This is a genomic window from Streptomyces sp. NPDC085900 (assembly GCF_044540925.1).
Classification (GTDB): Bacteria; Actinomycetota; Actinomycetes; order Streptomycetales; family Streptomycetaceae; genus Streptomyces; species Streptomyces gilvifuscus.
This window is the reverse complement of record NZ_JBITSP010000017.1, coordinates 106,040-163,012: the sequence shown is the minus strand read 5'-3', so window position 1 is coordinate 163,012 and position 56,973 is coordinate 106,040. Positions and strand designations below refer to the sequence as shown.

Below are 56,973 nucleotides of genomic sequence, written 5' to 3'. Positions count from 1 at the left end.
GATGTCGGCCGATGCACATGTGCTGGGGTCGTGCCCGGCTCCACGATGTAGATGCCGCTTCCGGCAGGGGTCTCACGCGAGTGGGCCTTGAGCTCCGTGATATCGAGCGTTGTCGGCCACCGGGTTTCGTTCTCGGACCAGCGCACGCCGCCGAGGTCCACACCAGCGAGATCGGCAGTGCGCAGGTCTGATGTGGTGAAGTCGTTCAGAAATGACTTCACGGACTCTTCGTCGAGCAGCGGTACCTCGCGTCCGAGGACGCTGCTGACGGTCCTCCGGACCTCATCAACGCACAATTTGACGAGCTCAAGGAGGTTCTCCTGCAGCGGGCTGGCGTAGCGCGCCTCGCGCTGTTGGGGTGGGCTGGCGTAGAGCAGTGCAAGGGAGACAGCCCGGGCCAGGTTCCGGCTGCGGTCGAGAGTCTCTTCCAGAGCCCAGCGGCCAGGGCCGTGATGGCTAATGGAGTCCTCGATGGCGCCGCTCAGATCTTCACTCAGGCGCTGGACGTAAGGGATGAGAACAGCAGCGCGGTCCCGTTCTGCAGCGCGCGGATTGTCGATGTTCCGGGTCAGGACGTTGGTGCGATTGCGGGCTATGGCGAGCGCAGCGGTGAGGGCCGGGTCATCGGAGGTCATCCTAGACGCGTGATCGAGCGGGTGCCTCAGCCTCTCCACGAGGACAGAGACGAGCCAAATGGCACTGCGGTAGTCCTGGCCATGCGTGGCGGAGAGTTTGGCCGCCGTGGCGAGGGCACGAGCGGCATCAATGACGTCGGGGTGGTGCCGGAGCGCCATGCGGTCTTCCGTGCTCACGGACTCTGTGAGTTGCTCGGTAGTTACTCGAGCCCTCTCTGCCTCAGTCGTCTTGCGTTGGGACCGCCACTCGGCTGCCAGCACTGAGTCCGCGGCTTCCTCGCCGGTGACAGTGGCGTGGTCTCCAGCTTTGGTGCCGGCAGCGGAGGGATCGGGGTAAGCCGCGCCGTCTTCTACGTCACCCTCATGCGTCGGCTGCGGCCAGTGCACGGCGAGGGTGGGAAGCGGCGCCCCTGGGGACATCCTGCCGACCACCCGGGCTGCCACCTGGTCGGCGAACCGTCTGATGTCCGCCTCGTCAGCCTCTTGCGGAGCGCGGGTATATACGTGCTCCCAGGCGATCTCGGCGGCGATCTCGGCGGCAGTCTTCTTGGTCATCTCGCCTCCGCGGGGTTGCCCGGTGCCAAGCGCCGCGCGGTGCACCAGGCGCAGTACGGGGGAACCGAGGTGGTGGCGGGGTATCGCAAGGCCTCGACAGCGGTCTCCTCTGCCCAGGATCGCACGTGCCGTCGGGGCACGTCTTCGGCGGCGGCCGCGGCATTGAGGAAGTCGTTGACGCACTGCCGCCAGCAACGGTCGGCCCGCACCACGTCGCCTTCATGTACGCGCACGAAGGGCTGCACGAAGGGCTCGTGGAGTGGCCCGAGGTCGAGATCCGCCAGGCTTCGTTCGTACCGGCGCACTCGATCGCGCCCATACATGCGTGGCATTCGCACACCGAGCGGACCACCCCGGGCCTCGATGGCCGCGCGCATGTCAGTGATGGTCAGGGTGCGCCGGCGGTCTGCCTGCGAGGTAATCAGGTAGGCAACGATCCCGGCGATCAGCGCGGGCAGTACCAGCCACCCAATGACCGACAGCGGCCAGGCGACGTAGGGGTAGGGAACGTTTCTCGGGGTCTTCCGGCCGACCAGCAGGTCCCAGGCATCGGACCAGCCCGCCAGGCGCCACTGGATCAGGAAGAGGACCACGAGGCTTCCGATGACCCACTTGGCGCGCCACAACCAGCGTTGCAGCTTGCTCATGGCGTCCACGTCGGGCACCTGGGCCTCCCCGGCGAAGCCTTTCGCTCTGTCGCAGGAGCCGGAGTACCGGCCACTGCGACCGTAAGTCGCTCGCCGACGGTGCGCGAGTCGAGGAAGCTCCTTGCGCCTAGGGCCGGCCGTAGATGGGGGTGCGCAGCGTGCACGTGATTTCGCGCTGTCTGGGGGTCAATCCGCCGGGGGTGGTGCGGTGATCTCCACTCGGTGATCGACTTTCAATGCGTCAAGGTGCGTGACGACGTCCGCGTGCTTGGAGTAGGGGTAGGTCAAAGTCACGAGGCGACGGGCGCGAGTGATGGCGACGTAGTAGACGCGCAGCAGCTCGCTGGTCTCCGTGTGGGTAGAGGGATCCGCCCAGGCCTCGAGGAGCTCCCTGATGTCTTGTGGCTTCGGAAGATGGATGAGGACCGCGTCCGCTTCACTGCCCTTGGCTTGGTGGATGGTGGAGCTGCGTACGAAGGCGGGCCGCTTCTTTTCCTCAGCTGCCTCGGGCAGGCCGATCAGTGAGCGGATGGCCGTTTCGAGGTCGGCTTTGGCCAAGGAGAGGATCTTGGGGGAGTCCAACTGTGCGTCGGAGTCTGGAAGCCGCCTCTTCAGCACAGCGCGCGCCTTGCTGCGCCAAATACGGGCGGGTGTCGCATCCACGGCGGGCAGCTGAGCGAGAAGGGCAGCGGCGTGGCGGCGCATGGCGGAGGGCGTGAGGTCGTGTGCGGCAAGCGTCTCGGCGAGGGGGCCCGTACTCTGCGGGTGCCAGTATTCGCTGAGCAGGGCGGTGGCAAGCTGTAGGGCGTGGCTGCGGGCGACCGGTGGTGCGTCGTCGGCGGCGAAGACCGCTGCGGCCCATGCCAGGGCTTGGGTGTCCCGTTCTTTGGGCAGGCGGGGTGCCGGCCTTGAGCGGGGCTTGGGGATTGCGTTGTTGCGGTGGGCCAGAGCCAGGCAGTCTGCGGGGGCGATGCCGTTCTGTGCGGCGAATGCTGTGAAGGCCTCGCTCGCGTCGGTTACGTCGAGATGGCCGGAGATCTTTCTGCCGTGGCGGCCGTAGGGCAGCAGAAGAACCGGGATGTTAAGAGCGTGGTGCTCCCCCACGGACAGATCTGGGGCGCCGCGCAGAGCGGGTCGTAGGGTTGCGGCCAGCTGGCAGACGGATGGGCTGCTGCGCCAGTTGCCGTTCAGCTCCAGTCGGCTGGGCAGCTGCTGGGTGAACGCGTGCAGGTCCTGCGGGCGGGCGTCATTCCATTCGTAGATGCCTTGGTCGGTGTCGGCGACGATAACCAGAGGCAGGCCTGCTTGGTGCAGGTGCTCAAGGATGGCGAGGTCGAGTTCGGAACAGTCCTGCGCCTCGTCGACGACGATTTCGAAGAAGCGGTGGCGCAGCAGGTCAGTGACGGCGACATCTCTGACGTGGTCGAGGGCGGCGATGCGGACCTCGTGGCCGGTCATGTAGCCGCGGGTCTGCCACAGTTGGTCGCGCTTCTTCTCGGCCCAGACGATGTAGTCCTCTTTGGTGTCCTTCGCGTTCATGAGGTGCGTGCCGGGCTTGGGCCAGGTGACGTCGGTGCGTCGTGTGGCGGGGTCGTAGTGGAAGTCGAAGGCGGACAGGGGTACTTTGCGCCAGCCGACGACGGCTGCGGGGACCTGGTCCCAGGACAGGACGTGCTGCCAAGGAGGCGTGGCTGGCAGGAAGGGTCGCACCAGGTAGCGCCACAGGAAACTGTCGAAGGTGCCGATGTAATGGGGGTAGGTGGTCAGGTCCGGGCGGTCGCCTGAACACCGGTCGCGCAGTTCGTCGGCGGCTACGTTGGTAAACGACAGCAGGGCGCGTCCGCTGCGTCGGGGACCGGGCGGGGTCAGGCAGTGGCGTTCGACCAAAACGCGGGTCTTGCCGGCGCCGGGGCAGGCCCGCACGAAGACAGGTGCGGCGGCGCGCACGGCCTGCTGCTGCCGGGATCGGGCCTGGTCTCGTCGTGTCTCGATCTCGCTCATGCGGTGTGGCCTTCCACTCCTGCTATCCAGCGGATGGCGGTGGCCAGGTGCTCGGGCACTACGAATCCGTCGGGCTTGTCGCTGAGGCGTTCGGCCAGGCGGTAGGCGTAGTCGCCCTTGGGCAACTTGACGACACTGGATGTGAACAGGTTTCCGAACGCGGCCGCCCGTGCCTCGTCGCTGGCTGCCTTTTCCACTGGCTCCCAGTGATGCGCGGAACGTGGGCGCAGATTGAAGAAGACCTCCGCGAGCACGGCGCAGTTTTCGGCGCGCATGAGCTCGGGTTCCAACGTGGGCTTGCTCTCGGCGATGTGGAAGGCGCCCTCGGGCACCTGCCACTGCACCAGGTGCCGACGCAGGTAGGAGGCACGGTTGAAGCCGACCTCCGGCTGCGGATCGTCGTCGCTGTCAGGGGCGCCATCGCCCGGTACCGGTGGGACATCGCCGGTGTTGCCGGTCGGGCATTCGTCTGCGGCTTGGGGCTGCTCGCCGGTATCCGGTCCGCCCTTGGCCTTCCGAGGGTCTTGGTCAGTGATCAGTACGACCTGGTCGGCGATGCGCACGCCGCCGACGTCCGCCAGCAGGGCCCGCATGTAGGGCTTGAAGTCCACGCCGTCGACCGCCACGATGCAGCTGCCGCGGAAGACCGCCTTGGCCCGTCTGCGCGCGGCCTCATCCGGAAGCGCCTCCAACACCAACTCGGCGAATGCGGGTATCAGCAGCGCCTCGGCCAGGCCCTCGACAAGGATCACCCGGGTGCCGAAGAGCATGGCGCTCTTGGTGATGTCGAGGTAGCGGTCCAGCTTGGCCGGTTCATGCTTGGCGAAGGGAAGCGCCGCCACCGGCACGGCAGCGGTCGTAAAGGCGAAGCCCGATGGGGGCGTCTGGCCCCCTTCCTGTTCTTCGCCGTCGGGCGCCATGGGGCCCGCTGGGGTCACTCTTGCGGCGGAGGCAGCGAATCCGGGCGCGAGGGTGCGGCGCCGCTTGAGCACCACCAGATCCTTGACCGTCGTGGCTGCGGCCAACACCGGCGAGTGTGTCGTGATCACCACCTGGATGCGCCCCAACGGCATGTCCTCGGTTTCCGGCCGGGACTGCTGAGACTGCAGTGCCTGGTTCTTGAGGTGATCCAGCAGCAGATTCTGCAGCTGCGGGTGGAGATGGGCTTCGGGCTCTTCCACCAAGAAGAGCGTCAGGTCCGCGCCGCGGGCTGCCTCCAGTTCGGCCAGGACGGTGGCGACGTACAGCAGGTTGGCGTAGCCGAGGCCGGAGCGGGCGATGTCTTCGACGTCCAGGCCCTCGTCACTCATCCGCGTACGCAGCGCCCGTGCGATCGACACCAGCGTCGGGTCCGCGAACGACAGCCGCATGTGCTGCGGATGCGCGCCGGCGGTGAGCAGCCCGAGTGGATCGTTAATGCGCTTGCGGGCCGCTGCGACCTTGTCGTGCCGCTCCAGGGAACGGAAGTGCTCAGCCTGTTCCTTCTCGAAGGCTCTGATCGCCTCTTCGCCACCCAGCTCGGCGGCGAGGATCAACCGCAGCCGGTTGCCGGAGCTGGAGGCCAGCTCCTGCTGAGCGTTGCGCATCGGCGGCAGGTAGACATGGCGGATCGTGCGGCGGGCCTCCGGCTCCGGGTCGTCCAGCAGCCGGCCAGCCGACCACACCGGGCGCTGCGGCCGCGCGTCAGCGTCCGGACGGGCGAAGCTCACGGTATAACGGGCGCGATGCCCGCCCGGCAAGTCAGGCTCGTCCGCCTCGGAGACCAGCGCATGTAGGTGCGAGCCAGCCTCTGCAGGTTCCAATCCACCGTAGACAGCCGTCAGTTCGGCCACGCCGTCGGCCCAGGGATGGACGTCGTCGGCTTCCCACCAACGGTTGCGTCGCCCGTCCAGCGGATCAGTCAGCAGGCGCAAGGCGTCAATGAAGTTCGACTTTCCCGCGTTGTTCTCCCCCACCACAACGGTCACGCCGTGCTGCAGCGGAATATCCATGTTCAGCAGCGACTTGAAACCCTTAGCTCTTACCCGCCCCAGATACAACTTCCGCCCCTTATCTCCCCAGGAGAGGGACAGTACCCGGTATCCCAACAGCCCGAAGCGGCATCGGCAACATCTGGCAACAGAACGAGGGGGCTGAAGAGACGGGATCCACCAAGGCGCTACTCACGCTCTGCCGCGTAGCGCCGGTGTCATCGGCAGGGCACCTCGATCGCCGCCACAACGACGTCCCGGAGCCACCGACACTGATCCCGGCCCGCACTGGAACACCGCTTCACGAACCTCATCCGGGAGATATGAGCAACTCACGGGACTTGCGCGCGTTGCACACGACACACCGCAGGGCCCGCCGAGCACCGGCAGCGGGCCCTGCGGTTGCCCTGTGCCCCGCGGGTTGCGCCGCGTCATGGCGTATCTGAACCGCGCGGGACTGCGGGTGGTCAGATGGCGGGATGGGGAAGTTCGCCAGCGTGTACCTTCACAACCTTCATGTGGGTGCATCCGGCGGCCTTCAGGGCACGCTGACGCCGGATGGCGGCCTGCTTGCCGAAGACGCCGGCGGATACCTGCGCAGAGCCGTCAGGATCAGTCCACGTCAAGCCATAGCGTCGCATCGCGGCCATGTACTCGGTCCCCTCCACTCGCTTCGGCGAACACTTTACGGACCGACGTGGGTCCCTACGTCTCAGCAGCCTTCCTTGTGACATCGCCTCGTCGAGAGGCCCCTAGCCCAGCGACGCCATGGCCTAAAAGACGCCGTTTCAGTTGGTGAGCTGATGAGGGCTGCGGCTATGCCCAGCCTTCGCATCCGGCCAGCCAGGAGACCGTTCTCTCGACGACCCAGCGGCGTCGGCCGAGCCCCTCGGAGGGCTCGATGCCCTTCCGGGCGATGCGGTGGCGGATGCGATGCTCGCGAAGCCATTGCCGCAGGTGGTCGTAGTCGTAGCCCTTGTCTGCATGGAGCTTGGCCGGACGCCGGCGGCGCGGGCCGCAGCGGGACCGGATGGGCGGGATCCCGCGCACGAGCGGTTTGAGTCCGAGGCTGTCGTGCATGTGGGCGCCGGAGATGCCCAGCGACAGCGGCACGCCGTTCCGGTCGGCGATCAGGTGGGCTGCCGATCCTGGCTTGCCGCGGTCGGCCGGATTCGGCCCCCGTCAACGGTCCCGTTTGCCGCCCGGACGCTGACGGAGTCGACTGCGCACCGCGACCAGTCCAGCTCGCCCCGAGCGCCGAGCTCGTCGAGCATGACGCGGTGCAGCCGGGCCCAGACCCGGTCCCGGCTCCACTGGGCGAATCGCCGGTAGATGGTGGGCCAGCCGGCCCGAACACCGGCGGCAGCTGCCGCCAGGTGCAGCCCCTCTCGCTGCTCAGTCCCTGCCGAGCTCGCTGGTGCCCAGCGCGAACGTGGCCCGTGGCTGCATCGGCCCGTCTTCCCGGCGGGACAGCAGGACCAGCTCCCGGACCAGCACCGAGTGGCTGCCCAGCCGGGCGGACAGTTCGGCGGCCAGCTCGCGTGGCTGCCGGGTACGGCCCAGCGAGAGGTGTGGCGTGAAGCCGCGCGCGCGGTTGTGACATCGCGGGAATCGCTCGACGAGCTCGCCGTAGAGGCGGGCCCAAGGCGCCGGGCTTGCTGCCGCGGGGTTGAGCCAGACGGTGGCGTACGACCGGTGCCGGAACCACCGCACCCCGCGCAGCTCCGCGGTGAAAGGCGCTACGGCGCTCAGCGCCTCCGTGACCATGGGGCCGCCTGCTCGAAGTCGGCCTCGGGTACGAAGCCGAATATCACGTTGACGTGCGGCGGCCACCGGCGGATCTGCGGGTCGTACACCCGACGGATGTCCTGGATCGGCGGCCAGAGCTCCTGGGGCGGCAGCCAGGCCAGTGCGGTCCGGGCGGTGGGCAGGGCATTCATGACCACACCGCAATTGAACCTCAGGCGGCTCCGCCCAGCCGTGTGGGTTGGCGATGCGCATCACGATCGCCTCGTACCCGGGGCGTAGCCCCTCCTGGTGCGGAACGTCCCGTCCCCGGCGCGTTTGACGCGGGCCGTCCATGCCCACGAGCGGCTACCTAGGGACGGCGCACGCACGCCCGGACGGCGACGGTCCGCGGCACGTGCGGGGCGCACCTGAACGGTGCGCGGGGAGGATGGCATTACTGGTGTGGGGCGCAGACCGTGGCGATGGGCGGCCTCGGACCGGGCTTCGCGCCCCTCACTCGCCCGGTGGATCCACACTCACGGTCATGCCCGGCGTGGCGCTCGCGCCGTTCGCCTCGGTTCACGACCGGCAAAGGGGGCGCGAGCGGAGGTCGCGTGATTCGGCTGAGCCGATCGGGTCTGCCTGACACCTTGTCGCTCTGGGTGGCTGCGGCCATGCTGACCGCAGGCCTCCCTGGTGCCGAGTCCGACGGCATCCCGAAGGAGGGGCTGCGGAAGGGGAGACGTGACCGCACCGTTTCGGATCAGGCACACGGCCGTTCGGAAAGTCTCACGTGGTGCGGATGAGGAGGCCAAGGAGTACCTCGACCGCATGATGCGCCTCATCCCTGGCGAAGCGGTCGGCCTCTATCTGGTGGGGAGCGGCGTAGTCCCGGAGGGCCGAACGGCCGGGCTCCTCGCCTGGTTCGGATTCTGTGTGGCCGTCGTCGTGCTTGTCCGCCTGTACGGCACTGCGGATCACTCCGCGGGAAAACCGCCCCAACCAGCGGCTGTCAGCGTTTCCGTGGTGGCTTTTGTCGTCTGGGTGTACGCGATGGGCGGTCCCTTCGAGGCGCTGGGCGTCGCGGTGCCGTGGGTGGGCTCCCTTCTGGTGTGTGCCACTTCGTTCATCGCCCCGTACGTCTACAGAGGCGAGGCCATGAGCGAAGAAGACGAAGCTCGTCTCTGGCCGTAGAGGTGCGAGGGATGAGCGCGGAGCAGCCTCCCACAGGGCTGGCCCAGGACCTTGCCCAATTCACCGTGCAGGTCCTGCATCACAGCGGGACGCGGGTGGTTGGGGCCGGCTGCCTCATCGGTCGTGACACGGTGGTCACCTGCGCTCATGTGGTGATTCAGGCTGGGGTCGAGCTGCGGAGCAGGACCGCGCGCCCCACTCTAACGGCTGCTCAGAGCGTGGACATTCGCCTGCTGAGCGGTCGGGGCTGGACAGGGCGCGCGTACCCGGTCTGCTGGCTCTATGGGCGATGGCCCATGCCGACGGAGGGCGACCGCACAGGTCGGCACATCGATGGTGAGGCATGGTACGACGATGTCGCCGTGCTCCGAATCCTCGGGGAGCCGCCACCAGCGAACACGTTCCCAGTGGCCCTTTTGGGAAGGCCGGTTCCGCAAGCGGGACACAGGTTTCGCGCCACGGGGTTCCCGAGGCGGAGCGGCGGTCGGCTGTTCTACATCGCTGGGGAGATCATGGGCCGCAATCCGGGTTCATCGGCGGCTCCGCTGCGGTCCGGTCTCCTTCAGTTGAAGTCGACGCAGGTCGTGAAGGGAGGGATGAGCGGCGGTCCCGTTCTCGACGAAACGCTGAACCGAGTGGTCGGCATCATCGAGGCGTCATGGTTTGACGAACGGCCTGGCTTTGTGTTTCGTCCTCTCCTCAATTCGGGCGCCGCCTGGGCCGTTGACTGCGATGTGCTTTCCTCTCCTCCCTTCTCTGCCTTCCTGCACTCCATCCCCGTAGGGCCCCTGGCCCGGCAGCAGGTACCACGGCCTTCGGTCCCCGAGGACGATGTGCGAGCGGCGATCACGGGACCTCGCAGCGACAGATACCCTGTCGGAGGCGCGACCCAGGAAGAAGGACTTGTCCCCAGGACGGAGCTTCTCCAGGATCTGCTCGGCGAGTTGGAGGATCCGGAACGACGGATGCTCGGACTGGTCGGGTTCGGCGGCGAAGGCAAGAGCAGTTTGGCGCTGCAGTTGATCAGAAGGCGGAGCCGGCTGCGCCGGTGTCCTGTCTTCTGGTGGGACTTCCGTACGGATGGCGGACCGGACCTGTTCTTGGCCAAGGCCGTGCAGTTCTTCACCGATGGACGTCTCCATCTGGGCCCCGATCCCTCTCCGACGACGCACGCCGACGCCCTTTCCGTGGTGGCGAAGGTGCAGCCATGCCTCTTCGTCCTCGACAGCGTGGAGGTCGTTCAGCAACGGGACGCAGGCGGCTTCGGCAGGATCACACACGACGGCCTGCGCCTCTTCCTTCTCCGATTGGCATCGACTCGCCATGAGTCCTTCTGTCTGCTCACCAGCCGTTTGCAGTTCCGGGATCTGCCGCGCGCCCACAGCCGTGCCTATGCGGAACGGCATGTGGGACGGCTGACCGTCGAGGAGGGCAAGGCCTTGCTGAGGAAGCGGGGGGTGCGTGGCAGTTCCGCCGACGTGGAGGCGTTAGTGGAGGCGTGGAGTGGGCACGCTCTCACGCTCGACTTGTGGGGACAGATCATCGTCGACGAGTGGGCAGGTGACATCGCCCAAGCCGTGCCGCTCAGCGAGAATCTCAGAGGGCAGGACAGCACCGCAGAAGGGAGGACGCCTGAAGAGCGGCTGTCCGTGCTGCTTGGCTTCTACGACAGATGGCTCACGGAGTCGGAAAAGACCGTACTCACCGTTCTAAGCGCCTTCAGGACATCGGTGCGAAAGGAGTGGCTGAGCGCCACACTCCAAGACGCGGAGCTTCAGGGCGCACCGGACGCCGCAACACTGCGCCGGTCTCTGAATCACCTGGCGGCACTTGCTCTGTTGCGGCTCGACCAGCGCGGGCTGACACTGCATCCGCTGGTGCGTCAGCACTATCGGCGCGTGCTCCGGGACTGGCCGGAGACAGCCCGCTACCGACTCCATCGATGTATCGCAGACCGTTACCGCAGAGCCGCTGGCCTCGTCTCCGAGCACGCTGACCTCGCAGAGTTGACGCCGCTGGTGGAAGCCGTCCACCACCTGTGCGGAGCCGGCCATTTCCGGCAGGCTCTGAGCATCTATCGCGAAGAACTCGAACTGGGCACCGTCATGCGGTTGTCCTACCAGCTCAATGCATACGACACGGTTTCCACCCTGCTGGACTCCTTCTGGCCGGCCGGATTCGATGCAAGCGGTGATCCAGCATTGTCAGCCGGTCGGGATGCGCGCTACGTGATCAATCGAAAAGCAGTCGCCTTGATGAATACCGGCCACCTGGCACAAGCAGCCACGCTCTTCGAACGGGCCGTGGAAATCGGTGAGAACAGAGGGGACCTCCTGGGCGCCACGCAGAGCGTGGAGAACCTGGCAGAAGTCAGCCTCTACGCGGGCCGACTCGACCGCATGGAACAAGCGGCCCGCAGAGCACTCGTTCTCGCCCACGGACTCGAGTCTCCGGAGCGAGAGGAGGAGATCCGCGACAGTAACTGTCATCTGGGTTTCGCCCTCTCTCTGACGGGCCGTAATGCAGAGGCCGCTCTGTGCTTCGAGTCGGCCGAAACACTTCAGCGGAACCTGACCCCCCAGACACCTTTCCTCACCGATATCTGGGGCATATCCCAGGCCGAGTTCCTGCGCCACAGCGGGAGCCCGGATACCGCCCGTACTCTGACGGAGGCAAACCTGCGCTTCGCCCAGGAGGAGCGCCTCGCCGATACCATCGGTATCTGCTGCCGGCTCCTCGGGCAGTTGGCGTACGAAAGGGGGGACAAGCGGCTGGCTAGGGATCTCCTCAACGAGGCAGTGGACCGAGCACGCCGGATTACCGAACGGACGGTCCTGCTGGAAGCACTGTCGGCCCGGGGGCGTTGCAGTGCGGAGTCGGGCAATACCAAGGCTGCTCTTACGGACCTCGACGAGGCCGAGGAATACGCCAGGGCTGGAGGCTACGCGCTCTACGCACTCGACATCCGGATAAGCCGGGTGCGTTGCCGCCTCTGGTTCGAGGAATATCTCGAAGCCGCCGAAGAACTCCAGCAGTGCAGGCGAGAAGCCGAGCGTCTGCGCTACACGTGGGGGGTCGCGGACGCGGCACACGTCGAGCGGGTGCTCTCGGAAGCGGCTGAGTGAGCAGCCAGGCTGCGGGCCACCGCCGTAAGGCTGACAGTGGCCCGACGACGACCCCTTCGGCCTCAGCGCCGTGAGAAGCAGACCCTTGAGCGGCCTTGTCCTCCTATAGCCATTTCACTTGGTTAGTCTGCGGTGGCATATGAGGGTCGCGGCGATGGCAGTGAAGGCGAGGAAGTGTTCCGGCTTGCGCTCGTAGCGGCGGTGGAGGCGGCAGCAGCCGGACAGCCAGGACACGGTCCGTTCCACGACCCAGCGGTGCCGGCCCAGGTGTTGAGATGACTCGACACCCTTGCGGGCGAGACGGTGCCGGATGCCGCGGGAAGCGAGCCATCGCCGCAGGTAACGGTAGTCACAGCCCTTGTCGCCGTGCAGCTTGCCGGGGCCGTCGGCGTCGCGGGCCACGACGGGAGCGGATGGGTGGAACGCCGCGGACCAGTGGGATGAGGGCCTGGCTGTCGTGGAGGTTGGCGGCGGAGATGCCGACCGACAGGGGTAGACCGCGGCGGTCGACGATGAGGTGGATTTTCGATCCCTTCTTGCCGCGGTCGGTCGGATTCGGTCCCGTCAGCTGCCCCCTTTGAGGGCCCGGACGCTGACGGAGTCGATCGCACACCGTGACCAGTCCAGATCGCCCCGGGCGCCGAGTTCGTCCAGGACCAGGCGGTGGAGCTTGGCCCAGACCCTGGCCTTGGTCCACTCGGTGAACCGCCGGAAGGCCGTGACCCCCGACAGCCCGAAGCCCGGGGGGGGGGGTGGTTCCAAGTGCAGCCCGAGGTGGCCACAAACACGATCGCGGCCAGCACCTCGCGGTCCCCTCGCCGACGGGGTCCTCCACCCTGCGGGCGAACCGGCGCCGGCGGCACGACTCGTTGGAACAACGTCCCAGCTCATCCGGCGCTATCCGCTCGACAAGCGCAGCAGTCATCACCCCAGACTGCCGCAAGATCACGCCAACTGAAATGGCGTCTAAGGCGGGAAAGGGCCGGTGTGTCGTGGCCCGCGTACGGTTCATGCGGGCGGTGCTGGGCGCCGTGGACACACGGTGCGCAGCCCAGGCTCGCTTCGCCGTGAACAGACACCCGGCTTGACGAAAAGGGTCACAGCCGTCATCTAACAATACTTAGCACGGGCCGTACCGGGGCTGTTCGCTGCTCGCCTCCGGATACGCCAATTGGCACAAGCCCAAAAACGTAATCATTGAGTTCTTCAGGGAAGATATCAACAGCTTTTGCAATGTCGGTCGGACTCTTCCCCTCGGCCCGCATAACTTCAAAAACCTTAGAGATGAGCTTACTGCTCTCGCGCGCGAGTTTAGATTTCGGTTCCGCTTTACGATATCCAAGCTGAGCGAGTTGCTTTGCAGTCTGACTGTATCGCCATTCGGAAAGAAGGCTAAGGGTGCGAAGGCGGTAGGTGAAGGCCATGGCGGAGACACCCCAGCGTCGCTTGGCGCTCAGGATACGCAGGATTTCGGCATTGTTGACCTGTTGGGCGAGGATGCCGGCCTTGGGCATGAGGAAGGCTGAGGCAAAGGCGTCTGCTGCGGCTTCTGCTTCGGGGCCGCGGGGCGACTGGTAGCCGCTGTGCAGGACGAGGTGGCCGAGCTCGTGAGCTGCGTCGAAGCGTCCGCGTTCTGCAGTCTTGCGGGTGTTGAGCATGGCGTAGGGGGTGCCGTGCCTGATGGTGGAGAAGGCGTCGATGTCAAGGCAGTCGGGGGCGAGAGAGAAGACGCGGACGCCGTGTGCTTCGAGGAGGTGCACCATGTTCGGAGCTGGCGCTTCTCCGAGACCCCATTCAGAGCGGACTCGTTCTGCTGCTGCTTCGGGGTCCAGGTCGGAGTAGGAGGGGACGTCCGGCTTGGGCAGGGTGAAATGGTCCTCGCACCACAGGTTGATGGTCGCTGCGATGGAGCCGCAGCTCAAGGCGCTATCGCGTTCGGCAGCGTTCATCTTGGACGGTGCGCGGAAGCTGACGGCGCCGGGGAGCATGTCAGGCGCTGGCGGGGCGTGGAAGAAGCTGACGGGGAAGCTCAGCGCGGCAGCGAGTGAGGAAAGTGTTTCCACTGAAGGGGTTTTCCTGGCGTTCTCAAAGGCGGTGAGACTTTGCGGCGAATATCCCGATTCGCGGGATAGTGCGGCAAGAGTCATGCGCCGTCGCTTTCGTGCCAGTACTAGTCGTTCGGGGGTAAACACTTTCCCAAGCTCCCGTCGTGCTTTATGTGGTCGGCTTGGACCTTACCTCGAAGTCGAGGTTGCCGCTGTCAATGCCTTCGTCGGACGAGTCCAACAGGCCTAGATCGAACCCAGGATCCTCGCCGGTAAACAGCGGAATGCGCTCACTCCACTCATTCACATACTTCCCTTCCATCTTTACAGGAAGGGAAAGTTCTGCGATGAGTCGGCCGTCTTCAGTTCTCCCATAGAGGAGGAACCACAAAGGCATCGCGTCGAGTTCTCGGCCGAACTCGATTTCATCGCGCGAGGCGAGGATGGTCTGCCCGCCGCGCTCGAACTTGACATTGTCTTCAACGAGTTGGGCCATGACACGGCCCTTGGGGTTCTTCGACCGGACCTTGCTGTCCGGATCACCGATGCTGCCAGCTCCGCTGACTGCGGTGATGGCGTGGCTACCGGTCGGGTGGACGACCCGCAGGATGCTGTCGCGCCTGGTGTACTTCCATACAGGATTTTGTTGCTTCGGGTCGGTCAGCTGCTCCGCGAGGTAGCGGTTGGCCCGACTCCAGAACGTGATACCCGGCATCGCCGGCGCGTCGAACTCCGTGCACATACGAGCCTCACTGGTTGCCTGAGCCAAGGCGTCCTGGAAGAGCTTCTTTGTCACCCCCAGCTGCGCTAACCGCGCCTGCTGCACCTGCGCTCCATCACCGGTCACTGCGTCCCCTCCTGCGGTCGGTTTCATAAACCGTACCTGGCTCAAGGTCGAATTTTTGAAACCATGGGGATTGTGGCACACGCGTTCGATTACGTCACGCAAGAAAAACCGGATGCGGCCCTCGTCGGTCGGAACCGGCAGCCGATGCTCCTTCAAATGGAGGTGCGCAAGGGGCAGCGGCAGGATGCCTTCCGGCCGATCGGACACGATCGCCGGACATGCTCGCGAGCGGCCTGCCAGGATCCAGACGTGATCAACCTGGGAGTGCGCATCGAGTTCTACGAGAGCGTTGGTCAGGTGGGGCAGCCATCGAGGGGCTATCTCGGTGCGCTGGAGCGGACTGAGGGTTACCGGGCCGCGGAGGTTCCCCAGATCGGGACCCACCTCATGGCCGCGTCGTTGCGCGTCACAGACCACCAGACAGCGCTTCCACTGCCCGGACCGATGCAGCTGCCGGTGCGTTTCGTCGAGCACCATCTGATCCCCGAGCGGGACGGCAGAGTCCCGATGTGGTGGGCCAGCTACGACGAACCCGGTCCCGTCATCGTGGTTCACGCAGAGCTGGGCTCGTCTCCGGCCAGCGAGCTGCTGCGTCAGGTGGTCCGCCAGTACGTGGCAGACGGCTGGGAGTGCTACGGCGCAGATGGTTCACCGCTGTGCGGGTACGCACTGGAAGCCCGCCGCGACCTGGGACTGTAGGCGGTCGCACCTGGTCTGTATCCATGCCGGCGCCGGCGGACGCGGAGGGTCTCGTGTGCCCGTCCTGGCTGGTTCCCCCCTTCCTTGATCACCCTGTGTGGTGATCTCCTGACCGGTTGTCAGTGCCTGCTGCCACCATGTGCTGTTGCAGGGGGAATCCATGACGAGGGGGAGGCTTGCATGCCTTGGGTGCGGCCGTACGTGCGTTCCGACGGGACACCGGTTCGTGGCTATTCGCGCTGGGCGCCAGGCGCGCGACGGGAGATGACGATCTTCGCGGTAGTGGCGTTAGCCGCGGTGGGGTTAGGCAACGGCAACGCCCCGGTGAGCAGCGGAGCCGAGCAGCGTCCTCGGCCTGCGGTGTCGTATCCGATCCGCTTCGATGACGTCCCTGCGGTGAAGGTGCACCGGCCGCAACCCGCGGTGTCGTACCCGATCCGGTTCCCTTCACCGAAGACGGCCCGGTGACGCGGCGGCCGCCGGTACGGCGGCGTACCCGACGGCCGACCAGGCGGTGCAGGCGAGACGATCAGCTTCTGGCGGGTGGCGTCGCGGCCGTGGTCGTCGTCGGCGTGGTCGTGGCGGTGGTCAACTGGCTGCTGGCGCACTGGTGGGTCCTCGCCGTCGCCGGGGTGCTCGCCGTCCTGGTGGGCGCCGGCTGGCTTCACCGGCGGCGGCAGCGGGCCCAGTGGGAGGCGGTACAAGCACGAGGTCTGCGCTATGCGATCACTCAGCTGGACGTCTTGCACCATGCGCGGTTCGAGGACGCTGTCAGCGACTTGATGCGGCGCGACGGCTGCCGTGATGCCCGCCGGGTCGGCGGCGGCGGAGACCTGGGCGCGGACGTCAAGGCCACGGACCCCTTCGGGCGGCGATGGGTGATCCAGTGCAAGCACCGCCGCAACGGGGTCAAAGGCGCGGCGGTGGGCACGCCGGATCTGCAGGTCCTCAACGGCACAGCACGGCAGGTACACGGCGCGGACGTTGCCGTGATAGTGACCAACGGCCGGGTCAGCGCACCAGCCATGACATTCGCCCAGCAGCAGCGGCTGCACGTGGTGGACCGCCAGACCCTGGCAGTGTGGGCCTCGGGCTCACGCCCGCTGTGGGAACTGCTGCGGGCAGTGCCCCCGCCGCGGCGGCCATCTGCGCTGTCCTGAACGGCACCATCCTTGCGGTTGAGTGGCACCCGGCAAAATTGGCCGGGTTCCACCCAACCTGGTGGGGTGCCTGCCGGTCCAGACGTGCGGTGTGGAGATGACCGATGCCTTCCAGTGCTGCTACACAGCAGCGGGCCGCGGTTCCAGTGGGACGGTGGGCAGAGCTACTGGACCAGCCCGCCAACCCAGGCGCTACCGACAGGGGCACCGCTACCCGGCGCGTCCGTCCGCTCGATTGCCATCCATCGTTTCTCCGCCACCATCTGACGGAGAAACGATCTACAGATGGAGGAGCCTTTGCCAGAAAGGCTGAGTTGCCTGGGCGGCAAGGAAGATCAGCGTCAACGTGCCGCCGAACGCGACACCTGCCTTGATGATCAACATGGGTGTCGAGATGGGTGCCGCCGAGGGTGCGCGATAGAGAACGACGGTGATGAGTGCGACTACGGTCGCTAGCAGAATGGCGACAACGCCGCTGCCGACCAAGAACCACGCTGGACCCGACATGATCCCGCCGGTTTCCTCTCTCGGGGAGGGAGCGAGATCGGATGCCTGACAGCACAAAGTCCGACTCGTTCCCCTGGGACAGGGGACACACAAGTGGGACTCGGAACCGACGTTCCTACGGCATGCCCTGCAAGGTGGGCCGATTCATCCGCGGCGGACATACGCCGAATTTCAGGCTTCGGTTGCAGCCGATCCGGAAGCCCGCGCGAATTGGACCCGACCGGATAAGCCCTGCTTCCCCATGCTGCCCTCTAACGCAGGCAGCGGTCGCGCTCTACGTCGAGATTAACCGGGGGCTTACCGACGCAGCAAGCCTCACCTTGACGCTCCGCGCTTGCATAGCTGGCCCGCAAGCGCTCACTAGCGGTCCGGTACTGCTCGAAGCGCTCCCGCCGCTCCTCCGTGGGGAAGAGCAGGGGCAGGTCGACGTCCAAAAGGAACCCCGGGCATGGGCCGGCCTGCGAGAGCGGGTCGAAGACGGCGAGGAGGGTTCCATGCTCGTTGACGAGGGGGACACCGCAGGCGTACCGGCTGTCTCCGACGCTCCAGCCGACGGTCACGTGCATTTTCGGTGGGGCTGGGCGCCGCTATTTGCTCTTCCTGTGTTGTGTCCGGGGTCGCTTGCCCTGGCGTGTCGGTACCTTCCTGCACTGGGCCTATGAGGCAGGACTCCTGCGGATCTCCGGCGTGGCCTATCAGTTTCGGCACCGGGAACTTCAGGACTGGCTCACCAAACACCCCACCCCATGACCACAACTCCTACCGGAATTTTCGCGTACCGTCCTGGCCGGTTCCCGCCTTCCTTAATCACCCTGTGTGGTGATCTCCTGACCGGTTGTCAGTTCCTGCTGTCACCATGAGCGGTTGCAGGAGGAATTCATGACTAGGGGGAGGCTTGCATTGGGTGCGGCCGCACGTTCCGACGGGACACCGATCCGTGGCTATCGCGCTGGGCGCACGACGGGAGATGACGATCTTCGCGGTGGTGACGTTAGCCGCGGGGGGTTAGGCAATGGCAACGTCTCGGTGAGCAGCGGAGCCGAGCAGCCTCCGCGGCCGGCGGTGTCGTATCCGATCCGCTTCGATGATGTTCCGGCGGTGAAGGTTCACCGGCCGCAGCCCACGGTGTCGTACCCGATCCGGTCCCCTTCGCCGAAGGCGCCCGGTGACGCACTGCCGCTTCGTCCTCCCTCTCCCGACGCGCCCCCTCCACGGGGCCCACGACCGGCCGCGCCACCTCACCCCGACGGATCTCCATTCCCACCCCGCCACCACTACCACCCCTCACTGACACAAGCGGGTGGGTCAAAGGAGAGAGACAAAGGGTTGTCGGGACCCGTGGCCGCCCCTGACCAAAGGTTTTGACCAGGGAAAACCCTGCGTAGCCTGCCGAACGTGGCGATAGCGGCTCTGGTAGGGAAGGCGGTAGGGAGTCCGGTAGGGGAATCGGAGGCGAGTCGTGGCCATGAGTGTCGCGGCGGGCAGCATGACCGCGGACAGAATGATCGCGCTGGATTAAGTCATCGAACCGCGATTCTGTCGACGCCGATCTGATCTGGATAGAGCGCCAAGATATCAACGAACGGTGCCGTTTCTGCGTAGGTATTCGGGATAGATTGTGCCGCCAGGACGCGAGCTGATCTGTCTAGTGCAGAAATATCAAATGTTTCAGTATTCGCACCGGGAGGCTTTGGGTTCTCTAGGGCCCACTGCGCCCAAGCGTCAACCATTGGAATTTTCGATCCCTTAGAGTGCCATTTGCATGTGTCGTTCATCCCTGCGGCAAACTGCCTATATTTGGTAGGATTGCCGCCAGCAAGGACAATGAACACGTAGGCCCGGTTGGTGGCGACGGCGGGTGCAATTCGCATCTTCTGGACATTAGAGTTTCCGCTCAGGATCTCAGAAAGTGTACTCTTGTTCAAAACCATCTTCCGGGAATGAGCCCCGCCTGCAGGATAAGTGAAGGTTGGGTTGAAGTCTGACCGGCAGGATGTAACAGCATATGCCACCACCGTTTCTCCCGGGTTCGTGATGGCGTCAACCCAATACCCGCGGCGCTGAAAGGTGTATTGTCTAAAATTCTTCACTAGGGGCGCACTGTACGATGGTTGACCGAGTTGTTCTCGAAACTTTTGAAACAGAAATCCGGCGCGCAGCGTTGAGAGTCGGCCGTATTCTTCTTCTTGCCATTTATAATGTCGATTATACCATTGGGTGATACTCTCTGCGGTGGTAATCACGGCTCCGACGGAAGTAATTACGCTCGCGACGAAGAGCAGGATGACGAAAATCATGGTACGCTTCGTGAACCTGTCGAACCTTTCACCGAGTGAAACTCGCTCAGCGTCATCCTGTCGCTTTTCGGGTTCTGCCATGCAATTAATGGAAGGCCGAGGTGCGGAGTACTGCCCTATGGCGTGGGCCAAGTAGGTGAGTGCACTCTGTGAGTTCGCCCAAAAAGCCGAGGTCCTTCACTCCCTCGCGACCATTCGGAGGGTCTGCCGGGGGTTCACTCGCAGGCTGATCGGTGGGAGGTCGATCAAGCTCGCCGCCGACGGCGCGATTGGTGAGAAGTTCTCGCGGCCTGATGATCTCGATTACGAAGACCTCTGTCTGTGACTCGGACGCAAAAAAGGGACCCCGGAGATGCCGGGGTCCCGGACTCAGGGACCGCTAACCCACAGTTTGATAACTGGTGGACCGGCCGTGATGACGAAGGCGAACGCGCCTCCGGCCCAGGCTAGTGCGGTCATAAGGATATGAGCTCCAGCATACGACACGATACCGACTGCAAAAGCGGCGGTCAGTGCCGCGAGGAACAGGGCCACCACTACCAGCTTTCTGGCAGGGGGCAGTATCGGTGCGGGCATTTCTTCCCCTATTCATTATGTGCTCATTATAGGCATCACGTCCTTAGATAGAAGTAGCGCCTTTCGGCGCCGGTCCCTTTTCGTGCTGGGGGGACCTCGTGCCATTCCTGCTCCCTCAGGCGAGGGCTGCGACGCTCCAAAGGCCGTCGCTCCAACCACGCTAGCGCTGGATCGGCCATGAGGCAGCACTTTTGACGACATACCCAGCAACATCCGACCCGCGGAGTTAGCCCTATTAAGGAGGCTGCATGCCCTTGGCTCTCTGATGACGTCGTGGACCGGCTCGGGCGGACGCTGGCCGATGACGAGCGGCCTCGGGTACTGGTGGGCTCAGTCAGGCGGCGAAGCCGACGTTGGTGACGTATTCGTACTGGCCCCACTGCGAGCCGAGGTCGACGACCTGGTCGACCCAGGCCTCGTCCAGTTCCCGTTCGTCGCCGGCCGCCCAGGCGGCGACGATGCGGTCCCAGCGGCTCACGTTGAGGGTACGGAACTCTACGACGCGCTGGCGGGGCCGGTCGACGCCGGACTGGTTGAGCGGGTGGATCTCCACGCGGGTGCCGCGGCCGGCGCGGTTGAGGCGGGCGGTCAGGTAGCGGGCGACGTTCTCGCGCCGCACGGTGCGGTACGCCCTCTCGATGCGCTCCAGGTTGCGCCGCGAGGGCGTGCGGCGGCCGTCGAGCCAGGCGCGCAGGGTCCGGTCGGTGACGGTCAGACCGGCGGCCCGGGCCGCGGCGCGGGCGTGATCGGTGCGGGTGAGGTAGTGCAGGCGGGCCAGCAGGCCGCGGGGGGCGGTGACGGGCGTGGCGATGTAGCCGGCGAGGGCGTCCAGCTGACGGGCGACGGCCTCGTGGCCCTTGATGCCGCGGGCGCCGTACTTGCCGAACTCGATGTTCCGCTCAGGCATCTCTTCCGGTCCTCGGGTCGGTGGATCACTCTACGGGGATTGACGCGGGCGCAGGTGATCGGCGCTGTGCGGAGGCGCTGAGGGGTTGTGTGGCCCGTTCAGTCGGCGTTGGTGGGGTGGGGGTCGGTTCCGACGGTGTAGACGTCTTTGACTTTCACCTCGGTCAGGCCGCGCCCTTCCGCGAACACGGCCTGCCAGTCACCGATGACGTGGAGTTCGTCGGTGCCCATCGCCTTAACCACCATCAGGCCCTGGTCGTAGGCGCGGTGGGCCTTCCACCACAGGTTGGCGAAGGCCTGCGAGCGGATGAGGTGCATCCAGTCGGTGCGGTACAGCTCCCGGTTGTAGTTCGACTCCCCCAGCGTGGAGACGAACTTCGAGTACATCGCCTTGACGTATTCGAGCGTCACCTCGTCGTCTTCGGTGATCGCCCGGTCGCGGGCGTCCTTGAGGGCGACGCGGAACTTCTCCAGCAGGCCCTCTGTCGCGCCGGAGGTCCAGGACTCGTGGATCTCCGGTGGGTCGCACAGGCCGTACTTCGGCCCGGAGACCCGCAGGAGCAGGCGCAGGGTCGGTTCGGTCACCCACAGCGGGCCCGGCTCGTCGCGGCTGCCGATCGGGTTGGGTAGCACGGCGTCGTGTTCCCAGGCGGGTGGGGTGATCAGGTGGAGGCCGGCGCGGCGCCGGTCGTGGTGGTTGCCGGTGGAGTGTTCCAGCTGGCCGATCGGCAGGTGGGTTTTGAGGGCGGAGAGGTATGCGCCGTTGATATCGAGCGCGGTCACCTCGTGCTCGCCGGGCGACAGTTCGGGGCGGGCCCACTTGGGGCGCGCCTCCCAGACCTGGTCGGCGCCCCGGGAGGTCTGCTTGCGCAGGATGTCGGGCAGCCATGGGTGCGCCACGATGTCGTAGCGGCCGCCCTTGCGGGTCTGATCCAAGAGCGCCATCGCGTCCGGGATCGCCCGCTTGATCAGCGCCGCGGTGGCGGCTTCCACGTCGCCGGAGTGTTCCGCGACTGCGGCCGCGACGGCTGAGCCAATCAGGCCCGGGGTATCGGCGGTCTGCATGCGGCGGCCGACGGGCACGACCTTGACGCCGCGTCCCGTCTGCCTCTGCTGCGCCGGGGGCTGGGCGCGCCCGGGTTCTGGGCGCGGCGCACGCTTCTCTGGGACCGCGGGCGGGTTGGTGTCGGCGGGTGGTGCGTCGTTGCTGCACTCCGCGGGGTTCAGGTGCTGGGGGAATCCGGCGACCTGGTGACGGGCCGGCTGCCCGCACAGCACGCACGGCTGCGGGGCGGCGAGCACGTCGACGTCCTCGTCCTGGCCGCCGGCGGCCGGCTCGGCGTCCGCGCGCCCCTCGTCCTCTGGCTCCTCCGCCGGCACTTCCTCTGCCGCCTGCAGTGTCTCGGCTGCTGCGGCGGCCAGTTTCGCCTTTGCCCCCTCGAGGAAGTACGCGTACTTCTCGCGTACTTCGCTGCTCGGGTCGCGCCCCGCCTCCCAGCCCCCGACCGTGGACGGGCTGACGCCCAATACATGGGCGAGCTGGGCGCGTGACAGGTGGAGCTCCTCGCGCAAGGTGCGCCGCTCCTCGGCGGGCGGCAGCGGCACCTCCTTCTTGGCGCCAGCGAGCAGGGCGTCGATCGCGCCGAAGTCCGTCATCCTGCGCCTCCTTCGAGGGCCGCGGGACGTGGCGTGCCGGCCTGTCGACCGGGGGTGCGGCGGCGCGTGGCGGGCAGCGCTTCGGTGGCGCGGGTGGGTCCTGCCAGGAGCTCGAGAACGTCGATGCCGTAGTGGGCGGCGACCACTTCGCAGTCGGTCAGACTCCAGGTTGCGGTGCCGGACTGACGGCGGCTCACTTGCGCTTGGCTCACCCCCAGGGCGGCGGCGAGTTCGGTCTGCGACTCGCCGGCCGCGTGGAGGAGCGCCGCCACTGCCGACCGCACACGCTCCTCAAGACTCATAGCCATGTCGTTGACTATACCACCGAAATCTCACGCGCTATGCGTTTATCGCATTGCTATTCGTTGAGGGTGTTACTCCAGGCTGTTTTCAGGCAGGACAGAGCCCGTGACCGCGGTCTTGTGGTCAGGATGCGAGCTCGAGGTTGTGCCTGTGGGCGACGGCCTGGACCGCGTGGTGGAGACCGTCGCCGGCAGTCACGGAGGATCCGTGGCGTCGCTGGCGGTGCCACGGCCAGCGACGGTGCTCGGCGAGCTGGACGAGTTCGCAGTCATTGTCGATGGCGATAGGTCCCCGGTAGGACCTCCGAGTTGCGGCCGAGGAGAAGGGCGACCGGCGCTCTTCAGCCAGACGCGCAGGATGCCGTCAGTGACCGTCAGGCCTGCGGCCCGGGACGCTCATAGGGCGGATGCCGGGCCAGCAGGCCGCGGTGCGCATGGTTGATTGGACGAGAATTCCCACTTACAGGGGCATATCCTGCGAAGTAGTGGCTTCGAGTGGGAGCGCGCCATGAAGACTAAGAAGCGTCAGATGTGGGAGCAGGTGTGCTACCTGTTCGTGGTCATATGGCTTCTTCTAGCTGTGTTCGTCGCGTGGCCTTTCGTCTTCCTGGCTCTGTTCTCAGGACTCGCCGTCATGATCCCGGTTGGGATTCCTGAGGACGAGAAGGCGTCACCCGAGCCTGATCCCGATTCTTGGAGAACTGACAAGCGCCGACCCTGGCAGTGAAGACGACTCTCTGTCGTTTCACCTGCGCGACAGAGGGCTGGGCATGAGCAGACTGCATCTTGGGCGCTTGGCGCCGCCTGATCAGGGAGCTGACCGTCCCACCGCGCGGTACACCGCAGCCCGAGGACGACACTGATGTGCAGCAGCGGGCCGGTCAGTTGGTCCAGTGGGCAGCGGTCAACTGTCGGTGTACGGCCGCTCGGACAGTCCTCGCCCTCGATGTCGCGGCTGTCGAACGGCGGGAAGGATCACGGGGCGCGGCCGACGATGTCCCTCGCGTCATTCAGCATGTCCCGCGTGTGCTCCGGACTGGGGCTCTCCTAGTGCCGTCGCGCAATGTCCTCGGGGTCAATGTGGGCGTCCCACCGACCGTTCCTCATTAACGTGACGTACATGAGGAACGGTCTCAGGGACTCAGGTCGCCCGACGGAGCGGGACGACGACGTTTTCGCCCAGACGCTTGGGATCAAGTCGGTAGTACTTGATGTGGCCGATCCTCTCGGTCTCCTCGAGCCATCCGGCTTCGATGACCTGCTTGCGGGTGCGTGAGAAGACAGGGGCGGCCATACCGACAAGCTTGGCCAAGTTGGCAGCGGTCTCGAGAACCGCGCCGGAGCGATCGGTCGGATGCAGTGCATACAGCATGACGACGAGGCGCTGGTTGGCCGTCATTCCGGCTGTCGTCTCGAGCAGCTTGAGGTTCTTCTGCTTGTCGTCGCCGTTCATCTCTGGGCCTCCCACCGCGCAGGGGCGTTCTCGTTGAAACCGGGGATATCCGGCGGGTTGCAGGTCTTCACCGCTTCGCGCTGCTCGACACCCGTTCCGTGGAAGGCGATGTAGGGGCTGATCCGGTAGAAGTTGTAGTTGCCGATGCGTCCGCGGATGACCAGGATTCGGTGCTTCGCCAGCTTCCTGTTGATCTTCCCGACAGCGTCGGTGGACATACCTACCCGCTTGGCGATGTCCGCTCCCGTGGCCCTCAGCGGCTCCATGCCTTCAGGTGAGACACCGATCCACCACAGGACAAGGAACTTCTGGCTGGGCGTGAAGGCCTTGGATTCGGTGATCGCCTCGACGCGGGCCTTGTCCACCTGGGTGTGCCGGCCAGAAAAGGCATACGGCGCATAGGGGACCGGCTCGCCAGTATCGGCGTCGACCAGTCTGCGTACTGCTCCCAACGGGCCCTCCGTGCACGGGTTGATGGGTGGTTCACGAGGGACGGCCGCGACGCGACCATATGAACTTAACGTACATGAGCAGGAGGTCAATCAACTCCGCCTGTGGGCCGTGTCGCCTGATGCCGTGCTCAGGATCGAGGGCCGGGACGCCGACTGCGCCGACATCGCCTCATGTACGTCACGTCAATCTGGCGCTGCTGCAGGATCGTGGCACTCAGGCGGTGTGATCGTGGTGCCAGATCGTCAGATCGCTATGCCGGTCTGGAAGAACGTGATGCGCTGCTGGTGTGACTGGGCACCACGGCAGGGAGATCTGTGTCCTCATGTCTGCGGATCGCCCTCAACGGTCGGCGGAACCGTCTGGCAGTTCCTGCAGTCTTGGCCAGTCGAGGTGTTTGTGCTGGTCAGGGGTCAATCCGCAGTGGGGCTCTCTTATCTCGTACAGGAGCTGCATCGTCTGCCCCTTTCCACCGGTACGGGCGGGGCGGCATAACTCCTGAGCCGATCGGTGGTGAGTCCGCTCCCATCAGGTAACGCCCACCGCATCCGCAACCAATCGAACCCGAACCCTGCACACGTGGCCCACAGTCAAACCCGCAGGCTAAGGCGGTCCTGGTGCCAGGTTGGCGGGCTGTCACGTCACGACGTGTGCCGACACGACCCCGCTGCTTTCCGGCGCGAACTGCGTCGACCACAACGAAAAGGATGCGCGCCGGAAAGTTGCGGGGCAGCGGGGTCCAGGGGCCGGCGAAGGCCCCTGGTACCACGCAGCCGAGGCACTCAGGGGTAAGGACCAGAAAGGGCGCTCCCCGATGGGCTGGGAGTTCCTGCGGTGTTGGGCTTCTGTGACGGGCAGCCGGGCAGTCAGCAGTACCCGGCAAGAGACCTCTGGCTGCCGCCATGGCAGTCATTAGCCGAGCCAGATGATTTGCACACCCGCCAATCCCGCCCTCGCCTGCCCGGCGGAGTCCCCCCAGCGCGGACAGCGCCGTGAACAGCGCCGCCTCGCCCGATCCAGCAGCTACAACACCGCCTGGTCATACGGCTGAGTCATGCGTATTTGCGGCGGCCGGTGGCTGCCAGGGGCCTTCGCCAGCCAATGCAGTTGCCGTACGGGCCGAGCCCCAGAGCTACTGGGCCGTCTCGGTCGACTCCTGGCTCCAGCGCAGTTCGTTCACTGACTCTGCCGCTTCCCTTCGGACCTCGGGGTGGGGGTGGCGAAGGAACCGCTCGACAATCGGCAGTGCCGCCTGGTCGTGAGTCGAACCGAGGATTGCCAGCACGTAGTCCAGGAGCAAGGGTTCGAAGCCATCCGCACCGACGGCGAGCGGCTCCACCACCCGGTAGGGAAGTTCGTAGTGTGTGGAGGCGGTGCAGGCTGCGTGCAGCGCTGACTCCCGCACCGGGTAGCCCTCCTCAGAAAGCGCGACCCTGACGAGGCGCTCAACGGCCCGCTCGGCGTCATCCGGCGTCAGACGGCCCGATCTCCAGCACGTCGCTGACAACATCGAGGCAGAGGTCCCGGCGGCCAGCATCGGAGCCGTTCAGCCCCTCCCAGGCCGATTCGATCAATGCGGTCAGTCCCTGGTATCCGTCCACGGCCAGAGCTTAGGAGACGGTCGCCGCCCTGCTTTGGGGATATGACGAGGTCAGGGCGGTGAAACGGCCTGTGTTCCCTTCAGCGCCGGCCGCCAGCCCCGCGACTGCTCTTCGCCTTCGCGGTTGGGTTATGGGCCCATCGGCCGGGCTGGACCATGTCGCGTCTGGAACGGGTTCTCAGGACGAGCCAGCGATCCGGTTTCTTGATCGCGCGTGGGCAGTCCAGGTTGCGCCGGGTCGGAAGAAGGCGGCTGCCCGCCTCCTGCCCTGCCTCGGTGAACGAGCGCGTGAGCTTGGCGATGGTGACTCCGAGCTGGGACGGGATGCTGCGGCGGACGCTCACGCTCGCCGCCACCACCGCCAACATGTGAACGACCAGCCATCGCGTGTCGACCTGCTTCACTTCGCGCGCACCGCGTCGTGGTGCAGCAGGCGACGGCGGCGCTGAGCCAGATCGACGGTTGGATCGCTGCCGAGGAGCGGCGCGAGGCCGAGCGCCGTACGGGAGAGGGGCGGTGGCCGCCGCCTCCGGCTTGGCTGATCCACTACGGCTTGAACCGGGCGAACCTCGACGCCATGCACACCGGCGAGTACTGGGCGGCGGCCAAGAGCGGCCGGTGCCAGCCGGTCAGCCGGGAGCAGGCCCTCGATGCTCTGCGGCAGAACGTGGCGCCGCGTGTCCACTGCCGCCCGGACACGGAACTCGGGCTGCTCGACTGACGGCGGACTGGCGCCAGCGTGGAAGGGATGGCGCATGTGGATGCTGTCGGAGCCGATGCTCGCGACCCCTGTAGCCGACCCGGAGCTGCCCGAGGGGTGGGCTGCCGAGGTGAAGTGGGACGGCTGGCGAGCACTGCTCTCCCTCGACGCGGAACCTGGTGCTGCGCTCTCGCCAGGGCACCGACCTCGTGCCGTTCTTCCCTGAGCTGTACTCCGGGGCCGCTCAGTTGCCGGATGCGACCGCCCTGGACGGGGAAGTGGTCGTATGGGAGGGCGGCCGACTGGCCTTCGAGCGGCTCCAGGGGCGGCTGCAGCGGCGTGGTGTCGCTGCGATCCGGAACGCCGCCGAGCAGTGGCCAGCCCACTTCGTTAGTGGAGTACGCGCGGGTTCTGGTGGGCCGTCGGCTCGCTGCGAAGCCGCATCTCAGCACGTAGACCGGCCTGTCCTGGACCATCACTCGATGGTGTGAGATCTCAGCAGTAACTCGCAGAATCTGCGAGCAATCCCCGTAATGTGCGGCTTCGTGCCAGATTCCGAAACTCGCGTGCTGACGATCGTGCGCCCCGGGCCGGAGCCAGCCGTGCCGGTGGACCCGGCCGCGGTCTCAGTCGAGACGGGGCTTGCGGACGTCGTAACGCTGCAACGGCGTCGTCAGGCGCGCATCTCCGTGTACGACGAGGAGAGCTTCTTCCTCGACACGCTGTCGGAGTACCAGTGGGCGAGAGACGCCGCCGGATTGGCACCGACGACGCTGGACGGGCTGATCAAGCCGGTGGTGGAGGTCTGCGAGTTCTACGGCACGGTGCCGTGGCAGCTCACCGCCAGAGAGGTCGACCGGTACTTCGCCGGGCCCGGGAAGCGCGCCCCGTCCACGCTGCGCGGCAAGATCAACAAGATCGACGCCTACTTCGCGTTCCTCGAACAGCGCTACGCCGGCGAGATCCTGCGCCGCTTCGGCCACAACGTCGAGTCGCCCATCGACCCGTTCAACCAACCGCGTCACCGCGGCGACTTCGGGCTGCGAATCCCGCCGTCGCAGACGGCGCTGCGTGACTTCTTCGGCCGCTGGCGCGAGGACCTGCCGAACGCCCGGAAGTACCTGGTTGCCTGCCGCGACTACGTGATGACGAAGGTCGCGTACCTGTCTGGCCTCCGGGCGGCCGAGCTGTGCGGGGTGTGCATGGGCGATCTGCACTGGGAGCACGGCCAATGGGGCCGCTTCGTCGTGTTCGGCAAGGGTGCCCGCGGGTCGGGGCCCCGGCCGCGCGAGGCGTACATGTTCCAGGAGGGGCGCGCCCTGCTGTGGTGGTACATCGAGGAGATCCGCGGCGAGTTCGGCGACGACGCCGAACACCCGAAGGCGCCGTTGTGGCCGTCGGAGCGCAAGCCCACCGCGGTTGCCGCGCTGAACCTGCCGATCGCGCCGGCGATCGTCCCCTCGACGTTCCGGCGAGCGCTGCACCAAGCAGCTGGCGCCTACCTGACCGGGCCGGTCAGCGACCTGTTCCCGCACTTGCTGCGGCACGCCTGCGCGACCCACAACTACGAGCGCGGGATGACGTTGTGGGAGGTGCAGAAGGTCCTCGGACACGACTGGGCAACCACAACGCTTCGGTACATGGCGACCGCTCATGCCGACCCGGAGCACGCGAACCTGGCCGCGAGTTCCCGGGCGGCCAAGCGACTGGTGATGGACAGGGGGAACCTGCGGTGAAGTGGAATCTGAGAATGGTGGCCGCCCAGCGCGACCTGTGGCGCCCGACCGAAGTGCTGGCCGCCTTCCAGCAGGTGGGGTTCAACCCCTCGCTGAGTAAGGTCGCGGCGTTGTGGGGCGGCACGCCGGTCACGGTGCGGCTCGACGACCTGGACTTGATGTGCGCGGCGCTGAACTGCACCGTCGCCGAGCTGCTGCAGGCCGAGCCGGTCGCCGGTGCCCAGCCGTCCGGCGACGTCGGCGAGGCGGCTGTCGGCGCCGAGGTCCGGCCGCCGGGGCCGGTGCGACCGGTGCCGCGGGGGCGCCACGGAGGCGGCCCTCGGTCCCTGCCGCCGAGCTGAGGGGTACGAGGATGGCGAAGGAGGGTGGCAGCGCCCGCAGCTGCGAAATGTGCCTGCGCTGGTCGGTGCTGCGCTGGACCCGGACGTGCCACGGTTGCCGGGCGTGGAAGCGGACGTACCCCGAGCGCGGAGTGTGCCCGCGCTGCCGGCACGAGGGGCACCTGAACACCGACGGGTTGTGCAAGTCGTGCCTGCAGGCGATCCGGGCTTTCGACGACGCCGAGTGGGCGCTCGGAGTTGCGGGGGCTGCGCCGCGAGACGTCCAGCTCATCGTCGGCGCGTGGCGCGACTACGCGACACGGGCCTGCAAGTTGGTCCGAGCGAGTGGCAGCGGGCGCGGCACGAGCAAGACGTGGCGGACGAAGCTGAGGCACCAGGACCGTGACCCAGCTGGCGCGGAGGTGCTGGCGCCGGGGTTGCGGGGGCAGCTCGCGCTGTTCACCGCGCCGCGGACACTGACCGAGGCGACGGTGCGGGCGATCATCGGCCGGCCGTTGGCCGGTTGGGATCGAGCCCGGGAAGTCCTGGTCGAGATGGCGGCCGAGTACGGCATGAGCGAGGGCTGGTACTACCAGGTTGCCGAGATGGTTCGCCTTGCCCTGGCGGTCAATGAGGCCGAAGGCACCGGTCGGCTCCACGAGGCGCGCTTGCGGGACCTGCCCACACACCGGGACGCGGTGCGACTGATCCTGCTGCAGGCCGGCCTGCTGGAAGCAGCGCCGGTCCCGATGCGGTTCTCCCGCGCCGACCAGCCAGCCCGCATCCCCTACATCACCGCCCCGGTGCCGATTCCGCCGCTCGGACCGCGGCAGTGCCGCGAGTGCCACGACTGGATTCCCGCCGGTGCCCGCGGGTTCCGGTGTACTCCGTGCCGTCACTGGCGCGAGCGGCACCCGCGAGGCCGGTGCGTACGATGCAGCCGCGAGGACCTCCCGCTGCGCGCCGACCGCTGCCGCCCCTGCCACCCGTACCGCCTCCTGGACGAGGCCCGGCCTGCCACGTCGCGGTTCACGCAACTGGTGATCGTCCTGCCGACCGGTGGGGGCGGACCGGTCCTACCAGTGCCGGTCGATGACCCGCCAGCCGATAACCCTGACGAGAGCCCCGCCGGTCTGACGGCCCGTGGACAGGAAGCACTGTTCACCCTCCGACGCGACTGGGCCCCAGTCCTCGACCGGCTTCGGCGGCGGCCGCGCGGCGAGCTGCCGCTGACCGCCAGGGCCCGGCTCCTCGTAGAGGAGTACAGCCAGATGCGCCGGGAGCAGCAGGCCCCGGACTACCGCAAGAACATCCGCACCCTCACCACCGTCATGTACTGGCTCGGCGCTGACTCGCCCGTCTCCGAACGTGACGTCCACGACCTGGCACAGCTCGACCCAAACCTCGCGGCGAAGCCCGTCTGCCAGTTCCTGCGCGCCCGTGATCTGCTCGTCGACGACCCCGACCTCCACCGAGACCCCGACCTCACCGCGATCGAGGCCGCGCTCGCCGCACTGCCGCAGCCGACCGCGAGCGAGGTCCGCGCCTGGGTGGACATACTGCGCAGCCAGGGACGCCGAGAAGGCGAACTCCGCGGCTGGGACGGCATTCGCCGCTACCTCGACTACCTCCAGCCGGTGCTCACCGGGTGGGCCGCCACCGGGGTAACCACGCTGCGGGAGATCAGCCAGCACCAGGTCGAGGACGCCGTCCGCGACCTGTCCGGACACGCCCGGCGGCAGCTCGCCATCGCCTTGCGCAGCCTGTTCAGGGCGCTGAAACGGCAGCGGGTCGTCTTCCGCGACCCTGCCCGGGAGCTGCCCGTCGGTGACTTGAAGGGCATCCCGCGCTCGGTGCCCAGCGACCTGTTGGCCAGACTGCTGGACCATGCCAGGACCCCAGTCGGGCGCCTGGCCGTCGCCTTAGCTGCCGTACACGCGGTTCCCGGCCGCGACATGCGCATGATCCTTACCGCGGATGTAGACCTCGCCCGAGGCACAGTAGAGATCCGCCGCGGCTTGCTGCGACACACCCTCTACCTGGAGGAATTCACCCATCGGCTGGCCGCCGAGTGGCTGACCTACCGCCACCACCGCTGGCCTGGATCAACAAACCCCCACCTGCTGGTCAGCCAGAAGTCCGCGCTCGACCCCGACCAGCCGGCCATCAGCATCGGCGCGCTCCGCGGGGTACTGCCCAAGGGCATGACGCTGGACGACCTGCGCCAAGACCGGATTCTGGACGAGGCGTTCGAGGGCGCCGATCCGCTCAGGCTCATGCGGCTTTTCGGCATCACCGAGCGGACCGCCATGCGCTACGTGGGTGCAGCCCATCCCGAGCGCACCTCGAAGCTACCGCGGTAGCCCGCGGGAGCTCCCGACTGATCCCGCGCCGTGGTCGAGTTCGCGCTGACCAGCGACAGGCGAAGGCGCCAATCGGCAGGATCGGGGCGATGAACTGCCACTCATCACCCGTCAGTAGTGCTTGCGTGCGGCATCGTCAGTGTGCCACAAGCAGATGTCCCAGAAGGAGAACTCACAGACGCCTGGCGCGATCAATTTGTATTCGAGGTCTTCACCTTCTGCTCTCGTAAGTAGCCCTCGGTGAATGCCGAAGCTTTCGAAGACCTCGAATACTTGGGTGAGAGGAAGTGTCATCAGCGGCTTGTAGTTCGCCCCAACTATTCCACCGTCATGGAACACCAGACTGTCGAGGAACTCATGAAAGTCCTCAAGGCTGAGGTGAGATAGCGGATGGCTACGGCTATTACGAAGCTGCTTGAGGTCGTCAGCCGTGCGGGCGAACCACTCTTCGTCGCTGGCCAGCAGGTCGTGGTATTCCTTGAGGCTGGTAGCCAGTTTAGCCCTCTGACTCTGGCGGGAATCTTCAATTTTCATGCCAGTACTCCCTGTGCGAGGACAGTCTTGGTTTTGACGGCATGACTGAACGATCGCAACGCTGCCTTTTGAGGCGAGGGGTCATCAGTGGAAATCATGGAGGTGACTGCGTCGCATTTACCCGCTGCGCCCCATCGGCCTCCGCCCCCTACGCCCCCTATCAATTCTCGTCCAGCCGTGGCGAGTCCGCAACCTGGGGAAGGTCAGCCACCGGTCTCCCGGCGTTGACAAAAGCGGGTCGCAGGGTGGTGCTTCTCCTTAAGGTGACGCCGCGGCGGCCCGGGGCGGGGGAAGTTCATGGATCGTGCGCGCGGTCGCCTACGGGCCTTGTGGGGCCGCCACCGTGGGCGCCGGAAGTCGTCGCCCGTAGGGCGTCCTTCCTGCCCTTCCTCTCTGGCCCGCACCGACCCGACAGCGGCGTATCCGCTACCTGCTACCCCATCCGCTACCGCGATCATGCCCCTGACCTGCACGGTAGCGGAGGTAACGGAAGTAGCGGACTTCCGAGAGGGGGGAGGGTCGTCCAATCCCGGAGCTCCCAACCGGACTGCCGCACCGACGGAGCGTGTTGGAACCACATTGCGTTGAGTCGCGACTCAACGGCACTCAACGGCGCTCAGGAGCCGCCTGAGACGGACGTGAGTCGCGTTTGAGTGCCAATGGCTTGATCGCTCACAGCGCTCTAATGGGCCTTGTCGGGCCGTGAGGAAGACTACGGTCCGTAGCCGCCAGCAGGTGAGCACTCCAGTCCTCCGAGCCACTGCGAGTTCTGAGGTCAGACCGTGCCCCTGCTGGTCGGCCGGGAGGCCTGACTGCTGATGGGATGGCGTGCCCGCCGGCCGGTTGGGCGTGAGCACTTGATCCATTAGAGAGCGAGCCGCGCCTTCCGCGGGCTGCGCTTCATGATCGGACGAGAGCGAAAGGCGGTGCTGGTGCTGTTCATCGGCGACGACTGGGCCGAAGACCGCCATGACGTCGAGGTCCAGGACAAGACGGGCCGCAAGCTGGCCACCGCCCGGCTGCCGGAGGGCTTGGAGGGCATTGCGAAGCTGCACGCTCTCATCGCGCGGCACGGCGGCGAGGACCTGGAGCCCGGGCCGGTGGTAGTCGGGATCGAGACCGACCGCGGCCCGTGGATGCAGGCGCTGATCGCAGTCGGCTACCGCATCTACGCGGTCAACCCCCGCCAGGCGGCGCGGTTCAAGGAGCGATACGGCACCTCGGGGGCCAAGAGCGACAATGGCGACGCTCACGCGCTGGCCGACATGGTTCGCATCGATGGCGACCAGTTGCGGCCGGTCGCCGGGGACAGCGACCAAGCCCAGGCGGTCAAGATCGTCGCCCGTGCCACCAGACCCTGATCTGGGAGCGTACCCGCGCGTTCCAGCGCCTGCGGAACTCGCTGCGCGAGTACTTCCCCGGCGCGCTGAACGCCTACGCGGGTCTGGAGCTGACCAGCACCGATGCGCTGGAACTGCTGGTCAAGGCGCCGACGCCCGAGCAGGCGGCGAAGCTGACGAAGCCACAGATCATCGCGGTGCTGGCCAGACACCGTCGGCGCAGCCGGGACCAGCGGGCCGCCGCGATCCAGACCGGCCTGCGTGAGCCGCAGCTCGGCGTCGCGGCCCCGGTTGCTGCCGCCTATGCCGCTGCGGCGATGGCGCACGCCAACGTGCTGATCGCACTGAACGAGCAGATAGCCGCGCTGGAAGAGCAAGTGAGCGCGCAATTTCTCGCGCACCCGGACGCTGAGATCTACCTGCCGATGCCCGGCATCGGCGAGATCACCGGGGCCCGGGTGCTGGCCGAGTTCGGGGACGACCCCACCCGCTACACCTCCGCCAAGCCCCGCAAGAACTACGCCGGCACCAGTCCGATCACCCGCGCCTCCGGCAGGACCCACGCCGTCCATGCCCGGCACGCGCGCAACGACCGCCTCGCCGACGCCCTCCACAAGCAGGCCTTCTCCGCCATCAACACCTCGCCCGGCGCCCGCCGCTACTACTACGACAAGCAGCGCGCACGCGACGCCGGCTACAACCCCGCCCTGCGCCAGCTCGGCAACCGTCTCGTGGGCATCCCCTCCACGGATGCCTCAAGACCCGCACCCTCTACGACGAGGCCACCGCGTGGTCACACCACGCAAACCCCGCCGCAGCCGCTTGACATCCCTACGCCATGGGATGTCTGACCTTCGGTGCTCAACCCGTACGCGATTCCTCGGAGTGTGGGGAGTCGCGTACGGGTTGGAGCAGCGGTCCAATCAGGATTCTGCGAACCCGCGCGCTTCCGCCTTCGACCTGCTGCGCGTGGCGGGCAGCGACACGACCAGGTGGCCCTACGAGCGCCGCCGTACCGCGCTGGAAGGGCTCTTCGCCGACCACCGGCTGACTTGAGGTGTCGCGTATTCCTCAGGAACGGGGGCTCTGCGAAACCGTGAGTAGTCACTCAGCGTGTCGGCCGAGCTGTGCTCTGGTTGCTCGTCGCCCGCGTAGATACCGTCATCACCTCGGGGTCTGTAGAGGCTTCACAGGGGGGCAAGTGAATTCGGAGACCATCATCGCGCTGTGCGCTTTGGCTGTCGCGGTCTGGGTCCCGCCATCGTCACCAGCAGCAAAGTATGGGTCGATGGTGAGGAAATCGGACCGTGGACGTCAGCGAGCGCGAACAGGCTGGGCGATGAACTGCCCATCCGCCCCTCGTATACGACGTTCAACGAACCGGAGGTGTTCACCGCAGGCTCCGAGAAGTACCTGCTCAGTGTCCCGACGTACAGCCTGGAAGGTCACGCCGACTTCAGGACCTTGATACGGGATCGCATCAAGGTCGAGATCCGATATGAGTCTCTCTACGGCGGCGACGACTTCCAGGCAGTTCTGACCCCGAGCAGTTAGCGAACAAGGACCATGCAGAGTTCGCGTAAGGACTTGCGTTGCACGGATGGATATCTCACCGCGTGTGGTCACTAAGGCCGGAGGAACCTGGAGTCGATACGCCCCCGGCGACCACACGAGGTGGGACGCCTAATAGCGTTCGCCGGAAGTTGGAGGGGGAGCATGGCCGATAAGTCCGACGTGCTGCTGCATTTTTGGCTGGAGCAACGCAATCAAGCGCGTCAAGCGGAGACACAGCGAGCCACAATGACCAACATCATCTTGCTCGTAGTAGCTGCCGCTCTTGGCTTCGCAGCAACCCATGGTGTTGGCCAACGCTCGATGTTGCTGGTCTCCATACCCATGATTGGCATGGGAATTTTCGGGGCCGTGACCAGCATGAAGTACTACGAGCGCTACTCGTTGCACATCACCTATGCGCAACGTCTTCGGCTCCAGCTGGACCAGTTGGAGCCGACCTTGCGGATCATGGACGAGTGGAGCGCAGCCCGTCAGGAACACTATGCCCGTTACCCCTGGCTGCACAGGATACGACTGCACCACCTGTGGGTTCTCTTCCATGCCGGGATCGCGACAAGTGGGTTGGTGCTCACCATCCTCATTCTCCAGTGAGGTCTCGGCCACCAGAACTCGGCTGAGTAGTCACCCATTGAACGGCACTCACACACCGTGACGCGGGATCTGTTCCGCCCCGAAATACGCGACACCTGAACATGCGACCTCACCAGTCCCGACCGCCAGAGGCTGTGGGGTAGCTCTTTCCACCTTGAAACCTAGGGAAGTAGGATCCGGTCATGCCTGAAACCTGGATTGCCCTAGATTCTTCCGCGCGGCGTAAGAACTGGTGGTGGACTGGATACCTGACTGCAATTTTCGTCGGGTTAGCCATAGCGTTGATCGCGGTAGGCGAAAAATTCGCCTGGATAATTTTTATATCCTTTTTCTGGCTGCTTGCGGTCGCCTACATAATAAATCGGGCGTATGGTCGAACTCTTCTCACTTCTGACGGAATTAAGTTCCATACCTTCTTTAGTCGTCGGGTAACCCCATGGCCGGAGGTCGCTGATATTAAAAAAAGACGCCACCAGGGGCGAAGTGCTGAGTGGTGGGAATTGCGCATCATCCGCCAGCGGGGGCGGTCGCTTGGGGTGCCGGGCGCTTTCACCAGCCGCAGGTATGATGACACCTTCGAAAATAAGCTGGTTCTGATCCGGGAATATTGGGCTCGTTCTGTCCGTGCAGAATGAAGATCTGTCGGAGAAGGGATCGATGCACCAACTTGGCTGGCCAGTGCCCACGTGGAAGCAGACCGCGCTGACCGCCTTAGCCGCCATGTCATCGCCGACCTTCCAGTCGGGCTCGGGTGGGAGTGGCGGGCGCCGTCCGTCCCGACGACCTCGGCCATGCCGGCGATCTGTTCTATGGACGAACCGCCTGCGGCTCAGTGGTCGAGTGCTCTTCCAGAGGCTCAGACCTGAGAGTCCGGCATCGCTTCGACCGCGGCGAGCGCTTCGGCGTTCCTGCGCCTCACTTCGGGCATGGTGGTCTTCTTCATCAGCTTCTACGGGTCATAGGCGGAGAAGCCGGTCGGCCTATGGCTGGGTTTCCACGCGGCGCTCTTCCTCGGCACCGGTGGCGTGCGCCACCACCTTTGGCCTCCTCGCCCTCATCTTATTGATGGACTTCCCCTGACCGGTCGGCCAGACCCACCCTTCCTTACCCACTGCCGTCCGGAAGGACCTCGGTGGATTGCGCTGTTTGCCAGGAGGGGCCTGTCCGACGGAGTTGACGATTCCTCATGCCGATTTGTCGCCTCGGATATGGCACATTATCCGAGGCGAGACGCCCCGGTCCGGCAGTCCCGCCAACCCGTCAGCCTTGCCCTGCCGGAGGGGCCCGCAGCAGGTGTACTGTGCCTGGCGGTCGCCAGACGGCGGCACCTGACGCACAGAGACGTCAGGCACAGCCTTCCTCTGCGAGACGGGCAGGAGGAGAGGGCATGTGGCTGCCGTCCGGACCGAACTGCCCGGCAGGGTGGCGCCGGTGCCGACGGGGCGGTGGTGCGCGTCAGGTGCGGGGGGACGGCCCGCCCAGGTCGGGCGGGTCTGACGGGGCGTCCGGGCAGCTGTAGCCTGCCGCCCATGACCGATGCTTTCGAGGCCGCGCCCACCATCCCCACCGGCCCCCGCGACGAGGCCGTCGTCTCCTACGGCCTGTACGCCAAGCGCCTGAGCGACCTCGCCCTCGAACTCCTCGCCCACGACCTCGACGCCCCGCCCGGCGACCGGGTCCGCCGCGCCCTGGAACTCGGCGAATGGCTGGACAAACTCGTCAACCAGGCCGCCGTCGCCGAACGCGAAGACGGAGCCAGCTGGCGCGCCATCGGCGAAGCCGCCGGCATCACCCGCCAGTCCGCCGCCGGACGCTGGGGCCCCGCCGTGGAGGCCTGGCGCGCCAACGGCCGCCGCGCCCTGAGCGGCGGCACCGGCGAGAGCGCCCGCACCGCCGCCGTCGCCCTCGACCTCGCCTACGCCCGCCGCGCCGACGACAACCCCCGCACCGTCTTCAGTACCACCCTGCACGTGGTCCGCTATCCCGAACGGGAGGCCGCCCGCGCCCGCCGGGAACAGGCCGACGCCGCCCGCCAGCGCCTACACGAGGTGCGCACCCGCACCGAGGGCCTGACCCGCGCCTTCCACACCGCCCAGAACCCCGCCGACCGTGCCGAGGCGCTGCGCAGCCGAGCCGCCATACACGACGAAGCGGCCGGCATCCTCGAGCAACTGGCCGCTCTCGACCCCGAGCAGGCCGACGCCTACCGCGCCAGCGCCGTCCAGTGCGCCCGGGAAGCCGACGCCGACCGCGAGTTCGCCGCCCTCCTTGCACCCAAGGGCCTTCCCGCCTCAACGACGTGACCCAGATCACACACGCGACCCGAAGAATCATTGCCGGTGGGTCCGCTCCGCGTCGCCGAGAGGTGAAGCACCCTGATCACGCAAGGAGCAGCAGTTCGTGACCCACCAGACCCCCGAGCAGTCCCCCGGCAGGATCGTCGGCGCCTCCGTGCCCGGACCCCGCGTGGGAGACCAGGCCCGATTCGCCTCCCTTGGCCCGGATGGCATCCGCCTAACAGACGATCCCCCCCAGAAGCACTTCGTCACGCCCCAGTGGCTGAGCGAAAAGGGCATGGGCACGGTCGATCAGCCGGACCCCCTGCAGGCCCTCCTGGTCCGGGCTGTCGAACAAGGTGGGACGGCGGGCGCGATGGGTCGCACTCTCTCGCCCACCGAGAGGGACATCGCCGTCGACTACATCGCTGCCAAGGTGCTCGTGACCCGCCGCAGCGAGCGGTGGCGGGAGGCCGTGTCCACCGCCCTACTCGGCAACTGGTGCGAGCCGCTGTGGCAGACCGGACATCTGCCGGCCACGGCGCTCGGCGCGCTGAAAACTGAGGCCTGCACTCTGCACCGGCAGCTGGTGCCGGTGTGGGAGCGGGGGACCCGGCACGGGCGGGTGCTGTCGCTGGACGCCGACCTTGGCGGCGGGCTGTCGCTGTACGGCCTGGTCGCCGCCGATGTCGATTACCTGGCACACACCGCGGGCGGGGTGTTCGAGGACGAACGCCTCAACCGCGTACTGCGCGGCCTCGACCCGGCCGAACGCGCGGTGGTGTTCGCATACGCCGAGGGCGAGGGCACCACCTGGACCGAGGCCGCGATCGTGGCCGGCGCCCCCGACCCGGAGGCCTTCGGCGAACGGGTCCGGCGCAAGGTCCGCCGGCTCGCCGCCGAACAGCGACGCCGCGCCGCGCAGTGTTGTCCCGGCCCTCCGGCAGCCTGACGCAGGCTCACACCCCCGCAGCCGGAACCGAGTTCGCCAGATCCTCGCCTGTGAACCTCGTCACGCACTGACGGGTTGCACGGCTAGCCCGCCATGCGCCAAAGCCCCGGGCCTCGTCGCCCATTTCCACGGAAAGCGCAGCTCAGGGCCCGCTTTGACGAGTGACGACGCCCTCCGTCCCCTGGGGTGACCGCACGGGCTTGCGCGGCTTACTCGCCAACCCCGCATACTCCCGGCGCTGTCCGCCCCTTCACCTCGAGACGCAAGGGGTGAGACCTGCCCATGCTCCCCGCCCGCACACGCCCGTGTGCCGCATCCCTGTTCCTGAAGGAGACCGTGCCGTGTCAACGCTCGCCCTGCTCGTCGTCCTGCTGCTCGTCCTGGTCGTCGCCCTGGTCTTCGGCGGCCTCGCCTACCTCGCCTACCGCCACCCGGCTGCGCGCGAGCCGCTGGTCGTCGCCTTCTCCGGCGTCGCTGTGGTGGTCGCCATCGTCGGATCGATCCTCACCCGGTGAGGACCGCCCCGCCCGTGACGCCGCCGCTGGGTCCGCACCACGCCGCCCCATGGAAAGGGCCCGAGGCTGTTGCGGAGGTCGGGCCCTTCCTCAGTGCTGCGCGGCACGTCACCCGTCTAGATTTCTAGCTCGTTTCTCCCCGGTCTAGACGGAAGGGGGTCCGACGGAGCACACTGCCCATGGAGATCCGGGAGAACCGGGTAAGAATCCTTCGGAAGGCTTCAGATGAAGATCACCATTGAGGGTGCGAGCGAGGAGTTCGCCGAGAAGGTGCTCGCGCTCGCTGCCCAGCAGGGCGCCGAGCTGACCGTCGCCACCGTACAGACCGGCTGGACCGTCGACCGGGCCGAACGCTACCTCCGCTCCCTCCCCGCCGGCGCCCGCCGGTTCGCCGAGATGGTCATCGTGGACGGCGACGGCTACCTCGACGCCGACCAACTGCGTGCCGTCGTCGGCAGGCTCAACGGGCCGACGGTCGCCCTGTCCCGCGCGGTCCCGCGCGGCGTGAAGGCCGGGTGGTGGCCGGAGGGCACCCCGGCGCCGATCACCCCCGTCTCCGACCCGGACAACCCGAGCTGGCACCAGAACATCGCCTACCGGATGGACGCGGGGAACGTGCCCGTCTTCCGCGAGGCCCTCACCCGCCTCGTGTCCACCCAGCAGGCCGCCCGCGGCGCGGCGCTCCAGGCCGACGACGACCAGGACGACGACGGCGCGATGGAGTGCCACGTCTGCCTCCAGCCGTACGAGGTGGACGAGCAGGGCAACGCCTCCCACCTGGACACCAATCGCGACGCCGACCACACGCCGAGGAGCTGACCATGACCGCCCGTCCGATGCAGCCGGAATGCACCGGCTACGAGGCGCTGAACCAGCCGCTCACAGAGGTCCCGGCATGAAGCTGCCCAACAAGCAGGAGCCTGCGGGCTATTGGGTCGTGCCGCCGCTCGACCTGGTGCCCGGCACCCTGCTCGTCGCGGTCGGCCCCGGAGCCTCGGGCAAGTCGACGTACGCGGCCACCGCGGCGGTCGACGGTGTGGTCTACCTCGACTCCCTGCGCCGCGAGATCGGCGGGGACTTCCCTGTCAAGTTCTGCGTGTTGATTAGAAGCTGCCGTCTACCAGGACTCCGTTAGGTCTGCCTCGGTCTTGGCGTTGTGTGTCCTGCTGGGCAGGGGCTGATGGCAGGTGGTGCAGATGCCGCTCCAACACCTCAGGACACTCTGCAGGGTGTCGAGGATCTGGTAGAGGCCGGTGCGGGCGCTTTTGGGGTCAGTCGCTGTTCGGTGAGGAAGGCGTGGGCGGCGGTCACGAGGGTGACGTGGTGGTGCCATCCGGGCCAGGACCGGCCTTCGAAGTGGTCCAGGCCCAGGCGTGTTTGAGTTCGCGGTAGTCGTGCTCGATGCGCCAGCGGACCTTGGTCAGGCGGACCAGGTCGACGAGCGGGGTGTCAAACGGGAGGTGGGACAGCCAGTACTCGGTCGGCGCCTCGGCGTCGGCGGGCCGTTAGACCAGTAGCCATCAGTCGGGCAGGACCCCGTCCCACCAGCCCTGTCCGGCCGAGGCGGCAGCCTTGATCGGACGCTCGACCGCCTTGCCGGCCGGGGGCACGCGCACGGCGGCGAAGCGGGAGCGTAACTTTCCTTTTGAGCCGTTGCGCCAGTTGAGCGGGGTGAATGTATTGCGTCCGAGGCCGACGGGCAGGGCTGCCAGCGGCAGTGCGGCCTGCCGGTACGGGGCTGGGGCCGGCAGCCGATGGGCCCGTTGCGGGTCCGGGCGACGGGCCTGGCGTCGAAGGGGTGGGCGCTCACGTCCGAACGGACGGCCAGGACGTAGGCAAGTCCGTGCTCGGACAGCGCGGACCGCAGGTGAGCATTGGCGCCGTAGGCCACCACGGCCGGAGGCTTCATGCCCCAGCCGGCGAGGGTGTCGAGCATGTCCAGGGCCAGGCGCCACTTCCACGGGGTCAAGATCCGGACACCGCGGCAAGTGAAACGCGCGCCTACTGTAGTGGCCGTTCAGGCGCGTGCGGCGGGATCCCCGCGGTTCGGGTCGTACGGGATCCTGGCCGGTGGCTTCAACGCCTCTTCTCTCGTCACCCGCGCGCCCGTCGAGTCGCGGTAGATCATCTCGCCATTCACCTTGTCGACGGAGTAGCCGGTACTCCGGTATCCCTCGTCGTACGTGCTGGGGTTAAAACGCTTGTTCTCGTCGACCTGATGGAATTCCACGTGAGCCCCTTCGGGGAACCACTCAGGCTTCTCCCTGGCGATTTCCTCCAGGACCTCTGGAACGGCCTGGATCAGGTCGAAGGCGACCCCCAGGCGCCCTGCCAAACCCTCGACGAAGGAGGGCCCTTTGCCTCGGCCGACCTTGGGGACCGCTCCGGGCGTCACGGACGTCTTGCCTGCCGCCTTGGGTGGCGCCCCCTCGGTCACGCCTGCCGCCTTGGGTGGCGCCCCCTCGGCCGTTCCCATCCCGGTCTTCCCGGCTGGAGCCGGTGCGGATGGCTCCGGCCCGATCGCTTCCTGCGGCTTGAGGGGCGGGGCGGCCTTGGCGGCCTTGGCGGCCTTGGATACCGCGGGTGCCTTGGATGACTTGGGTGTGTCGGATTTGGAGGTGCCTCCCCCCTTGGGCTTCGAGACAGCCGCCTTGCCCGCCTTGGATGCGGGAGCGGGACGGCTCGCTCCCACCGGAACAACCTCCCCTTTCTCGCTGATAACGAAGACGTCGCCCTCATTGAAGCGCACCGTGGTCTTCTGGATGTCCCTCAGGTCTTTCAGGGAAATGTTTCCGCCTTTGCTGCGGATACGATCGTTGATCATCTTGTGCCATCGGTTATGCGCGACGTCCTGCATCAAGACCAGGTTGCCGGGCTCGTTGGGAAACCTGGTCGGGAACCGGTGCGCGAATTCCAAGGGGGTGATGTGGTGCACCTGATACCCCGCACCAGGTTGCAAGCCCTTCCCCATCGTCGCCGTGCGCCACTGGTATCTCGCGTCCGAGCGCAATCGGTCCTTCATCGCCCTGGTGAGCTTCTTCCCCTGGGCGATCTGCCGCATGATCTGGGTCCTTTCCCTACTGGTCAGGGGGTTGTCGAAACCGCCGACGCCGCCCGAGACGGTCTGGGTTCCCGGCGCCGAGGCCACCATGGCGGTCTGAGGCGCCCGGGCGATGCCGATGGCCGAGCCCTGGCTGACCGGGGCGGGACCGAGCCCGTCGGCCCAGCGGGAAGAAGCATCATCAGCCGTCCGTTCATGGCTGTCCGAGTCGGCGGGAGCGGCCCCGCCAAGAGCCTGCTGGACCGTGTGGGTCAGCTCATGGGCAATCAGCGCCCGGTCCGCGGTGTACTCAGGCCGATACTCGCCCGGCCCAAAGACGATGTCCTGGCCGACGGTGTAGGCCCTCGCGCGCAGGGCGTTCGCCGATGCCGCCGCCGCAGGGGAGGTGTGAAGCCGGACCCCGGACAGATTGGCGCCGAGATGCGATTCCATCTCCGCCCGCAGCGGCGGGTCGAGCGCGTGTCCGTCGGACGAGGACGCATCCTGCGCGCTGCGGGTACCCTGCGCGCCCCGCGCCTCCTGGCTCAGGTACGCGCCCACGGCACGGTTTCCGGCGCCGGACGCGATCAGCCGCGTGAGCTCGTCCGACCACTGTTCCCGCTCGTCCACCTGGAGCTCCGCTGGTGACGGCCTGCTGCGGGAGCTGCGGGCCTGTACGTCTGCCAGTCGTATGTGTTCGGCCATCAGGATTACCCGCTTGCGTCGGGGTTGATGGAATGGATCTTCTTCAGTTTAGTTTCACCTGCCAGGGCCCGCTCTCTCCCACGCCTCCTCCGGTAGCTGGTCCATTGGCTGCCAGTGGCCGATCCAACCCGACTCCAGCTGCACAAATGGCCCACTGAGGCGTCTACCTTTACGCCACCGTCGTGGCACAGACGGCGTCCCACTACCTTGCCCACAACGCCGAGAAGGTCGAGGCTGACGCCCGCCCCGCGGCCGAACTGGCGGCCGCAGACCCAGCGGGTCGAGTTGCTCGGCCAGGTAGTTCACGACGTCCCACGGCACCGTTAGCGGGTCGTCCCCGAGGAACGTGCCGATATGCAGATCTGCACCGCCATGCCCAGGCGGCTCATCGGCACTGGCTCCGCCACCTGCGCATCCGCTGAGACATCCGCGACGGACCGACACTCATGTGCTGGACGAAACGCCGTCGCTGCTCATGGGGCGGGCACGATGACGTCGTGGATCTGGGACTCAGCCGTGTATTGCACAGGCTTGCGCAGGTCGGGGCGTTCTGCGACGCGGACGAGTATGGTGTACGAGCCGAAGGCCAGCTCCCGGAAAGTGAAGCCGCCGAAGGTGTCGGTGGTCGCCTCCGCACCGTTCTCGACGACGGTGACCGCTGCGCCGGGCAGCGGCGCCAGCGTGGCGTCCAGCACCCGCCCGCACAGGGCTGGTGCGTCCGATCGGGCGGTCTTGATCTCGATGGTCTTCGCGGCGGGGTCGGGCACGGCCTCGTCGAACGGCAGCAGTCCGATGGTGACGGTGAGGGAGAAGGCGGGCCTGGGCGGCACCCCGAGGGCGGTCCAGAACTGGCTTGTTCCCTGCCCTTCCTTCGTCTGTGCCACTGAGACAGGCAGTTTGTAGAGCTGCGGTGGCATGGCAAGGTCCCCGCGCAGGAAGGGCTCCTCGACCACCTCGAAGCGGCTCAGCCACAGCAGGACGAGTCCGAGCAGCCGGTGTTCCTCCGCGGCTTTGAGACCCGCGCTCTGCGTGGACCAGGCGGTGACGAGGTAGGTGCAGTCCACGCGCAGTGGCCGGTGCCGGGTGACGAAACCGTCGTCGGTCTTGTCCACCAGCGGGGCCTGGTTACGTAGCTCCCGGTTCTCCTGGACCTCGTGGAGGAAGAGGTCCACCGTGGTCTGCGTCGGATTGAAGGCCTTGTCGGGGGTATCGAAGCTGACGTCCGCAGCGCGGACCTCCGGCGGTGCGGCCGGGGCGGACAGCATTGCCATAAGTGTGGCATCCAGATCCTGGAACATGCTTACCTCGCAAGGGGACCGGCACGGAAGGGATCACTCATCCCCAGGACGGCGCGGCTCCTGACGGTCAGGGTCGGCCATGGGCTCGACCCGGCCCATCTTCAGGTACTCGCGCCGCGTCGCCCGCAGCAGCTCCGTCATACCGATCCGGCCGTCCCCGGCGGCGGCCAGGAACGCGGCATGCAGGACGATGTTGTGGATGTTGCCGCCGGACAGCCGGAAGTCCCGCGCCAGGCGGTCGACGTCCACGTCGGGAGCGCGGGGAGCCTCGGGCGGGATGCAGACATCCCAGATACGGCGGCGCTCGGCGTCGTCCGGGAAGGGAAACTCCACGATGAACCGGAGCCTGCGGGTGAACGCGTCGTCGAGATGCTGGCGCATGTTCGTGGCGAGGATCGCCAGTCCCGCGTACTCCTCCATGCGCTGGAGAAGGTAGGCGACTTCGATATTGGCGTAGCGGTCGTGCGCATCGTGTACGTCGGACCGCTTGCCGAACAGGGCGTCGGCCTCGTCGAAGAACAGTATGGCGTCGGCGTCGGCAGCCGCGGTGAAGACTCGTTCGAGGTTCTTCTCGGTTTCGCCGATGTACTTGCTGACCACCGTGGAGAGGTCGACCTTGAAGAGGTCCAGGCCGATGTCGTGGGCCACGACCTCCGCGGCCATCGTCTTGCCGGTGCCGGGCGGACCGGCGAACAGCGCGCTGATGCCCTTTCCCTGGGACATGCGCCGGTCGAATCCCCACTCCTCCATGACCTGCCTGCGGTGGACTATCCACTCGCATAGGCTGTGCAGCAGCTCCAGCGACTCCGCGGGGAGCACGATGTCATCCCAGCCGCGGGACGGTTCTACGCGCCGGGCGAGCGTGGTCAGCTCGTGCCCGGTCTGGGCGCGGGCTGCGGCGAACAGCTCCGCGCGGGACGGCGAGCGGGCGGCCGTCTCCGGATCGTCCTCGGTGTGCAGCCGGGCGGCGGTGCGGGCTGTCATCACCGCCTCCTCGATCTGCGACGGCCCGAGCCGGAACCGTACGGCGAGCGCGTCGACGTCCGCGGCGGCGGCCTCGACTCCGTGGGCCGCGAAGGCCTGTTGCCAGGTGGTGCGCCGCCAGGTGGCGTCCCCGGGTTCGGACGGCACGGTGAGCACGCCGAGCGGCCGGCGCGTGGTCGGCACCCAGGGCCGACTCCCGGCCAGGGTCGCCACGCCGTCGTACGCGGCCAGCCGGTCAGCCAGGGCCAGCGTGCATGGGGAGCCTACGTCGTCGAGGTGGAGCAGGGCGCCGTGCAGGGCCGCCTCGCGGAAGACGAGTTCCAGGACAGTGTCGTCGTGGAGGATGTCCTCGGTGTCGACGGCCAGGAGGGGTACGGCGAGCGCGGCGGCGAGTGCTTGGGCGGTGCGCCGTCCGGCCGCGCCCGCCGGGTCCTGGAAGTACAGCCGCAGCGGTACGCGTCCCCATGCATCGCACACCATCCGATACAGCGCCTCGTCCTCGACGGGGGCCGGTGGCGGTGTCACCAACTCGCAGAAGGCGGTCAGCCTGCGGTCGAGGCCGCCCTGATCGAGCAGAACGTCCACGATCTGCTCGTCCAGCACGAGGAACCGGCCGATGACCGACGCCGCCTCGGCGCGCGGATCCGGTACGAGGCTCAGCACGCGCCGGCCGAGCAGCGGGGCCTCGGCGCCGAAGTACCGGCGCGCGGCGAGCCGTTCCCTCGCGGTGCCCGTCAGCAGGTCGAGCGCGAGGCCGACGGTGGGACGTCTGCGGTTGACGTCGTCCTGGAGGTAGGCGTACAGCCGCTCGTACCGGGGGTCGACCTCGGGCGCGAGGGCGAGCAGGACGACGTCCAGTTCGAAGTCCGAGAGTCCGTAGCCCGTGCGCAGCCACGACCAGCCGCGCTCCGTCGCGGCGATGCGCTCCCACCCCGGATCCGACCCTGCCGGGTGTGAGTCCCCCGGCGTGCACAGCGGCTCACCAGGCGGGCGGCGCATGGAGCGTTCGGCCTGCTCGACGCTGACGTACAGGCCACGGAAGGCGTCGGCCGAGGCCTCGGGACCGTATCTGCCGCGGGCCGACTCGATCGCGCGGCCCAGAAACTCGTCCAGCCGCCGAAAGGCCAGGAGTCCGGACGGTTCTCCGTCCTCGGGGTATGCGGACGCCGAGGTGGCCATGGGTTTGGACATGGGCACTCCATGCACGGAATCACCTTTCCAGCGCTCGGGATTGGCGCAGGCATGGCCCCGTCCTCACGCCATTTTGTCCGGGTCCAGCGCCGGTGAGCGCGGTCGAAGGGGCCTGGCCTTCTTGTTCACTTCGTCCCATTCCTGCGGCAGTCCGTCGATGATGATGAACTTCTCGCCATTCTCTTCGATGATCTTCCCCTCGAGCTTGTAGACATCAAGCCCGTAGTACCTCTGCATCAGGTATTTGAAGTATTTGCGCTCATCGATGACCCATGTACCAACGGGTGTCTCCCATGCGCCTTTCCGGTACATCAGGATGACGTCCACCACGGATGCGACCGCCATCATCCGCCCTGCGAAGCCCTCTACCGCCTGGGTGAGGCGGCCGCCACGTACCCCGGATGCGATGCCCTTCGGCGCTCGAAGCGGTATCACCGGCTCCGTCCGGGGAACAGCCTCGGCTCCGGGCGTCGCCCCTGATTCCGTCACTTGTTTGAGCGCTTGCGGAAGCTCCACCTTGGGCTGTTCGGCGGTGGGGGCGATGGCGGCCGGTGACGAGGGTGGGATGGCCGGTACTTCGGGCGGAGTGGTGCCAGTGACGCCCTCTCCCGGGATCTTTCCGGAAGCGGTGTGGCGAGCCACGTCGGCCTCGGTCTTGGGCCGGTCGGGCTGGGGCCCCAATGCCTTTGTCGGGCGGTTGGGTGCGCCGACCGTCTGCCGTTTCGGGTGAAGCACGGAGTGCGCTGCGTGGAGGTCGTGCGGCACCGGAGTCGCCAGCGGGCCTTGGCCGACATGGTGGTGTTCCAGGACTTGACCCTTGTACGCCGCGTGCTGCGGGTACCTGCTCACCCACACGTCGTCGACTATCGGCGAGCGCCCATTGGAAATGGCGTCAAGGTTGCTCGGGCTCAGGGCACCGCTGGCGCCGTAGTGGTCCCTCCAGCGCTGCCAGAAAAGCTGGCGGTCGCGCAGATAGCCAAGCTGGCTGGATGTCGTTCCCTCGCCTTTGCCCACCCAAGGCATCTCGACAACTTCGGCAGGCAGCAGCAGCGGATTGTTCGCGGCGGGTTGCCGCAACACGCCTGGTGAGGCGGCTCCCGCGACCTTCACCGGTGCACCACCGGGCAGCTCCGCCTCGCGCGCGGCGGCGTCCGCGTCGCGCTCGAGTTCTGGGTCAGCGGGGGAGCCCGGGGCCTGTCCTCCCGTTCCGTGGGACTGCTGGACCGCGTGCGCGAGTTCATGAGCGAGAAGGCGGCGACCAGCCGCGGTGCCAGGCGCGTACTGGCCGCGAGCGAACGCGATGTGGTGGCCGAAGGTGTAGGCCTTGGCCGACATGGCCTGCGCGGACTCGGACGCCGTGGCGTCGGCGTGCACGCGGATGCGGGAGAAGTCCACGCCGAACCGCATCTCCATTGCGGTTCGTACGGATGGCTCCAGTGCCTCACCCGGCATGCGCAACCCGTGCAGCACCGCTGCGGGCTCCTGGGACGTCAGTGCCGCTGGCAGCAGCCTCGTCTCTCGTTCGGCGAACTCGTGCATGCCGTACCCCTTGAGGGACTCACAGTTCAGCCTAGTCCGCCATTGCGCTCACGGCATCCCCACAGCACCTCTCATGGCGTCTCCACGACTTCCTCCAGGGGTCCCTTTCGCACGGCCTTTTCGCTATCAGGAGTACGCCGCAGTAGGCTGCTTCGTTGAGTGTCCATCGCGCACGCGACTCGTTTCGTGCCATCAGACTCCCGCGAATCCGCAAGAGCCAGCCTTCTTTCTGACGGGTCGAGCCAGTCCGCGCATGGAGAGGGAACGCATTTCCGAGCTCCTGACAGGCCTGGCCGCTCTATCGGCTGCGGCACTGCCTCAAGCTCCTGCACAAGCGACGACCCTTCCGTCGTCCGCTCCTGCTGTGAACGGGCTTTCAGTGCTGATCTGGGTAATGTGACCGACGCGGATTTCCAGAAGGTCGTCCTCAAGAGCAAGAAACCCGTGGCCGTGTTCTTCTGGGCGGCGTGGTGCGGGCCGTGCCGGATGGTGACGCCGAATGTCGACCGGCTTGCGCAGCAGCACCCCGAGATTCTCGCAGTGCGGCTCGACGTGAACGCGAACCCGGCTACTCCCGCTAAGTACGACGTCAAGAATTGCCGACGATCATGGTCTTCCGGAAGGGGAAGGCCGCCACGAGGATCAACGGTGCCAGGTCGCAGACCGCGTTGGAACGGGACCTCTCTCCCTACCTGACGAAGGCCTCGTCCAGTCCCGCGCATCACGGTTCCTGACCGAGTCACGCAGGATCTGACGGCGCCTTCGCCCAAGTCGCGATCGGCCGGGTCGAGGCGCACATTGGAAGCAAGGGTACTTCGCCCCGCGAGGGGATTCCCGCCCTCAGAGTCGGTGACCTGCCCGCGGGGCCGGGCTGAGGAGGTCAGCGATGGCCCACACCGAACTCCACCCGGGCGGCGTCGAATCGGAGAACCATCCGTGGAATATCCGCCTCGTGGAACATCCGAAGCGATTCGAGTCCGCGCATTTCCGCGCCGCCAAGAAGACGGCCCACGCGATCCTGCGCTCCATGGACGACACCGACCTGCCCTATGGGCCGAGGCCCGTCGACCCGGGTGCGGGACCGGGCACTGCCGAGCACTGGGAGATGCACCACGGGGGCAGCCTGTGGGTCAAGGGGGCTGGGGGCTGGCGTATGTACCGGGCCCGCGTCGGCATCGAGTGGAGCATGCAGTTCTGCGCCGACCCCGCGAGGGTCGACCGGCTGCGGCAGGAAGCCGCCGAGCTGGTGGACGCCTTCCCGCTCACCCTTCCCGCGCTGGCGGAACTGGGTTACGAGGAAGCCGAGGCCCTGCTGCGCACACCCGTCAAGGACGCCGACGGGGTCGAGGCGTGGACCGACTCCCTGTTCAACGCGTGCGTGCCGCTGAGCCGGGGAAACCACCAGGGGATACTGCCCGGTGTGCCCGGTGAGCACCACTACCCGTGGCCGGTGAAGGCCGCGGACTTCGTCCGGTACGACGACTTCCAGCTGTGGGTGACCCTGCCCGACGGCACCCACGGCGCCGTCACTCCGGTGGACCGCCGCGGGTCCGGTGACGGGCACGTCCGCCTGGCGTTCGTCCCCGAGGGCAGCGCCGCCGCCACGACGATCGCCGAGGCGCAGGAGCGTGGCCTAATGGCCGTCCTCCCGGCGAACAGCGATGTGGCCCTGCAGGCGTTCGCCGAGCAGATCGACCCCGGCCGGGGCACCGCCTCCGGCCCGCTGTCCACCGGTTAGAAGGGAGCATCGGCATGCCTCGCGCGATCGTCGTGTGCCTCGACGGGACGGGCAACCAGGTGGGGGCCAGTCACCCCACCAACGTGGTCAGGCTGGTGGAGATGCTGGACGCGGACGATCCGGCGCGTCAGCTCGTCTACTACGACCCCGGGGTCGGGACCATGTCCTCGGGCACAGCTCACGGGCCGGTCGGCCGCTGGCTGTCCCGTCTGTGGGGCCTCGCCTTCGGCAGTGGGCTGAGAACCAATCTCGCCGAGGCGTACACGTACCTCATGCGGCACTGGCAGCCGGGTGACGAGGTGTACGTGTTCGGCTTCAGCCGGGGCGCCTACACCGCCCGGGCGCTCGTCGGGATGCTCAACAAGCCCGGCCTCATGCGCCCGGGCTCGGAGAACCTCGTGCCGTACGCCGTGTCGAAGTACGCCTTCAACCAAGACATCGAGCGGAGCGAGGAGGAGGTCGCGCGGTTCTCGCACGCGTTCTGCTGGCGCACCGAGAACGAGTCGCTGTGGCCGCAGGTGAAGCAGAACAATCCGCGCCAGGTCTCGCACCACGCACTGCCGGTGGCCTACCTCGGTGTCTGGGACACCGTGAAGGCGGCCGGCCTGCTGCGCCTGGGCAATCTCTACTGGCCGTACACCCACCAGCTGCCGAACGCTGCCCGCGTCCGGCACGCCGTGTCGCTCGACGAGACCCGTCGCCCCTACCACGAGTTCCTGGTGACGCCCCGCCCGGCGCCGCGTCAGGCCACTGCAGAGGAGGTCTGGTTCGCGGGGGTGCACTCGGATGTCGGCGGCACCTTCGCGCATGCCGAGGGCGAACCGCTGCTCTCCACGATCCCTCTAAAGTGGATCATGGACGGTGTCACCCAGAACCTGGTGTTCCGGCCCCATGCCTACGGCACCGGCTGCGCGGTCACCGAGGACTTCGCCGGTGCTCCGGTCCACGACAACGGTCCGCTGTGGATCCTCGCGGGTCGGCGCTCGCGTCCGGTGCCCGGCGACGCCGTGTTCCATTCCAGCGTCCGGGTGCGCCGGGAGCGGGACCCGCGGTACCGCCCGGACCTTCCCGATCCCCAGGAGCCGGGGCGGTGGGCCGACCCCGACTGGACCAAGCCGGTGCAGCCGCACGGGGGTTAAGTGCCCGTCATGGCAAGCGCGGCATGCGTTTGTCATACTCCAGTGGCACGTGATTCCGGGCAGGACTAGCCTGGAAACTGATCCCTCGTTCACTACTCCTCTCTGACGGGCAGGGAGTGCCGAGGGCCCCCCGGCCGTAACAGCGACTGCCGGACAGGCAGGGTCCGCAGCGGCCCGAATCGTTGTCGTCCGCCGACGGCACCTCACATGTGGGGCGCCGTAGGCACGATGGCGGGTGAAGAGCCCGAATGCGATGTGCCGTGACGTCGCGGGATTGACGAAAGGAAGCGAGCCACCATGGTCGCGCTGTCCAACGTCCGGTTCGGCCAGACCAACGAGGACATACGCACCGTACAGAAGGCCCTGATCGCCCGGGGGCGCAAGATCCCCGCCGGCGCCACCGGGCACTTCGGCGAAGAGACCAGAGCCGCCTACCGCGCCGAGCAACTCGCCCACGGCTTCACCGGAGCAGACGCCGACGGCATTCCCGGCTGCGCGTCGCTCACCGCCCTCGGTCGCCACGCTGGCTTCAGCGTCGACTGCACCGGCGCCGCGGTACGCAACGGTGGGCGGCTCAGCCTCAGCCAGGTCACGTACCACGACCCGCACAACGACTTCGGGGAGGCCGCGATGCGGCGCTACGCGGGTACGGCGTGCCAGCTGAGCGGCATGGACCCGAAGTACGGCGTACCGGCGCTGATCACCATCACCAAGCGGGAGTCCGCCTACAACAATCCGAAGTACCGGGTGAACGACTCCGATTCCAACGCACGCGGTCCCCTGGCGCCCGACGGGCACCGGCAGAACTGTTCCCGGGGCGCCACCCAGTGCATTCCCGCCACGTTCGCCGCGTACCACCAGGCCGGCACGGCCACCACACCCTACGACGTGGTCGCGGACATGTGCGCGACGATCAACTACGTGCGCGACCGGTACCACGTCAACCAGTCGGGGTCGAACTTCACCGCGCTCGTGCAGCAGGCGGATCCGAAGCGGCCACCGCACGGGTACTAGACGTGTTGTCCCTCCGCAGGTTCATCCTTCCGCGGCCCCGACACAGCCCACAGCGGGCGAGGTGACTTCGATGACCGACTTCGAGACGCTGGCACCAGGCGTATACCTCAACGAGATCGAGGCAGCCGGGCCGATCGCGGGAGCGGGTACCAGTACGGCCGCGCTGATCGGCACCGTCGCCAACGACAGCGCCGTCCCGAACGTACCGGTGCGCGTGACCAACTGGACGCAGTACACGGAGGAGTTCGGCGCCTTCAAGAAACCGCTGAGTCTTCCCTACGCCGTACGCGGCTTCTTCGAGAACGGCGGAACCCTCGCCTACATCGTCCCGGTCACCGACATGACAAAACTGAGCGACGCCTTGGAGGCGCTCACGCACCAGCTGGACGTCAGCATCGTGTGCTTGCCCGGCGAGACGGATCCCGCGCTCCAGTCGCCGGTGATCGGGCACTGCGAGAGCATGGGTGACCGCGTCGCGGTCCTGGACGGGGCCGGCAATGCCGACAACGACGCGGACACCGCTCCGGTGGAGGCCCAGGCCGGCAGCCTCATGACCGAGCGCGGGTTCGGTGCTCTTTACTGGCCGTGGATCCGGATCAATGACCCGGAGGCACCGGCGAACAGTCCGGAAAAGGTGACGGTTGCCCCGTCGGGTCACGTCGCCGGCGTGATGGCCCGCAGCGACAACCAGCGCGGGGTCCACAAGGCACCGGCCAACGAGGTTGTGCGCGGAGCTCTTGAACTGCCGTACAACCTCAACGACACCGAGCAGGGCGCGCTGAACAAGCTCAACATCAACGCGCTGCGGACCTTTCCCGGCGGCCCTCCCCTGGTATGGGGCGCCCGGGCCCTGTCCAAAACCACGGCCTGGCAGTACCTCAACGTACGCCGCTTGGTGGCGTACATCTCGGACTCCCTGTTGCAGGGCCTGCGTTGGGCCGTGTTCCAGCCGAACAACACGGCACTGTGGAAGGCCCTCGAACGCACCGTCACGGAGTTCCTCACGCGCGTGTGGCAGTCCGGAGCGCTCTTCGGGCACACGGCCGCCGAGGCCTTCTACGTCAAGATCGACGAGGAGCTGAATCCCGACCCTGTGCGGGAACTGGGGAACGTGTTCATCGAGATCGGCCTGGCCCCCACCCGGCCCGCCGAGCACATCGTGATCCGACTGGGCCTGTGGTCCGGCGGCGGCCGGGTCAGCGAGGCATAGAGAGGACGACCGGAGATGGCGCAGACAGGTGAGCGGGTCGATCCCTTCCGCAATTTCAACTTCCTGGTGGAGCTGGACGGGATCGCCCAGGCCAGCTTCCGGGAGTGCACGGGCCTGGGGTCGACGACGGAGGTCATCGAAAGCCGTGAGGGCGGCGACAACACCACGGTGCGCAAGCTGCCCGGTAAGACGAGCTTCTCCGACATCACGCTGAAGTGGGGCCTCACCCAGTCCCGTGAACTGTGGGACTGGCGCCAGCAGGTGGTGGACGGCAACGTGGCGCGCAAGAACGGCTCCATCGTTGTGTACGACCTGGGCAACCACAGCGAGGTGGCGCGCTGGAACTTCGTCAGCGCCTGGCCAACCAAATGGGAGGGCGCCGCGTTCAGCGCCAAGGGCGCGGACGTCGCCGTGGACACCCTCGTACTGGCCCATGAGGGCCTGAGCCGGGCGTGAGGGCCATGCTGGTCACGGAGGTCGAGTTCGAGCTGCCGAAGGGCTATGTGGACGGCGCCGGCAATCTGCACCGCAACGGAGTGATGCGGCTGGCGACGGCCGCCGACGAGATCTACCCGCTGAAGGATCCCCGGGTGCAGGGCTGGCCCGCGTACCTGATCGTCATCCTGCTGTCCCGGGTCGTGACCAAGCTCGGCGGGGTGCCGGAGGTCACGCCAGGGGTGATCGAGGGTCTGTACTCGGAGGACCTGGCTCATCTCCAGGCGCTCTACAACCGGATCAATGGCCTGGCCCCCACCACGGTCCTGATCACCTGTCCGCACTGCGGCCAGGAGCATGAAGCGGAGGTCCCGCAGTCGGGGGGGTGAGGGGCTACCCCGTGGCACGGGTCCGCCAGGAGGTGGCCTTTCTCGGACGCCATGTCCACTGGACCCTCGCCGAGTCGCTCGCCCTCGACCACGAGGAGCGGCTGCACTGGATCCGGGAGATGGCCACTGCTCTGGAGGAGGAAGGCGAACCATGACGGAGGACGGCATCCTGCCCGTGCCGACGCTGGGCGAGCACCTTGACGCCCAGGGGCGGCACCACCTCGCGCGCCTGCTCTTCCCCCTGCCGTGGGCGCGCCCGCTGCGCGTCTTCATCGACCGGACGGCCGAACTGACGGCGGACGTGGGACGGTTCGACCGGATCGAGTCCGCCCCGGACCGCCCTTTCCAGCTGACGGCGGCCACCCCGCTCCGTCGGCCCCGGACCGTCCAGGGCCCGCACGTCTCCGAACCGTCGGGCCCGGCCTGGCCCGAGAGCGGCCCGGCCGCCGCTCCGGCAACAGCCCCGGCGGCATCATCACCGAGCCCCATGGCGCCGCCTGCGGCGGACGCCCGGCAGACGAACGCCCGGCAGACGGATGCGCGGCAGACCGTCGATGACGCGCCGCCCGCCGAGCCGGGCACACCGGGAGACGGGCACGACGACCTGCCCACCGCGGCCAGGGCACGGCTGAGGACCGCGGTGGGGCCGGCGGCCGAGGCGATGCGGGTGCACCACGACGACCGGGCCGACACGCTCGCGCGTGAGCTGCGGGCGGACGCCGTCACCTTGGGCCGGGACGTGTACTTCCGCCGCGGCCGGCTCCGCCCCCAGGACGCGCGGGGGTTCGCTCTGCTGGTTCACGAGGCCACCCACGTTATGGCGCTGCTGCGGCCGGGCGCGTCCTGGCGGCGGGCCACCGGCGCGGCGTCCCGCGCCGAGGAGGCCGAGGCGCTGGCCAACGAGCGCGCGGCGGTCTCCGTTGCCGTCATCGGCGCCGGTGTGCCCCGGCGTCCGGCACCGCGGACCGTGCCCTCCGGCACCCGCCCCGCCCCGCCGCCCGCGCCCGCCGCCCCGCAGAGGCCGGCCGCACCCGCGACGCAGGCCATGCGGGCCGCGACCGACCGGGACACCGCCACCGCGGACGTCCCGCCGCCGGTCGACGTGCAGGCGCTGAAACGAGACCTGGTCGACGATCTGATGCGCCGGTTGCGCAGCGAGTCCGAGCGCGGAGGCTGACATGGCGACACCCTTCGGCATGCCCTCGGGGTCCCGTCCCGGGCCGGTGAGCGCCGCCCTGACCAAGGCCGAGATCATCGACACGACGTCTGGTGACAGCTTCCCCGTGATGTTCAACCCCGAGGAACTCAAACTGGACCAGGGCAACAACTACGCCGAGATCGGCGTACCCGGGCTGGACGCGTCACCCGTGCAGTACATCCGCGGCAAGGCCCGGTCCCTCAGTATGGAGCTGTTCTTCGACACCTACGAGGCCGGCACCGACGTCCGCGCCCACACCGGGGCGATCGTGCGGCTGCTGGACAAGCAACCGCAGACCCAGGCCCCGCCGGTCCTGCTCTTCTCGCTGGGCAGCTTCCAGTTCCGGTGTGTCCTGGTCGACGCCAACCAGCGCTTCACCATGTTCCTGCGCAACGGCACCCCGGTGCGCGCGGTTGTGTCTGTGCGCTTCCATGAGTTCGTGACCACCGACGTCGAGGTGCACCGTGGCATCTTCTTCGCCTCGCCGACGGCGTCGGCGGTCGTCAACAAGGCGGTGTCGGTGGCGCGGTCGGTGACACGGGAAGAGCCCACGGTGCACACCGTCGTGGAGGGGGACACCCTGAGCGGCCTCGCCGGGAGCTACCTCGGCGACCCCGCGCTGTGGCGGGACATCGCGGACGCCAACCGCATCACCGACCCACTGGCCCTCGCCCCCAACACCCGTCTGGTCATTCCTCCGCGCCGCCAGGACGGCACGACCCCATCCCGGCAGGGGGGCACACGGCCATGAGCGTCCCCGTCCCGTCGTACGCGCCACGCTTCGACATCCGTGTCTCCGGTCTGACCATGGCCGCCGAGCTGGCCGACCAGGTGCTGGGCGTCACCGTGGAGACCAGCCTGGATCTCGCGGGCACCTTCGCCCTGACCCTGCGCAATACTGACAACAGGCTGCTCGACTCGGCGTTGCTGGAACCCGGCAAGACGGTGGAGGTCCACCTCGGGTACGGCAACGACCTCAAACCCGCCTTCCTCGGGGAGATAGCCGCCGTCGAACCGTCGTTCCCGGCGGGTGGTCCACCGACCGTGCAGGTGTCCGGTTACGACAAGTCGTACCGCATGCGGCGCGGCCAGCCCGAGCCCACCGAGTACACCTTCGTCAACGACAGCATCGTGGCCGCCCGGATCGCGGTGGAGAACGGCCTTGTCCCCGTAGTGGATCCCACCCCGGGGCTGCAGGAGAAGCTCGTCCAGGTGGAGGGCGACATGACGTTCCTCAAGGAACGCGCCCGGCACTACCACTTCGACGTCTACGTCGAGTGGGACCGGCTGCACTTCCAGTTCCCGCGCCCGCAGACCGCCGCCCACGTCCTGGAATGGGGCCGGAACCTGTCGAGTTTCAGTCCGCGCCTGTCGGCGTCGGCCGCGGCCGGACTGCAGACCGTGCGCGGGTACAACCAGGAACTCGCCCAGACCATCCAGGGCCTGGCGCTGGCGGCCGACCTCGACCTGGACCAGCTCACCGAGCGGATCGGCTCCTCCGCCGCCGACCTGATCCTCTCCATGGCCCGCAAGGGGATGCGCCGGAACGTGCTGGACAACCCCCTGGACGCGAAGATACTCGCGGAGTCGCTTCTCGCGGACTTCGTGGAGGGCATGTACGAGGGCAGCGGCTCGTGCCCCGGCATCCCCGAGCTGGCCGCCGGTCAGTACATCGAGATCCGGGGCGTCGGCAAGCGCTTCAGCGGCACTTACCGGATGCGGAAGGTGACCCACCGCATCGACGACGGCGGCTTCATGACCGACTTCTCCATCAGCCAGGGCGCCCATTCCAGCCTGCTCGGCCTGCTGCGCAAGGAGATCGCCGAGGAACCATCCCC

At 67.2% G+C, this 56,973-nt stretch carries 54 protein-coding genes and 4 pseudogenes (2 of these 58 only partly in view); 30 read left to right on the top strand and 28 right to left on the bottom strand.

Translation table 11 applies throughout. The features are described from left to right. From ACIGDI_RS40195 to ACIGDI_RS40160, 8 genes and pseudogenes are all read right to left on the bottom strand, one after another. A protein-coding gene (locus ACIGDI_RS40195) for a hypothetical protein (RefSeq protein ID WP_399907379.1) crosses the window boundary here: on the bottom strand, positions 1-1,190 show its 5' portion. Its footprint begins 7 nt before the window's first position; 1,190 of the gene's 1,197 nt are visible here — the first part of the coding sequence; the start codon lies at positions 1,188-1,190; its stop codon lies off the left edge, out of view. After that, a complete protein-coding gene (locus tag ACIGDI_RS40190; protein WP_399907378.1) occupies positions 1,187-1,855 on the bottom strand; it encodes a DUF6313 family protein in 669 nt (222 codons plus the stop codon). Before ACIGDI_RS40190 ends, ACIGDI_RS40195 begins: the two co-directional genes overlap by 4 nt. 168 nt (positions 1,856-2,023) lie before the next feature. Next, positions 2,024-3,838, bottom strand: a complete 1,815-nt coding sequence (locus ACIGDI_RS40185) for a UvrD-helicase domain-containing protein (protein ID WP_399907376.1) — start codon at positions 3,836-3,838, stop codon at positions 2,024-2,026. Further along, on the bottom strand, positions 3,835-5,877 hold the full coding sequence (locus tag ACIGDI_RS40180) for an ATP-dependent nuclease (RefSeq protein ID WP_399907374.1): 2,043 nt from the start codon (positions 5,875-5,877) through the stop codon (positions 3,835-3,837). Before ACIGDI_RS40180 ends, ACIGDI_RS40185 begins: the two co-directional genes overlap by 4 nt. A gap of 398 nt (positions 5,878-6,275) precedes the next feature. Next, on the bottom strand, positions 6,276-6,458 hold the full coding sequence (locus ACIGDI_RS40175) for a hypothetical protein (RefSeq protein WP_399907372.1): 183 nt from the start codon (positions 6,456-6,458) through the stop codon (positions 6,276-6,278). A gap of 181 nt (positions 6,459-6,639) precedes the next feature. Continuing rightward, a pseudogene (locus ACIGDI_RS40170) lies at positions 6,640-7,279 on the bottom strand (IS5 family transposase); the annotation flags it as partial. Beyond that, entirely contained in the window at positions 7,204-7,575 is a 372-nt protein-coding gene (locus ACIGDI_RS40165) for a 2'-5' RNA ligase family protein (RefSeq protein WP_399907370.1), read from the bottom strand. The gene ACIGDI_RS40165 and the pseudogene ACIGDI_RS40170, both read right to left, overlap by 76 nt. After that, a complete protein-coding gene (locus ACIGDI_RS40160) occupies positions 7,557-7,748 on the bottom strand; it encodes a 2'-5' RNA ligase family protein (RefSeq protein WP_399907368.1) in 192 nt (63 codons plus the stop codon). Before ACIGDI_RS40160 ends, ACIGDI_RS40165 begins: the two co-directional genes overlap by 19 nt. Positions 7,749-8,367: 619 nt before the next feature. On the opposite strand from ACIGDI_RS40160, the gene ACIGDI_RS40155 reads away from it, so the two are divergent. Together ACIGDI_RS40155 and ACIGDI_RS40150 are read left to right on the top strand one after the other, a co-directional pair. Then, positions 8,368-8,730 (top strand): hypothetical protein, encoded by a 363-nt coding sequence (locus tag ACIGDI_RS40155; RefSeq protein WP_399907366.1) that lies wholly within the window; start codon positions 8,368-8,370, stop codon positions 8,728-8,730. Between the two features lie 11 nt (positions 8,731-8,741). After that, positions 8,742-11,855 (top strand): trypsin-like peptidase domain-containing protein, encoded by a 3,114-nt coding sequence (locus ACIGDI_RS40150; RefSeq protein ID WP_399907364.1) that lies wholly within the window; start codon positions 8,742-8,744, stop codon positions 11,853-11,855. 114 nt (positions 11,856-11,969) lie between these two features. Here ACIGDI_RS40150 and ACIGDI_RS40145 read toward each other — a convergent pair. The 3 genes and pseudogenes from ACIGDI_RS40145 to ACIGDI_RS40135 all read right to left on the bottom strand — a co-directional run bounded on the left by ACIGDI_RS40145 (position 11,970) and on the right by ACIGDI_RS40135 (position 15,224). Then, a pseudogene (locus ACIGDI_RS40145) lies at positions 11,970-12,733 on the bottom strand (IS5 family transposase). 228 nt (positions 12,734-12,961) lie between these two features. Beyond that, positions 12,962-14,047: a helix-turn-helix domain-containing protein gene (locus ACIGDI_RS40140; RefSeq protein ID WP_399907363.1), complete on the bottom strand. Its 1,086-nt coding sequence runs from the start codon at positions 14,045-14,047 to the stop codon at positions 12,962-12,964. A gap of 22 nt (positions 14,048-14,069) precedes the next feature. After that, positions 14,070-15,224: a hypothetical protein gene (locus tag ACIGDI_RS40135; protein ID WP_399907361.1), complete on the bottom strand. Its 1,155-nt coding sequence runs from the start codon at positions 15,222-15,224 to the stop codon at positions 14,070-14,072. On the opposite strand from ACIGDI_RS40135, the gene ACIGDI_RS40130 reads away from it, so the two are divergent. Further along, positions 15,204-15,446: a hypothetical protein gene (locus tag ACIGDI_RS40130; protein WP_399907359.1), complete on the top strand. Its 243-nt coding sequence runs from the start codon at positions 15,204-15,206 to the stop codon at positions 15,444-15,446. The genes ACIGDI_RS40135 and ACIGDI_RS40130 overlap by 21 nt on opposite strands. Positions 15,447-15,910: 464 nt before the next feature. Then, entirely contained in the window at positions 15,911-16,606 is a 696-nt protein-coding gene (locus ACIGDI_RS40125) for a restriction endonuclease (RefSeq protein ID WP_399907357.1), read from the top strand. A 279-nt stretch (positions 16,607-16,885) separates the two neighbouring features. On the opposite strand, the gene ACIGDI_RS40120 is transcribed toward ACIGDI_RS40125, so the two are convergent. The 5 genes from ACIGDI_RS40120 to ACIGDI_RS40100 form a co-directional block, all read right to left on the bottom strand. Beyond that, positions 16,886-17,113 carry a hypothetical protein gene (locus ACIGDI_RS40120; RefSeq protein ID WP_399907355.1) on the bottom strand — a complete coding sequence of 76 codons (228 nt, stop codon included), beginning with the start codon at positions 17,111-17,113 and terminating at the stop codon, positions 16,886-16,888. A 1,520-nt stretch (positions 17,114-18,633) separates the two neighbouring features. Beyond that, positions 18,634-19,410 carry an ETEC_3214 domain-containing protein gene (locus ACIGDI_RS40115; protein WP_399907353.1) on the bottom strand — a complete coding sequence of 259 codons (777 nt, stop codon included), beginning with the start codon at positions 19,408-19,410 and terminating at the stop codon, positions 18,634-18,636. Positions 19,411-20,320: 910 nt separating this feature from the next. Then, entirely contained in the window at positions 20,321-20,893 is a 573-nt protein-coding gene (locus ACIGDI_RS40110; protein ID WP_399907351.1) for a transcriptional regulator, read from the bottom strand. 98 nt (positions 20,894-20,991) lie between these two features. Then, a complete protein-coding gene (locus ACIGDI_RS40105; protein ID WP_399907349.1) occupies positions 20,992-22,548 on the bottom strand; it encodes a helix-turn-helix domain-containing protein in 1,557 nt (518 codons plus the stop codon). Further along, the gene (locus tag ACIGDI_RS40100) at positions 22,545-22,856 is read right to left on the bottom strand and encodes a helix-turn-helix transcriptional regulator (RefSeq protein ID WP_399907347.1); all 312 of its coding nucleotides are present in this window, start codon (positions 22,854-22,856) and stop codon (positions 22,545-22,547) included. Before ACIGDI_RS40100 ends, ACIGDI_RS40105 begins: the two co-directional genes overlap by 4 nt. Before the next feature lie 502 nt (positions 22,857-23,358). Here ACIGDI_RS40100 and ACIGDI_RS40095 point away from each other — a divergent pair. Further along, positions 23,359-23,577: a hypothetical protein gene (locus ACIGDI_RS40095; RefSeq protein WP_399907345.1), complete on the top strand. Its 219-nt coding sequence runs from the start codon at positions 23,359-23,361 to the stop codon at positions 23,575-23,577. Positions 23,578-23,991: 414 nt separating this feature from the next. On the opposite strand, the gene ACIGDI_RS40090 is transcribed toward ACIGDI_RS40095, so the two are convergent. The 5 genes from ACIGDI_RS40090 to ACIGDI_RS40070 form a co-directional block, all read right to left on the bottom strand. Next, on the bottom strand, positions 23,992-24,303 hold the full coding sequence (locus ACIGDI_RS40090; RefSeq protein WP_399907343.1) for a replication initiation protein, RepL2: 312 nt from the start codon (positions 24,301-24,303) through the stop codon (positions 23,992-23,994). Further along, positions 24,300-24,755: a MarR family transcriptional regulator gene (locus tag ACIGDI_RS40085; RefSeq protein WP_399907342.1), complete on the bottom strand. Its 456-nt coding sequence runs from the start codon at positions 24,753-24,755 to the stop codon at positions 24,300-24,302. The genes ACIGDI_RS40090 and ACIGDI_RS40085 overlap by 4 nt, the downstream gene beginning before the upstream one ends. Positions 24,756-25,885: 1,130 nt before the next feature. Beyond that, positions 25,886-26,158, bottom strand: a complete 273-nt coding sequence (locus ACIGDI_RS40080) for a HEAT repeat domain-containing protein (protein ID WP_399907340.1) — start codon at positions 26,156-26,158, stop codon at positions 25,886-25,888. Between the two features lie 58 nt (positions 26,159-26,216). Beyond that, the gene (locus tag ACIGDI_RS40075; protein WP_399907338.1) at positions 26,217-26,354 is read right to left on the bottom strand and encodes a hypothetical protein; all 138 of its coding nucleotides are present in this window, start codon (positions 26,352-26,354) and stop codon (positions 26,217-26,219) included. A gap of 79 nt (positions 26,355-26,433) precedes the next feature. Continuing rightward, entirely contained in the window at positions 26,434-26,757 is a 324-nt protein-coding gene (locus ACIGDI_RS40070; RefSeq protein ID WP_399907336.1) for a hypothetical protein, read from the bottom strand. Between the two features lie 20 nt (positions 26,758-26,777). Between ACIGDI_RS40070 and ACIGDI_RS40065 the strand changes: the two genes are divergently transcribed. The 4 genes from ACIGDI_RS40065 (at position 26,778) to ACIGDI_RS40050 (ending at position 31,472) form a co-directional block, all read left to right on the top strand. Beyond that, on the top strand, positions 26,778-27,074 hold the full coding sequence (locus ACIGDI_RS40065; RefSeq protein ID WP_399907334.1) for a DUF6233 domain-containing protein: 297 nt from the start codon (positions 26,778-26,780) through the stop codon (positions 27,072-27,074). A 587-nt stretch (positions 27,075-27,661) separates the two neighbouring features. Continuing rightward, on the top strand, positions 27,662-28,789 hold the full coding sequence (locus ACIGDI_RS40060; RefSeq protein ID WP_399907392.1) for a tyrosine-type recombinase/integrase: 1,128 nt from the start codon (positions 27,662-27,664) through the stop codon (positions 28,787-28,789). After that, a complete protein-coding gene (locus tag ACIGDI_RS40055; protein WP_399907332.1) occupies positions 28,786-29,130 on the top strand; it encodes a helix-turn-helix domain-containing protein in 345 nt (114 codons plus the stop codon). Before ACIGDI_RS40060 ends, ACIGDI_RS40055 begins: the two co-directional genes overlap by 4 nt. Positions 29,131-29,141: 11 nt before the next feature. Continuing rightward, on the top strand, positions 29,142-31,472 hold the full coding sequence (locus tag ACIGDI_RS40050; RefSeq protein WP_399907330.1) for a hypothetical protein: 2,331 nt from the start codon (positions 29,142-29,144) through the stop codon (positions 31,470-31,472). 111 nt (positions 31,473-31,583) lie between these two features. Here ACIGDI_RS40050 and ACIGDI_RS40045 read toward each other — a convergent pair whose 3' ends face one another. Then, on the bottom strand, positions 31,584-32,006 hold the full coding sequence (locus ACIGDI_RS40045) for a hypothetical protein (protein WP_399907329.1): 423 nt from the start codon (positions 32,004-32,006) through the stop codon (positions 31,584-31,586). Between the two features lie 932 nt (positions 32,007-32,938). Here ACIGDI_RS40045 and ACIGDI_RS40040 point away from each other — a divergent pair. From ACIGDI_RS40040 to ACIGDI_RS39995, 10 genes and pseudogenes are all read left to right on the top strand, one after another. Further along, positions 32,939-34,172 (top strand): annotated as a pseudogene (locus ACIGDI_RS40040) (IS110 family transposase). Between the two features lie 80 nt (positions 34,173-34,252). Continuing rightward, positions 34,253-34,402: a hypothetical protein gene (locus ACIGDI_RS40035; RefSeq protein ID WP_399907327.1), complete on the top strand. Its 150-nt coding sequence runs from the start codon at positions 34,253-34,255 to the stop codon at positions 34,400-34,402. A 171-nt stretch (positions 34,403-34,573) separates the two neighbouring features. After that, positions 34,574-34,900, top strand: a complete 327-nt coding sequence (locus tag ACIGDI_RS40030; RefSeq protein WP_399907325.1) for a hypothetical protein — start codon at positions 34,574-34,576, stop codon at positions 34,898-34,900. Positions 34,901-35,062: 162 nt separating this feature from the next. Beyond that, the gene (locus ACIGDI_RS40025; RefSeq protein ID WP_399907323.1) at positions 35,063-35,512 is read left to right on the top strand and encodes a hypothetical protein; all 450 of its coding nucleotides are present in this window, start codon (positions 35,063-35,065) and stop codon (positions 35,510-35,512) included. A gap of 182 nt (positions 35,513-35,694) precedes the next feature. Next, positions 35,695-36,147 carry a hypothetical protein gene (locus tag ACIGDI_RS40020; RefSeq protein ID WP_399907321.1) on the top strand — a complete coding sequence of 151 codons (453 nt, stop codon included), beginning with the start codon at positions 35,695-35,697 and terminating at the stop codon, positions 36,145-36,147. An 894-nt stretch (positions 36,148-37,041) separates the two neighbouring features. Next, positions 37,042-37,815 carry a hypothetical protein gene (locus ACIGDI_RS40015; protein ID WP_399907319.1) on the top strand — a complete coding sequence of 258 codons (774 nt, stop codon included), beginning with the start codon at positions 37,042-37,044 and terminating at the stop codon, positions 37,813-37,815. A 97-nt stretch (positions 37,816-37,912) separates the two neighbouring features. Next, complete coding sequence (locus ACIGDI_RS40010; protein ID WP_399907318.1) at positions 37,913-38,740, top strand: hypothetical protein; 828 nt, start codon at positions 37,913-37,915, stop codon at positions 38,738-38,740. A gap of 341 nt (positions 38,741-39,081) precedes the next feature. Further along, positions 39,082-39,255: a hypothetical protein gene (locus ACIGDI_RS40005; RefSeq protein WP_399907316.1), complete on the top strand. Its 174-nt coding sequence runs from the start codon at positions 39,082-39,084 to the stop codon at positions 39,253-39,255. A gap of 225 nt (positions 39,256-39,480) precedes the next feature. Continuing rightward, positions 39,481-40,074, top strand: a complete 594-nt coding sequence (locus ACIGDI_RS40000; protein WP_399907314.1) for a hypothetical protein — start codon at positions 39,481-39,483, stop codon at positions 40,072-40,074. Between the two features lie 76 nt (positions 40,075-40,150). Beyond that, positions 40,151-40,390, top strand: coding sequence for a hypothetical protein (locus ACIGDI_RS39995; RefSeq protein ID WP_399907312.1), 240 nt, complete (start codon positions 40,151-40,153; stop codon positions 40,388-40,390). Between the two features lie 77 nt (positions 40,391-40,467). On the opposite strand, the pseudogene ACIGDI_RS39990 reads toward ACIGDI_RS39995, so the two are convergent. From ACIGDI_RS39990 to ACIGDI_RS39965, 6 genes and pseudogenes are all read right to left on the bottom strand, one after another. Then, a pseudogene (locus ACIGDI_RS39990) lies at positions 40,468-41,212 on the bottom strand (IS701 family transposase); the annotation flags it as partial. A gap of 60 nt (positions 41,213-41,272) precedes the next feature. Then, a complete protein-coding gene (locus ACIGDI_RS39985) occupies positions 41,273-42,925 on the bottom strand; it encodes a DUF4157 domain-containing protein (RefSeq protein ID WP_399907310.1) in 1,653 nt (550 codons plus the stop codon). 548 nt (positions 42,926-43,473) lie between these two features. Next, on the bottom strand, positions 43,474-44,298 hold the full coding sequence (locus ACIGDI_RS39980; RefSeq protein WP_399907308.1) for a Pvc16 family protein: 825 nt from the start codon (positions 44,296-44,298) through the stop codon (positions 43,474-43,476). Between the two features lie 33 nt (positions 44,299-44,331). Beyond that, positions 44,332-46,473, bottom strand: coding sequence for an ATP-binding protein (locus ACIGDI_RS39975; protein WP_399907306.1), 2,142 nt, complete (start codon positions 46,471-46,473; stop codon positions 44,332-44,334). Positions 46,474-46,536: 63 nt separating this feature from the next. Further along, positions 46,537-48,012: a DUF4157 domain-containing protein gene (locus tag ACIGDI_RS39970; protein ID WP_399907304.1), complete on the bottom strand. Its 1,476-nt coding sequence runs from the start codon at positions 48,010-48,012 to the stop codon at positions 46,537-46,539. Positions 48,013-48,330: 318 nt separating this feature from the next. Continuing rightward, complete coding sequence (locus ACIGDI_RS39965) at positions 48,331-48,537, bottom strand: hypothetical protein (RefSeq protein WP_399907394.1); 207 nt, start codon at positions 48,535-48,537, stop codon at positions 48,331-48,333. Between ACIGDI_RS39965 and ACIGDI_RS39960 the strand changes: the two genes are divergently transcribed. The 11 genes from ACIGDI_RS39960 to ACIGDI_RS39910 all read left to right on the top strand — a co-directional run. After that, complete coding sequence (locus ACIGDI_RS39960; RefSeq protein WP_399907390.1) at positions 48,457-48,708, top strand: thioredoxin family protein; 252 nt, start codon at positions 48,457-48,459, stop codon at positions 48,706-48,708. The two genes, ACIGDI_RS39965 and ACIGDI_RS39960, sit on opposite strands and share 81 nt — an antisense overlap. A gap of 190 nt (positions 48,709-48,898) precedes the next feature. Further along, complete coding sequence (locus ACIGDI_RS39955; RefSeq protein WP_399907302.1) at positions 48,899-49,750, top strand: DUF6424 family protein; 852 nt, start codon at positions 48,899-48,901, stop codon at positions 49,748-49,750. A gap of 14 nt (positions 49,751-49,764) precedes the next feature. Next, entirely contained in the window at positions 49,765-50,889 is a 1,125-nt protein-coding gene (locus ACIGDI_RS39950; protein ID WP_399907300.1) for a DUF2235 domain-containing protein, read from the top strand. Positions 50,890-51,186: 297 nt separating this feature from the next. Next, a complete protein-coding gene (locus ACIGDI_RS39945; protein WP_399907298.1) occupies positions 51,187-51,903 on the top strand; it encodes a peptidoglycan-binding protein in 717 nt (238 codons plus the stop codon). A gap of 70 nt (positions 51,904-51,973) precedes the next feature. After that, on the top strand, positions 51,974-53,113 hold the full coding sequence (locus ACIGDI_RS39940) for a phage tail sheath family protein (protein ID WP_399907296.1): 1,140 nt from the start codon (positions 51,974-51,976) through the stop codon (positions 53,111-53,113). A 15-nt stretch (positions 53,114-53,128) separates the two neighbouring features. Next, the gene (locus ACIGDI_RS39935) at positions 53,129-53,569 is read left to right on the top strand and encodes a phage tail protein (protein ID WP_399907294.1); all 441 of its coding nucleotides are present in this window, start codon (positions 53,129-53,131) and stop codon (positions 53,567-53,569) included. Positions 53,570-53,574: 5 nt separating this feature from the next. Continuing rightward, entirely contained in the window at positions 53,575-53,937 is a 363-nt protein-coding gene (locus ACIGDI_RS39930; protein ID WP_399907292.1) for a hypothetical protein, read from the top strand. A gap of 11 nt (positions 53,938-53,948) precedes the next feature. Next, positions 53,949-54,092, top strand: coding sequence for a hypothetical protein (locus ACIGDI_RS39925; RefSeq protein ID WP_399907290.1), 144 nt, complete (start codon positions 53,949-53,951; stop codon positions 54,090-54,092). Next, positions 54,089-55,114, top strand: coding sequence for a DUF4157 domain-containing protein (locus ACIGDI_RS39920; protein ID WP_399907289.1), 1,026 nt, complete (start codon positions 54,089-54,091; stop codon positions 55,112-55,114). Before ACIGDI_RS39925 ends, ACIGDI_RS39920 begins: the two co-directional genes overlap by 4 nt. A 1-nt stretch (position 55,115) precedes the next feature. Beyond that, complete coding sequence (locus tag ACIGDI_RS39915; RefSeq protein ID WP_399907287.1) at positions 55,116-55,886, top strand: LysM peptidoglycan-binding domain-containing protein; 771 nt, start codon at positions 55,116-55,118, stop codon at positions 55,884-55,886. After that, positions 55,883-56,973, top strand: partial view of a phage baseplate assembly protein V gene (locus ACIGDI_RS39910; RefSeq protein ID WP_399907286.1) — the 5' portion only. 625 nt of this gene lie beyond the right edge of the window; 1,091 of the gene's 1,716 nt are visible here — the first part of the coding sequence; its start codon is at positions 55,883-55,885; its stop codon lies beyond the right edge, outside the window. The genes ACIGDI_RS39915 and ACIGDI_RS39910 overlap by 4 nt, the downstream gene beginning before the upstream one ends.

Bases quoted from the DNA above. Each gene is read 5' to 3' on its own strand.
- ACIGDI_RS40185 (WP_399907376.1), bottom strand. From the start codon at position 3,838: ATGAGCGAGATCGAGACACGACGAGACCAGGCCCGATCCCGGCAGCAG.
- ACIGDI_RS40175 (WP_399907372.1), bottom strand. From the start codon at position 6,458: ATGGCCGCGATGCGACGCTATGGCTTGACGTGGACTGATCCTGACGGC.
- ACIGDI_RS40165 (WP_399907370.1), bottom strand. From the start codon at position 7,575: ATGGTCACGGAGGCGCTGAGCGCCGTAGCGCCTTTCACCGCGGAGCTG.
- ACIGDI_RS40160 (WP_399907368.1), bottom strand. From the start codon at position 7,748: ATGAATGCCCTGCCCACCGCCCGGACCGCACTGGCCTGGCTGCCGCCC.
- ACIGDI_RS40155 (WP_399907366.1), top strand. From the start codon at position 8,368: ATGATGCGCCTCATCCCTGGCGAAGCGGTCGGCCTCTATCTGGTGGGG.
- ACIGDI_RS40150 (WP_399907364.1), top strand. From the start codon at position 8,742: ATGAGCGCGGAGCAGCCTCCCACAGGGCTGGCCCAGGACCTTGCCCAA.
- ACIGDI_RS40135 (WP_399907361.1), bottom strand. From the start codon at position 15,224: ATGGTGCTCGACGAAACGCACCGGCAGCTGCATCGGTCCGGGCAGTGG.
- ACIGDI_RS40120 (WP_399907355.1), bottom strand. From the start codon at position 17,113: ATGTCGGGTCCAGCGTGGTTCTTGGTCGGCAGCGGCGTTGTCGCCATT.
- ACIGDI_RS40115 (WP_399907353.1), bottom strand. From the start codon at position 19,410: ATGATTTTCGTCATCCTGCTCTTCGTCGCGAGCGTAATTACTTCCGTC.
- ACIGDI_RS40110 (WP_399907351.1), bottom strand. From the start codon at position 20,893: ATGCCTGAGCGGAACATCGAGTTCGGCAAGTACGGCGCCCGCGGCATC.
- ACIGDI_RS40105 (WP_399907349.1), bottom strand. From the start codon at position 22,548: ATGACGGACTTCGGCGCGATCGACGCCCTGCTCGCTGGCGCCAAGAAG.
- ACIGDI_RS40100 (WP_399907347.1), bottom strand. From the start codon at position 22,856: ATGGCTATGAGTCTTGAGGAGCGTGTGCGGTCGGCAGTGGCGGCGCTC.
- ACIGDI_RS40095 (WP_399907345.1), top strand. From the start codon at position 23,359: ATGAAGACTAAGAAGCGTCAGATGTGGGAGCAGGTGTGCTACCTGTTC.
- ACIGDI_RS40090 (WP_399907343.1), bottom strand. From the start codon at position 24,303: ATGAACGGCGACGACAAGCAGAAGAACCTCAAGCTGCTCGAGACGACA.
- ACIGDI_RS40050 (WP_399907330.1), top strand. From the start codon at position 29,142: ATGGCGAAGGAGGGTGGCAGCGCCCGCAGCTGCGAAATGTGCCTGCGC.
- ACIGDI_RS40045 (WP_399907329.1), bottom strand. From the start codon at position 32,006: ATGAAAATTGAAGATTCCCGCCAGAGTCAGAGGGCTAAACTGGCTACC.
- ACIGDI_RS40025 (WP_399907323.1), top strand. From the start codon at position 35,063: ATGGCCGATAAGTCCGACGTGCTGCTGCATTTTTGGCTGGAGCAACGC.
- ACIGDI_RS40020 (WP_399907321.1), top strand. From the start codon at position 35,695: ATGCCTGAAACCTGGATTGCCCTAGATTCTTCCGCGCGGCGTAAGAAC.
- ACIGDI_RS40015 (WP_399907319.1), top strand. From the start codon at position 37,042: ATGACCGATGCTTTCGAGGCCGCGCCCACCATCCCCACCGGCCCCCGC.
- ACIGDI_RS40000 (WP_399907314.1), top strand. From the start codon at position 39,481: ATGAAGATCACCATTGAGGGTGCGAGCGAGGAGTTCGCCGAGAAGGTG.
- ACIGDI_RS39995 (WP_399907312.1), top strand. From the start codon at position 40,151: ATGAAGCTGCCCAACAAGCAGGAGCCTGCGGGCTATTGGGTCGTGCCG.
- ACIGDI_RS39980 (WP_399907308.1), bottom strand. From the start codon at position 44,298: ATGTTCCAGGATCTGGATGCCACACTTATGGCAATGCTGTCCGCCCCG.
- ACIGDI_RS39975 (WP_399907306.1), bottom strand. From the start codon at position 46,473: ATGTCCAAACCCATGGCCACCTCGGCGTCCGCATACCCCGAGGACGGA.
- ACIGDI_RS39970 (WP_399907304.1), bottom strand. From the start codon at position 48,012: ATGCACGAGTTCGCCGAACGAGAGACGAGGCTGCTGCCAGCGGCACTG.
- ACIGDI_RS39955 (WP_399907302.1), top strand. From the start codon at position 48,899: ATGGCCCACACCGAACTCCACCCGGGCGGCGTCGAATCGGAGAACCAT.
- ACIGDI_RS39950 (WP_399907300.1), top strand. From the start codon at position 49,765: ATGCCTCGCGCGATCGTCGTGTGCCTCGACGGGACGGGCAACCAGGTG.
- ACIGDI_RS39945 (WP_399907298.1), top strand. From the start codon at position 51,187: ATGGTCGCGCTGTCCAACGTCCGGTTCGGCCAGACCAACGAGGACATA.
- ACIGDI_RS39940 (WP_399907296.1), top strand. From the start codon at position 51,974: ATGACCGACTTCGAGACGCTGGCACCAGGCGTATACCTCAACGAGATC.
- ACIGDI_RS39935 (WP_399907294.1), top strand. From the start codon at position 53,129: ATGGCGCAGACAGGTGAGCGGGTCGATCCCTTCCGCAATTTCAACTTC.
- ACIGDI_RS39930 (WP_399907292.1), top strand. From the start codon at position 53,575: ATGCTGGTCACGGAGGTCGAGTTCGAGCTGCCGAAGGGCTATGTGGAC.
- ACIGDI_RS39920 (WP_399907289.1), top strand. From the start codon at position 54,089: ATGACGGAGGACGGCATCCTGCCCGTGCCGACGCTGGGCGAGCACCTT.
- ACIGDI_RS39915 (WP_399907287.1), top strand. From the start codon at position 55,116: ATGGCGACACCCTTCGGCATGCCCTCGGGGTCCCGTCCCGGGCCGGTG.